This window comes from Flammeovirga sp. SubArs3 (assembly GCF_947387565.1).
Lineage (GTDB): Bacteria > Bacteroidota > Bacteroidia > Cytophagales > Flammeovirgaceae > Flammeovirga > Flammeovirga agarivorans.
The window spans coordinates 57672-115342 of record NZ_CANDOA010000010.1; the positions used below are offsets into that span (position 1 = coordinate 57672).

Annotated in this window: 41 protein-coding genes (2 of these 41 cut by a window edge); 29 read left to right on the forward strand and 12 right to left on the reverse strand. The window is 34.4% G+C overall.

The features are described 5' to 3' along the window. The 4 genes from QL232_RS22385 to QL232_RS22400 all read left to right on the forward strand — a co-directional run. Window positions 1–1276, forward strand: the 3' portion of a protein-coding gene (locus tag QL232_RS22385) for a PAS domain-containing sensor histidine kinase (protein ID WP_281615833.1). 392 nt of this gene lie to the left of the window's left edge; the window shows 1276 of its 1668 coding nt (coding positions 393–1668); its start codon lies off the left edge, out of view; it ends in the stop codon at window positions 1274–1276. Window positions 1277–1384: 108 nt separating this feature from the next. Next, window positions 1385–2746 carry an MATE family efflux transporter gene (locus tag QL232_RS22390; RefSeq protein ID WP_168881349.1) on the forward strand — a complete coding sequence of 454 codons (1362 nt, stop codon included), beginning with the start codon at window positions 1385–1387 and terminating at the stop codon, window positions 2744–2746. Then, window positions 2743–3657, forward strand: coding sequence for a hypothetical protein (locus QL232_RS22395; protein WP_281615834.1), 915 nt, complete (start codon window positions 2743–2745; stop codon window positions 3655–3657). Before QL232_RS22390 ends, QL232_RS22395 begins: the two co-directional genes overlap by 4 nt. Window positions 3658–3783: 126 nt before the next feature. Continuing rightward, window positions 3784–5787 (forward strand): LruC domain-containing protein, encoded by a 2004-nt coding sequence (locus QL232_RS22400; RefSeq protein WP_281615835.1) that lies wholly within the window; start codon window positions 3784–3786, stop codon window positions 5785–5787. 50 nt (window positions 5788–5837) lie between these two features. Here the strand turns inward: QL232_RS22400 and QL232_RS22405 are convergent, their stop codons facing one another. After that, entirely contained in the window at window positions 5838–6740 is a 903-nt protein-coding gene (locus QL232_RS22405; RefSeq protein ID WP_281615836.1) for a cation diffusion facilitator family transporter, read from the reverse strand. Between the two features lie 436 nt (window positions 6741–7176). Here QL232_RS22405 and QL232_RS22410 point away from each other — a divergent pair, with 436 nt between their 5' ends. Next, window positions 7177–8007: a formate/nitrite transporter family protein gene (locus QL232_RS22410; RefSeq protein ID WP_281615837.1), complete on the forward strand. Its 831-nt coding sequence runs from the start codon at window positions 7177–7179 to the stop codon at window positions 8005–8007. A gap of 122 nt (window positions 8008–8129) precedes the next feature. After that, entirely contained in the window at window positions 8130–10397 is a 2268-nt protein-coding gene (gene pflB / locus QL232_RS22415) for a formate C-acetyltransferase (RefSeq protein WP_281615838.1), read from the forward strand. Window positions 10398–10546: 149 nt separating this feature from the next. Here the strand turns inward: pflB and QL232_RS22420 are convergent, their stop codons facing one another. Continuing rightward, the gene (locus tag QL232_RS22420; RefSeq protein ID WP_281615839.1) at window positions 10547–10870 is read right to left on the reverse strand and encodes a hypothetical protein; all 324 of its coding nucleotides are present in this window, start codon (window positions 10868–10870) and stop codon (window positions 10547–10549) included. Window positions 10871–11127: 257 nt separating this feature from the next. On the opposite strand from QL232_RS22420, the gene QL232_RS22425 reads away from it, so the two are divergent. Beyond that, the gene (locus tag QL232_RS22425) at window positions 11128–12183 is read left to right on the forward strand and encodes an FUSC family protein (RefSeq protein WP_281615840.1); all 1056 of its coding nucleotides are present in this window, start codon (window positions 11128–11130) and stop codon (window positions 12181–12183) included. Window positions 12184–12295: 112 nt separating this feature from the next. Then, on the forward strand, window positions 12296–13474 hold the full coding sequence (locus QL232_RS22430) for an acetyl-CoA C-acyltransferase (protein WP_168881341.1): 1179 nt from the start codon (window positions 12296–12298) through the stop codon (window positions 13472–13474). A gap of 37 nt (window positions 13475–13511) precedes the next feature. Here QL232_RS22430 and QL232_RS22435 read toward each other — a convergent pair whose 3' ends face one another. After that, a complete protein-coding gene (locus tag QL232_RS22435; protein WP_281615841.1) occupies window positions 13512–13793 on the reverse strand; it encodes a hypothetical protein in 282 nt (93 codons plus the stop codon). A 196-nt stretch (window positions 13794–13989) separates the two neighbouring features. Between QL232_RS22435 and QL232_RS22440 the strand changes: the two genes are divergently transcribed. Together QL232_RS22440 and QL232_RS22445 are read left to right on the forward strand one after the other, a co-directional pair. Further along, window positions 13990–15369, forward strand: a complete 1380-nt coding sequence (locus tag QL232_RS22440; RefSeq protein WP_281615842.1) for an efflux RND transporter periplasmic adaptor subunit — start codon at window positions 13990–13992, stop codon at window positions 15367–15369. A gap of 11 nt (window positions 15370–15380) precedes the next feature. Beyond that, window positions 15381–16088 (forward strand): lysoplasmalogenase, encoded by a 708-nt coding sequence (locus tag QL232_RS22445; protein ID WP_281615843.1) that lies wholly within the window; start codon window positions 15381–15383, stop codon window positions 16086–16088. A 34-nt stretch (window positions 16089–16122) separates the two neighbouring features. On the opposite strand, the gene QL232_RS22450 is transcribed toward QL232_RS22445, so the two are convergent. Continuing rightward, window positions 16123–18312 carry a glutamine synthetase III gene (locus tag QL232_RS22450; protein ID WP_168881337.1) on the reverse strand — a complete coding sequence of 730 codons (2190 nt, stop codon included), beginning with the start codon at window positions 18310–18312 and terminating at the stop codon, window positions 16123–16125. A 284-nt stretch (window positions 18313–18596) separates the two neighbouring features. Between QL232_RS22450 and QL232_RS22455 the strand changes: the two genes are divergently transcribed. Continuing rightward, on the forward strand, window positions 18597–21740 hold the full coding sequence (locus tag QL232_RS22455) for a hypothetical protein (protein ID WP_168881336.1): 3144 nt from the start codon (window positions 18597–18599) through the stop codon (window positions 21738–21740). A gap of 97 nt (window positions 21741–21837) precedes the next feature. Here the strand turns inward: QL232_RS22455 and rocF are convergent, their stop codons facing one another. The 3 genes from rocF to QL232_RS22470 form a co-directional block, all read right to left on the reverse strand. Further along, on the reverse strand, window positions 21838–22797 hold the full coding sequence (gene rocF, locus QL232_RS22460) for an arginase (protein WP_281615844.1): 960 nt from the start codon (window positions 22795–22797) through the stop codon (window positions 21838–21840). Between the two features lie 308 nt (window positions 22798–23105). Then, the gene (locus QL232_RS22465; RefSeq protein ID WP_168881334.1) at window positions 23106–24014 is read right to left on the reverse strand and encodes an N-acetylmuramoyl-L-alanine amidase; all 909 of its coding nucleotides are present in this window, start codon (window positions 24012–24014) and stop codon (window positions 23106–23108) included. 1 nt (window position 24015) lies between these two features. Further along, window positions 24016–24516, reverse strand: a complete 501-nt coding sequence (locus tag QL232_RS22470; protein WP_281615845.1) for a low molecular weight protein-tyrosine-phosphatase — start codon at window positions 24514–24516, stop codon at window positions 24016–24018. A gap of 229 nt (window positions 24517–24745) precedes the next feature. Between QL232_RS22470 and QL232_RS22475 the strand changes: the two genes are divergently transcribed. The 7 genes from QL232_RS22475 to sprA all read left to right on the forward strand — a co-directional run bounded on the left by QL232_RS22475 (window position 24746) and on the right by sprA (window position 38163). Next, window positions 24746–25741, forward strand: a complete 996-nt coding sequence (locus QL232_RS22475) for an endonuclease/exonuclease/phosphatase family protein (RefSeq protein ID WP_281615846.1) — start codon at window positions 24746–24748, stop codon at window positions 25739–25741. 69 nt (window positions 25742–25810) lie between these two features. Beyond that, window positions 25811–27187, forward strand: coding sequence for an exonuclease domain-containing protein (locus tag QL232_RS22480; protein ID WP_281615847.1), 1377 nt, complete (start codon window positions 25811–25813; stop codon window positions 27185–27187). Continuing rightward, a complete protein-coding gene (locus QL232_RS22485) occupies window positions 27165–27902 on the forward strand; it encodes a DUF1573 domain-containing protein (RefSeq protein WP_281615848.1) in 738 nt (245 codons plus the stop codon). The genes QL232_RS22480 and QL232_RS22485 overlap by 23 nt, the downstream gene beginning before the upstream one ends. Before the next feature lie 3 nt (window positions 27903–27905). Further along, window positions 27906–28877 (forward strand): alpha/beta fold hydrolase, encoded by a 972-nt coding sequence (locus QL232_RS22490; RefSeq protein WP_281615849.1) that lies wholly within the window; start codon window positions 27906–27908, stop codon window positions 28875–28877. Between the two features lie 14 nt (window positions 28878–28891). After that, entirely contained in the window at window positions 28892–29998 is a 1107-nt protein-coding gene (locus QL232_RS22495; RefSeq protein ID WP_281615850.1) for a DUF4837 family protein, read from the forward strand. Between the two features lie 9 nt (window positions 29999–30007). After that, window positions 30008–30607, forward strand: coding sequence for a Holliday junction branch migration protein RuvA (gene ruvA, locus QL232_RS22500; RefSeq protein WP_168881327.1), 600 nt, complete (start codon window positions 30008–30010; stop codon window positions 30605–30607). A 107-nt stretch (window positions 30608–30714) separates the two neighbouring features. After that, window positions 30715–38163, forward strand: coding sequence for a cell surface protein SprA (gene sprA / locus QL232_RS22505; RefSeq protein ID WP_281615851.1), 7449 nt, complete (start codon window positions 30715–30717; stop codon window positions 38161–38163). A gap of 82 nt (window positions 38164–38245) precedes the next feature. On the opposite strand, the gene hppD is transcribed toward sprA, so the two are convergent. Further along, on the reverse strand, window positions 38246–39367 hold the full coding sequence (gene hppD / locus QL232_RS22510; RefSeq protein WP_168881325.1) for a 4-hydroxyphenylpyruvate dioxygenase: 1122 nt from the start codon (window positions 39365–39367) through the stop codon (window positions 38246–38248). Between the two features lie 143 nt (window positions 39368–39510). After that, window positions 39511–40566: an NAD(P)H-dependent glycerol-3-phosphate dehydrogenase gene (locus QL232_RS22515; protein ID WP_281615852.1), complete on the reverse strand. Its 1056-nt coding sequence runs from the start codon at window positions 40564–40566 to the stop codon at window positions 39511–39513. A 295-nt stretch (window positions 40567–40861) separates the two neighbouring features. On the opposite strand from QL232_RS22515, the gene QL232_RS22520 reads away from it, so the two are divergent. From QL232_RS22520 to QL232_RS22530, 3 genes are all read left to right on the forward strand, one after another. Next, complete coding sequence (locus QL232_RS22520) at window positions 40862–41956, forward strand: chorismate mutase (protein ID WP_281615853.1); 1095 nt, start codon at window positions 40862–40864, stop codon at window positions 41954–41956. 124 nt (window positions 41957–42080) lie between these two features. After that, a complete protein-coding gene (gene aroB, locus QL232_RS22525; RefSeq protein WP_281615854.1) occupies window positions 42081–43115 on the forward strand; it encodes a 3-dehydroquinate synthase in 1035 nt (344 codons plus the stop codon). Window positions 43116–43160: 45 nt separating this feature from the next. Further along, window positions 43161–43982 carry an alpha/beta hydrolase gene (locus QL232_RS22530; RefSeq protein ID WP_281615855.1) on the forward strand — a complete coding sequence of 274 codons (822 nt, stop codon included), beginning with the start codon at window positions 43161–43163 and terminating at the stop codon, window positions 43980–43982. 71 nt (window positions 43983–44053) lie between these two features. Here the strand turns inward: QL232_RS22530 and QL232_RS22535 are convergent, their stop codons facing one another. Continuing rightward, complete coding sequence (locus QL232_RS22535; protein ID WP_281615856.1) at window positions 44054–44428, reverse strand: hypothetical protein; 375 nt, start codon at window positions 44426–44428, stop codon at window positions 44054–44056. A gap of 427 nt (window positions 44429–44855) precedes the next feature. On the opposite strand from QL232_RS22535, the gene ileS reads away from it, so the two are divergent. The 5 genes from ileS to QL232_RS22560 all read left to right on the forward strand — a co-directional run bounded on the left by ileS (window position 44856) and on the right by QL232_RS22560 (window position 51414). Next, entirely contained in the window at window positions 44856–48224 is a 3369-nt protein-coding gene (gene ileS, locus QL232_RS22540; protein WP_281615857.1) for an isoleucine--tRNA ligase, read from the forward strand. Between the two features lie 117 nt (window positions 48225–48341). Further along, a complete protein-coding gene (locus QL232_RS22545; RefSeq protein WP_281615858.1) occupies window positions 48342–48863 on the forward strand; it encodes a hypothetical protein in 522 nt (173 codons plus the stop codon). Window positions 48864–49120: 257 nt separating this feature from the next. Further along, the gene (locus tag QL232_RS22550) at window positions 49121–49672 is read left to right on the forward strand and encodes a transposase (RefSeq protein WP_281615859.1); all 552 of its coding nucleotides are present in this window, start codon (window positions 49121–49123) and stop codon (window positions 49670–49672) included. A gap of 280 nt (window positions 49673–49952) precedes the next feature. Next, window positions 49953–50681, forward strand: coding sequence for a hypothetical protein (locus tag QL232_RS22555; RefSeq protein ID WP_281615860.1), 729 nt, complete (start codon window positions 49953–49955; stop codon window positions 50679–50681). Window positions 50682–50709: 28 nt separating this feature from the next. Further along, window positions 50710–51414: a hypothetical protein gene (locus QL232_RS22560; RefSeq protein WP_281615861.1), complete on the forward strand. Its 705-nt coding sequence runs from the start codon at window positions 50710–50712 to the stop codon at window positions 51412–51414. 107 nt (window positions 51415–51521) lie between these two features. Here the strand turns inward: QL232_RS22560 and QL232_RS22565 are convergent, their stop codons facing one another. Beyond that, window positions 51522–52766, reverse strand: coding sequence for a hypothetical protein (locus tag QL232_RS22565; RefSeq protein ID WP_281615862.1), 1245 nt, complete (start codon window positions 52764–52766; stop codon window positions 51522–51524). A gap of 27 nt (window positions 52767–52793) precedes the next feature. Next, complete coding sequence (locus tag QL232_RS22570) at window positions 52794–55184, reverse strand: TonB-dependent receptor (protein WP_281615863.1); 2391 nt, start codon at window positions 55182–55184, stop codon at window positions 52794–52796. Between the two features lie 373 nt (window positions 55185–55557). On the opposite strand from QL232_RS22570, the gene QL232_RS22575 reads away from it, so the two are divergent. The 3 genes from QL232_RS22575 to QL232_RS22585 all read left to right on the forward strand — a co-directional run. Further along, window positions 55558–56043, forward strand: coding sequence for a hypothetical protein (locus tag QL232_RS22575; protein WP_281615864.1), 486 nt, complete (start codon window positions 55558–55560; stop codon window positions 56041–56043). 109 nt (window positions 56044–56152) lie between these two features. Next, complete coding sequence (locus QL232_RS22580; protein WP_281615865.1) at window positions 56153–57064, forward strand: DUF72 domain-containing protein; 912 nt, start codon at window positions 56153–56155, stop codon at window positions 57062–57064. 90 nt (window positions 57065–57154) lie between these two features. Beyond that, window positions 57155–57671: the 5' end (the start) of a CTP synthase gene (locus QL232_RS22585; protein WP_281615866.1), read on the forward strand. The gene runs 1130 nt beyond the window's last position; 517 of the gene's 1647 nt are visible here — the first part of the coding sequence; its start codon is at window positions 57155–57157; its stop codon lies off the right edge, out of view.

Here is a 57671-nt window from a genome sequence, read left to right on the forward strand (position 1 = left end):
ACATGATTATACTAGAGATGAACGATTTTATGAGCTCAAAATAATCAGTGAACCCTCAGGGATTAGCAACTGTATCATCAAAGAGATTACTCATATTAAAATCACAGAGAAATCTTTGACAAACTTAAATTCAGAATTAGAAGAGATGCTTTCGATCAAAAGAAAAGAATTAAAGATCAAACAAGAAAAATTTAAAACAATGTTTGATAAATCTTCTGATGCTTATTTTTTATTAGATGATCGGTTTAGGATCTCTATCTATAATGAAAAGGTGGAGCAGTTTTTTGGAGAGGTTAATGAAGTATTGTTTTTCCATTGGTTGGATAAAGTTTCACCAGAGGAACAGCCTAAAGGAGGAAGCTCCATTGAACTTTTTCAAGCAATGAAAGAAAGCTGTGACGGTCAAGGAGAACTCCGTTTTGAATGGATGTTTATTCAGAAAAATGGAGAAGACTTTCCTACTGAAATAAGTTTGACATTACTCCCTGTTGCCAATCAGAATCTCTATTTTATCATTATTAGAAATGTGATTAGCCAAAAGAAAATAGAAATGGAGTTGCGTAAGAATTTAGAGCGGGAGAAAGAACTGAATGAAATGCGATCTAAATTTATTTCAATGGCTTCACATGAATTCAAAACCCCATTAGCAACTGTAACCACTAATTTAGAGTTGATGGAACTTACGCTCGAAAAGAAAGGGTTTAATTTAGAAGAACTAAACCTTACCAAGTTTGTAGATAGAATGAGAAATGAGTCGAGAAGACTGAATATCTTAATGGAGGAGGTTTTACAGTTAGGAAAGATCGAGGCAGGAAAAACTCCATTTAGCCCTATTAAAATAGAGGTAGAAAAGTTTATTCGAGAATACTTAGATGAATATATTGATAGAACTGCTTTGACAAGAGAAATTCGAATAGATATAAAGACAGAATTAAAGGAGTTTTATCTTGATGTTGAGTTGATGGAACATGTCTTGGATAATTTACTTTCTAATGCCATCAAATATTCAGATCAACTGATAACAATTAATGTACAGGTAGATGATACTGCCTTTGTCTTTGAAATCATAGATACAGGAATAGGAATACCATTAACTGAATTCTCTCAATTGTTCGATTCTTTTTTTAGAGCAAGTAATACTAATCATATTCAAGGAACAGGTCTAGGTTTGGTGATTGCCAAAGAATTTGTCGAAATGCATGGAGGAGTGATCGTTTGTGAATCGGAAGAGAATGTAGGTTCAACTTTTAGAGTTGCCATACCAACAGTAAAGTAAAAATGTTACATTTTTAGTTTTCTTTTGTGTTTTTTTCTAAATATGAATTGACTTACAAAATACTTTACTCATCTTTGCTCATTCATTTATTATGTCTATCGTTAGAATATGTCAGCAAAATCTCATCCTGATTTAGGTGTTGAACCCATTAAAAACTTATTGATAAAAATGTCTGTACCTGCAGCTGCAGGTATGTTGGTAATGGTTATTTATCAAATGGCAGATACATTTTTTATTGGAAGGTGGGTAGGTACCTTAGGTTTGGCAGGGATTTCTGTAGTGTCTCCACTGATTTTAATTATTCAATCTATCGGTATGGCTATTGGTATCGGAGGATCTTCTCTTATATCAAGGGCTTTAGGGGCAAAAAATAGATTAGTAGCTAATCAGATATTAGGCAATCAAATTCTAATCGTATCCACATTAACGATTCTTGCAGTAGTTCTAGGTAAAATCTATGAAGAACCCTTACTAATCTTCTTTGGTGCAAATGGTGAGATTTATAGTTTCGCCCAAGAATATTATGCTATTGTACTTTGGGGAATCCCGTTTCTTACATGGTCAATTGTAGCAAATAATGCTGTGAGATCAGAGGGGAATGCAAAGACTGCCATGTTTGCTATGGTAGTTCCTAGCGTTATTAATATTATTCTTGACCCAATATTAATTGTAGGATTAGATTGGGGAATGAAAGGAGCCGCTGTTGCTACATTTATCTCATATATTATAGGTTCAGTATTTCTATTTATTTTTTTTAAATTCGGTAAGACTGAGTTGAGTATATCCTTAAAGTACTTGAAGTTAAAACAGAAATACTTAAAAGAAATTTTAGGATTAAGTAGTGCTTCATTTACAAGACAGGCAGCGTCTAGTGTTATCGCTATCATCTTAAACCATATTTTATATGATCATGGTGGTGAAGTTAGTGTCGCTGTTTATGGTGTAATTAGTAGGCTATATTTATTAGCATCCTTCCCAATGATCGGACTAGGACAAGGGTTCTTAACGATTTCTAGCTTTAATTATGGGGCAAAAAAATACCAGAGAGTAAAAGATGTCATTGTTAAATCCATAAAATACGGTGTCGTCATCAACCTAGTGATCATCATAATCATCTTTATATTTGATGAGAAGCTTACTTCTTTGTTTACTAACGACCAACAATTAATCGAAGAAAGTATACCTGCAATTTATGGTGTTATGACCTGTCTACCTATTGTAACTATTGGCATAATGGCCTCTATGTATGCTCAATCTTTAGGGAAAGCAAAAGATGCATTATTACTTACGTTAAACAGACAAGTACTCTTTAGAATTCCTTTTGTATACATCTTTTCTTATTACTGGGGGATCAGTGGAACATGGCTTTCGTTTTTTTTCTCTGATATTGCTTCTATATTAGTAGCTTCAATCTATATGAGAAGAAAAGTACTCAAACTGACAAAATATATTAAGCAAAAAGAAATATGAGTAACCTAAAGGAAACTATTATACATGAAGTGAAAAAGACATTTTTAGTCACTACCTACTTTGCCGTAGGGCTTAATCTCTTAGTGATTATAGCTGTTCTTATTTCGGATAAAATTGATTTTAAGATTGGATATATTGGTGCTGCTACTTTTTCTGCTGCATTAACCGGTAAAGTGGTAGTTATTTTAGAATCTGTTGGGATAGATTTAAAATTAAAAAGGACCAAACTACTTAATGTTGTATTATTAAAATCCCTCCTCTATACTTTTGTAATCTTCTTTGCTATTGTAATTGAAGACGTATTAAAAGGTATGCTTTCTGATGATATGTCATTTTCTGAAGTGATTCATCATTTAATAGAATCTTTCAATTCAAATTTCTTTTTGGGCAGGGCAATATATATGATGGTCCTTTTTGGCTTATACCATTTTATTTTTGAAGTCGATAAGTTTTTAGGAGCAACAGAGTTATTTGATACAGTATTTTCTAGGTTTTATCACCCAAAGGAAAAAGAATTTGTGGTGATGCATTTACGATGGAATTACCGTACGGAGGATATCAACCAAAAGTTAGAATCAGCACAAGAATTTTTGCATCGATTAAATCAAATATTACCAAAACACAAAGGGTGTATCGAAAGGTACGATTTAGATGGGGTATATTGTACTTGGGAAAATTCAGCTTCTGAGAAATTTGAAGACAAGGCGGAATCGTTTTTTAAAGCTATAGAGAAGCTTGAAGGAAAGTATGGAGTACAAAATATTAGGGCGGCATATAAAACAGATAAAGTAACTTCTGCTGAAATTGGAGGTTTCCTAAAGAAAGAAATTATTAGAATAGGTGTCGCTTTTGAAGAAGTATCAACCCAATCCATCCCAGAATCAGGTTTACCTTTAAGAAAAGTAGGATAAGAGAAGACTTTAAAATTAGATAATTTAAAGTTTATCATATAAAAATTTATAGAATAGGTAACGCAAGGAACTAGTTTGAATTAGGGTGTGTTTTTAACGTAAGTTAAACCCAGGACCATCCCAATCATGAAAAACTATTTTCTTGCGTTTTTTTTATTAACAACAATCATCTTCTCTTGTAAAAAGGAGACTGAAGATAATCCAACAACTAGTTCGGGATTTGAAAAACTCACCGTAGATAATTCTTTTAATTTCTCAACCACTGAAAACTATGATCTGAATATCATGCAAGAATACAGCTCAACTAATTTGCCTGTTGAATTGTATTCGAGCAGTACATTTAATGATGATTCTTTTTTAGGGAGAGTTGTATTAAAAGGTTCAGATGCATTTCTATCCTCTTATAATCTAGAAAGAGGTACCAACAAGTTGTATATCAAAACTCTTAAAGCGGGAGTACCACAATTCTTTGAATATCCAATTACAACAGGTATGAACTATCTCTCTCTTAGCGATAGTTATATTTATGATAATGCCGAAGAAGTTGAAAATACATCTAGTTCTAGGGTAAGTTATTCAGGAACACTTCATAATTATTATGGGGGGTGGGATTCTGATGGACTTCCTGATTATTTAACCACACCTGATACGGTGTCACAAGATCTATTAGATGATATTGACGCATCATTACCAGAAAGAAGACCTGTACCAACTTACAATCCCGATTACCTTCAAGATATCAATTATGATACACGAATCTTACAAGAAGCAGATGTTTGGATTACTTTTGTTCATGAAGGAGCAGGGTACAGAAATACTTTAGGGTATTATACTTATACTACAGGGAATCCACCGCAAACAACCAATGATATTGATAGTATTAAAATTATATTTCCGAATGTATCGTACAAATATTCAGGTGGTCAATTACAAACGGGATATAAAGTTCATTTAGGAAGGTTTGATGCAAATACATCTTTGGGGTGGGTATTAATTCCTAATGGATGGAATCCAAGTATTGATAATCCTCAATACCGTAATAGTGTAAAGTATAGCAACTATTTATTGAATAATGACTCTCCTGAAGGGTTTAAACAGCATGTAGTAGCTTTAAATGATGACTCAAGAGGTTTAGTGGTATTAGGTTTTGAAGATATTAGCCGTCCTGGTGGCGATAACGACTTTAACGATTGTATGTTTTACTTAACAGCCAGTCCTTTTACCATCGATACAGGAGACTTTAATGATATATCAGATGCGGTAGATACTGATGGCGATGGGTTATTTGATCATGAAGAAGATTACCCTGAAGATACTGAACGCGCTTTTGATATATATATAAATAATAAATCGAACTATTCTACCTATGGTTTTGAAGATTTATGGCCAGCTAAAGGTGATTATGATTTTAATGACCTTGTAATTGGTGTTAAATATAAAAAGGTAGTGGATGCCAACTATTTTGTAAGAGATATTATCATGGACTCTAAACTCTATGCAATTGGAGGATATTACCGTAATGGTTTTGGAATTGAATTCCCTTTTAATGCTTCACTTGTTAATAGTGTATCAGGACAGACTTTAGATCAAGGTGTAGTTTCAAATGCCTCAAATGGAACAGAAAATGGCAATACAAAAGCTTCTGTGATTTTCTTTGAGAATGCATACTCATTAATGTCTTCAGATGAGATCTTGGTCAATGTGAAACCGTCAAGTCCATATGTGACTCCTCACGAGTTTACTGTTACAATGAATTTTGATGCGAATAAATTGGCAAACTCTGCATTTACCAATTATCCTAATCCATTTATTTTTGTAAATCAAGAAAGAGGTAGGGAGGTACACTTACCAAATCATGCACCAACAGAATTGGCAGAGGATGACTATTTCAAAACGAATGATGATAATACCGATTCAGGAACGAATACCTATTATAAAACAACTTTGAATCATCCATGGGCAATTAATGTTGTAGCCAATGAGTTCAAGTACCCATACGAGAATGTAGAAATTACTACAGCTTACAATCATTTTAGAACATGGGCAGAAGCCAGTGGAGGAAGTTATTCTGATTGGTATAAAAGCAAGTCGGGTTATAAGAATGATGATAAAATATATGAAAGACCATAAATAAAATAAAAGCCTCAGAGTTTAACCTGAGGCTTTCGTTTTATCTAGATTTAATGCCGATGATTCATTTCACAATCTTCATCATCACATTCGATCTCAATAGTGATGTGTTTGATATGGTCTTTGTCTATAATTTCCCTTACTTTTTGTTTAATAAGTGAAGCTTCTTTCATATCAACATTTTTATCTACAGTTAGATGTAAACTCATAACATTAAATTCCCCATCTAAAGACCATATATGTAGGTCATGAGCTCCGGTTACATGGTTAATTTCCTTTAGTTCGCTAATAATCTCTTCCTGGTTAACTGTTTTCGGTGCCGCCTGAAGAAATATAGGTAAAATACTAAAGAGGTTTCTAATGGCATTATATAAGATAAATACAGCAATACATATTGAAAGGATAGGGTCGATAATTGGGATGTCATAAAAGTGCATCACAATAGCACCAATAAGGACAGCTACCCATCCTAATGTATCTTCCATAAGGTGTAGCATCATTACTCTTTGATTTGCGGAGTCTTTATTTCCGAAAAGTTTAAAAACTGCCGCTCCGTTAACTATTACCCCTAAAATACCCATGTATACCATTCCTTCAGAATTGACCTCTTGTGGCTCGATGAGTCTCGGGATTGTTTTAAAGAGAATCAATATAGAACCAACCGTGAGTACAATTATATTGACAATAGCTGCTAAAGTTGAATACCTTCTGTATCCATAAGTATATTTAGTATTTTCTTCTTTATTGGAGTATTTCTCAAAAAAGTAACCCATACCTATAGCTAATGTATCGCCTAAATCGTGAATGGCATCTGATAAAATAGCGACAGAATTGGTCATTGCCCCTCCGATAAACTCTATTATGGTGAAAACTAAGTTGAGTATAAATGCAAATCCAATATTTTTTGTGCTATCAGAATGTTGTCCATGCGAATGGTGATGATGATGTCCCATAATATAAATCAGTTCTTATTAGTAATAGATTTTGTATCTAAAATACTTAAAAAGTATGGTTTTGTTGAGGTGAAATCATCTTGAAAACTATTAAAATCTATTTTTTCATGCGGTTATTTTTATTCAAAAAAACACGGATAAATGTATATGTAATTCCGTTAGACTGAAAGCGAATTTTCGCTTTTTTTTCGTTTACGCTAAAAGAGAATTTTCATTACCAAAATCACCTTTTTGTGTATATAGTACAATTGATAATAAGTGTTTCTACAGCGGTTTTTTGATTGAAAAATAAGCTTTAAATAGTTGATTTTGAGTGGTAAATGAATATTTGTGTGCAATCATTTTCTTTTAGTGATGGCTATCACCAAAATAGATTTTAGAGAATGACATCTTTGTATTGATCACGAGAGATCAATCTCAAAAAAACTTTCACAACATGGGTTATTCATCACCAAAAGATATTTTAAGTAACATCAGAAATGGTGCTTTACAAAAAGGAAATATGTCCATCCAACAATTGTTAGTCTTCGGATTCTTAGGAGGTGCTTACGTTGCTTTTGGATTCCTTTTAGCAATTATTGTCGGAGGAGGTATGCCGGGTATCGCTGCTGAAAATCCTGGTTTAGCAAAATTTGCAATGGGTGCTGTGTTCCCAGTAGGACTAATCTTAGTGATTATTGCTGGAGCCGAACTTTTTACATCATCTACTGCTATGATGACTGTATCAGTACTTGCAAAAGATCAGAAATTTTCAAAGTTGGGTAAAGTTTGGACATTTGGTTATTTAGGTAATTTTGTAGGATCTCTATTTGTAGCCTATTTTATTACAACATTAACTGGTGTCGTTGATGCTGAAGTATTTCACAATTCTCTAATCAGTGTAGCAGAGCACAAAGTAGGGAATCCTTTTTATAAGACCTTTTTCAAGGCAGTTGGAGCCAACTGGCTTGTATGTTTAGCTGCGTGGCAAGCTTATGCTGCAAAAGATGTAATGGGCAAAGTAATTGGGATATGGTTCCCGGTAATGACATTCGTAACATTTGGATTTGAACACTGTATTGCAAATATGTATGTCATCCCTGCAGCAATGTTTAATGGAGCTGCAATTACTTGGTCAGATTTCATCGTGACTAACTTAATCCCTGCAACGCTAGGAAATATTGTAGGAGGAGCGTTCTTCGTTGGTACGGTTTACTGGTGGATGTTTGTTAAGCCTGAATCTGAAAAAGAGGAAAAACAGATCAAAGAAGAATTGATAAAACAATAATTAACTCCTGTTGAGTTATTTAACCTGAATTAATTAAATAAAACTTAATCGTTGCATCGAAGTGTGAAAAACACCGTTAATGTAATGTGTAGATTGTAAAGAAAAACTAAAAAATGGAAAACATGGAAAACGCTGTATTAAACTCTCAGTTCGTTGGTACAAAATGGAAAAATGAAATCGATGTTTATGATTTTGTTATCAATAATGTTACACCATATTACGGAGATTCATCTTTCTTAGCAGAAGCTACTGAAGCTACAAAAAAACTTTGGGATATCTGCTTAGCAGGAATGAAAGAAGAGCGTGACAATAATGGTTGTCGTGATATAGATACAGATACAATTTCTACAGTAACTTCTCACAAAGCAGGTTACATCAATAAAGATTTAGAAACAATTGTTGGTTTACAAACTGACGAGCTTCTTAAGCGTGCTATGAAACCTTTCGGTGGTTATAGAGTAGTTAAAAACGCTGTTGAAGAAAAAGGTAAGACAGTTAACCCATCAGTTGAAAACGTATTCAAATATGCTAAAGATCACAACAATCAAGTGTTCGCAGCATATGATAAAGAAATCCGTACTTACCGTTCATTAGGTGTACTTACAGGTCTTCCTGATAACTATGCTCGTGGTCGTGTAATCGGTGACTACCGTCGTTTAGCACTTTATGGTACAGAACAATTAATCGCAGCTAAGCAAGCTGACTTCAATAAAATTGAAAACGGTTTAATCGTTGGTTCAGGAGCGGATATCGCTATGAACATTCAATTACGTGAAGAGATTACTTCTCAAATTCAAGCATTAAAAGACATCGCTGAGATGGCTGCAATGTACGGTTTAGATGTAACTCGTCCAGCTGAGACAGCAAAAGAGGCAGTACAAGCAGTATACTTTGCTTACTTAGCAGCAGTAAAAGAACAAGATGGTGCAGCAATGTCATTAGGTAACGTATCTTCTTTCTTGGATATCTATATTCAAAGAGATTTAGAAGCAGGTACAATCAATGAGGTTGAAGCGCAAGAATATATCGACCACTTCGTAATGAAATTACGTATGGTTCGTCATTTACGTCCAGGTGCTTATGATGAGATCTTCGGCGGTGACCCAACTTGGGTAACTGAAGCTATCGGTGGTCAATTCTCAGACGGTCGTACTAAAGTGACAAAAACATCATTTAGATTCTTACAAACTCTTTATAATTTAGGTGCATCTCCAGAGCCAAACTTAACTGTACTTTGGTCTAAAGATCTTCCTGAAGGATTTAAAGAATTCTGTTCTCAAGTTTCTATTGATACTTCATCAATCCAATACGAAAATGACGACTTAATGCGTCCGAACCGTGGATCTGATGACTATGGTATTGCTTGTTGTGTATCTTACCAACACATTGGTAAAAGAATCCAATTCTTTGGTGCGCGTACAAACTTACCAAAAGCATTATTGATGGCTGTTAACGCTGGTCATGACGAAGTGAAAAACGTACTGACAGTTGATGGTATCGATTCAATGGCTAACGATGAGTACTTGGATTACGACAAAGTGATGACGCAATTCAAGAAGACAATGAAAGAAGTAGCTCGTGTTTATGTGAAAACGATGAACATCATTCACTATATGCATGACAAGCACTACTACGAAAAAGCTCAATTCGCATTCTTGGATACTAATCCAGGTATCGATATGGCTTATGGTGCTGCAGGTATTTCAATTATTGCCGATTCATTATCTGCGATTAAAAATGCAAAAGTAAAACCTATCCGTGATGAAAATGGATTAGCAGTTGATTTCCAAATCGAAGGTGACTTCCCTAAATATGGTAACGATATCGACGAAGTAGATAACATCGCTAAAGAAATCACTCATATCTTCTTCACTGAGTTAGCAAAACATAAAACGTACCGTGAAGCTGTACCTACAATGTCATTATTGACAATTACTTCAAACGTAATGTACGGTAAGAAAACAGGTGCTACACCTGACGGTCGTAAAGCTGGTGAGCCATTCGCTCCAGGTGCTAACCCAATGCACGGTCGTGATACTAATGGTGCTGTAGCTTCATTGAACTCTGTAGCTAAATTAGACTACAATGATGCTCAAGATGGTATCTCAAATACATTCTCAATCGTTCCTAAATCTTTAGGTTCTGATCGTGAAACTCAAGTAAGAAACCTTGTAACTATGATGGATGGTTACTTCGCTGAAGAAGGCGGTATGGCTCATCACTTGAACGTGAACGTATTGAACAGAGATACTTTAATGGATGCTTACGAAAACCCTGAGAAATATCCACAGTTAACAATCCGTGTTTCTGGATACGCTGTGAACTTTATCAGATTATCAAGAGCTCACCAATTAGAAGTGATTCAAAGAACTTTCCATGAGTCTATGTAATTTATAGTATTGGAATTGAATTTAGACATAGAAGGCTACTCCTTATGGAGTGGCCTTTTTTTGTATAAAAAATAAGCCCCCTTTCGAAAAAGGGAGCCTAAAAGCTCATTGAGTAATTTAATCGGGTAAACGAATCAAAGTTATAAGTGTCACTTATTTTCTGTCACATTAAATTCTAAATGAATCAGTTTTGATACTCCAAGTTTTGATGAGTAATCAAAATAGATATCATGATTGTTGCCGTCTGGGTCAATGCATCTTATTTCTACAGAATAGTATTCCTCTCCATTTAATATCTTGTCTTGTTGCAATACCTTTAGATGATTATTTAGTATTATCTGTTTTACTTTATTTTTACCTTCGGTTAGGTTTTGGGGTTTTGTAACATAAACATATGGGTCATCTTTAGCCTGTAATGTATATGTAACCGAAATAGTAAGAGATAATAGAATAAACAGTAGTCTTGTTTTCATTATAAATAAATTTTTTAGTAGCTGATGACTCAAAATTGGCTACATTTTTAGGTTGAAAAATTGATCTATGTTAATCTTAAAATCTTAAATATTTAATGAAACCGAATTTATATAACTATAATTAATCAGTCTCTGATGTAGATCAGAAATAGTGATGTTTGTTACTGGTAAAGAGTGATGATTGTTAATTAAAATTACAATTGTAAAGAAAGAAATAACTTAGTGATCTAAGTATAAGAGTGTAGTTAAAGAATTGAATGGATATTAATAAACAAAAGATCGAGCTGTGGATTTATTCTAACTTAGAGTTAGTACACTTATTAAAATTGATGGTATTGGTAGTGTCTACCTTTATAGGTGCCAAATTATTAGAAATACCCCATGGATCATGGATAAGTGGTACTTGCCTTGTATTAAATAGGCCTGTTGTAGAATTGGGAGGGGTAATAAACAGGGTGTCACAAAGAGTGTCAGGAACTATTTTCGGGGCAGGAATGTCTTTGTTTACTTTGTTTTGGTTCCCAGATAATCTTTTGATTCATAGCTTAGCATTAGGTGTCGCTTTCCCATTGTTTTCAATATTTATTTTTAAGAGTAATAAATATGCTTATCAAGTAGCAATTTTGACCATGCTTATTGTCTTAAGTATTGGTGATGGATGGTCTTATGAAGCAGCTTATTGGAGATCAATTAATATTGCTGTTGGTGGTGTGATAAGTGTTATCTTCATTTTTTTATTGCCGATACATGCCAAGAAGGAGTGGAGGTTCGAATTATCAAAGTGCCTGTTATTGATCAGTAATTTGTATGAAGAAACATTAAAAGGAGATCAAGAGGATCGTCAGAAGCTGTTTGAAGATAATACCGATATTATTACTTCTGTTCGTAAACAGAGAAAAATTTTCCCTTTTGTAGTTAAAGAATCTAGCCATTTTAAATCACATAAAAATGAAATGGAAGATGTCGCTTTACGTTTGAGAAAGCTATCAGGCATTCTAGAACTTTTAGCATCGTCAGTTTTCCATTCTGATAAAGGGAACCATCTAATTACTCAATTATCCTCTATACATGATAAGAAGGAAATCATACAATCACACCTTCATAAAATGTCTGATGAATTATTACATGAACATAAAGTGACTGAGAATACTGAAAAACTGGTTTGGAGATCTTCTAAGTTGGAATTACTGAAATTAAATGAACAAAATCTTCATCAAGAAGCACCCTTAAGTCCTTATTCTTACATCTGGCTGAATAATAAATTTGGGGAAGAAGTGATGAAACTAGAAGAGAATTTATATATTTTATTTTAAATCAATCTCTTAAATTATTTATTGTAATAATTACACCTTTAATTCTTTTCTCATATATTGCAATGAATTAATATTCACCAATTACCAATAAACAAACATAAGTATAAACACTATGAACGAAGTCTATATTGTATCTGCAGTAAGAACTCCGATAGGGAGCTTCGGTGGAGTATTATCTTCACTTTCGGCCACAGACCTTGGTGCCACAGCAATAAAAGGAGCTTTGGAGAAAGCTTCGGTAGACGCCTCAGAAGTAAATGAAGTTTTCATGGGGAATGTTATTTCTTCAAATTTAGGACAAGCACCCGCAAAACAAGCGGCATTAGGTGCAGGTATTGGAAATGATGTACCTTGTACTTTAGTGAATAAAGTGTGCTCATCTGGGATGAAAACAGTCATGTTAGGAGCACAATCCATTATGTTAGGTGACAACGATATTGTTGTTGCAGGTGGAATGGAATCTATGTCGAATATTCCATATTATATCCCTAAAGGAAGATATGGCTATGGTTATGGACATGGACAAATGCTTGATGGATTGGTAAGAGATGGTCTTACTGATGTGTACAATGGAAATGCCATGGGAGTGTGTGCTGATGCTACAGCAGAAAAATGTGGAATTAGTAGAGAAGAACAAGATGAGTTTGCTATTAACTCTTACAAGAGGACTGCTATGAGTACTGATGATGGACTATTTGAAAATGAAATAGTTCCTGTTAGTGTTCCTCAAAGAAAAGGAGATCCAATTGTAGTGGTAAAAGATGAGGAATTTACAAAAGTAAAATTTGAGAAAATCCCATCATTAAGAGCTGTCTTTACTAAAGAAGGGACAGTTACAGCAGCAAACGCATCAACAATAAATGATGGAGCAGCGGCATTAGTTTTAGCAAGTAAATCTGCAGTAGAAAGATTAGGCTTAAAACCAATGGCTAAAATTGTATCTTATGCAGATGCTTCGAAGGAACCTGAATGGTTTACAATTGCACCTCCGGATGCAGCCAGAAAAGCATTAGATAAAGCTTCTTTATCAAAAGAGGATATTGACTTTTTTGAGGTGAATGAAGCATTCTCGGTGGTGACTTTGGCATTTGCAAAAGAACTAGGTTTAGATCTTGATAAAGTCAATGTACACGGTGGAGCAGTTTCTATGGGACATCCTCTAGGTGCGTCTGGTGCAAGAATCTTAGTTACTTTGGCTGGAGTATTAAATGCCAGAAAAGGAACGAAAGGTCTAGCAGCAATTTGTAATGGCGGCGGCGGCGCTTCAGCAATGATTATTGAGAAAGTCTAGCCAACGATAAGAATAGATAAATAGCGACGATCTTTTATTAAGTTAAGAGATCGTCGTTATTGATTTTAGTCGATAAATAATCGCGTACTTCAGTCTCATTATCGAAGAAAACTCCTATGCTTCCTCTAAGGAGCTGGATATAATAATCTTCTGAGTTGTTCTCAAGGTCAATTCTAATTACAGTAGAACTTTTATTAAATAATTGTACCCTGATTTGTAACTGGTATGTTTTTAAATAGTTCGCCCAAACAATAGTGATTTCTTTAATTTTTCCAGTAGGTAAGTCAGTATTATTAAACACGATCCATTTATCGATCATGAGGCTAAGAATTGTGGGATATGTAGGCATTAATAAAATGTTATTTTTGTCAATAACGTAAAAGTGTCAAAACTATTCTATATTTACTAAATCATTATTCAGATTACAAAAAATATTGATCTGAAACTGATTTAAATACAAAATTTAACTTCAATAGATCGAAAACATTCTTTCAAAAACTTCAACAAAAGTTCAAATGGCAAATAAGAAAAAGAAACAATCTAATACTCTACTATATGTAGCACTTGTTGTATTGGTTATTTGTGTTGCAGCTGGTGGGTATTACATGAAACAATCAAATGAAAAGGCAATAAAAGTTGAATTTAGTACGGTTACCAAAGGAGTTATTACAGAAAAAGTGAGTGCTTCTGGTAGAGTACAACCCATTAATGAAGTTACATTGTCATCGGAAGTTTCTGGTGAAATTAGAGAATTATATATAAAAGAAGGTGATTCGGTAAGACAGCGTCAGTTGTTGGCTCAGATCAGACCGGATAACTTTCAATCTGCATTGGATCAAGCAAGAGCATCATTAAATGCACAGAAGGCTCAATTGGCAAGGTCAAGAGCTGATGTTGCTCAGAACCAAGCAAGGTTAAGCCAGGCAGAGCTTACTTTCAATAGAAATAAAAACTTGTGGGAAGATAAAGTAATTTCTGATCAGGACTTTGAAAACAGTAGAGCAGAATTTGAAATTGCACAAGCGAATCTTAAAGCGGCAGAAGAAAATGTTAGAGCATCAGAATATACAGTGAAAAGTGCAGTAGCGCAGGTAGATGATGCAAAAGAGAGTTTAGAACTTACTAAAATTTACGCGCCAATGTCTGGTGTTATTTCAAAGCTTTCTGTTGAAAAAGGGGAGATGATTGTCGGTGCCCGTCAGATGTCTGCAACAGAAATGATGCGTATTGCCAATTTAGCAGAAATGGAAGCATTAGTTGATGTTAATGAGAACGATATTATTAGAGTACATAAAGGAGATACAGCCGTAATTGATGTAGATGCGTACTCTTACCGAGACTTAAAGTTTGCAGGTATGGTTACTGCTATTGCCAATTCTGCAAAAGATGCAGCAACTTCTGATGTTGTTACTGAATTTGAAGTGAAAATTAGAGTATTACCTGAATCATATGCCAACCTTATGGCAGAAGGAATGGGTGCTGAATCACCATTTAGACCAGGTATGACAGCTAGCGTTGATATTATTACTCAACGTAAGTCTGACATTCTTGTAGTACCATTAACTTCGGTAACGACAAGAAAGAGATATGAGGTGGAAAATAAAGAAGAAGATGAGGATAATGACAACGAAAACATGGTGAAGAAGCCGTCGAACAAAAAAGACAGTGAGCTAGTAGAAGTTGTTTTTGTTTTCAATATAGAAACATCAAAAGCTGATGCAAGAATTGTAAAAACTGGAATCAGTGATTTTGATAATATTGAAATTTTAGAAGGCTTAGAAGATGGTGAAGTAATAATTAAAGGTCCATTTAGAGTAATATCAGAAACACTAAAGAATGGAGATTTAGTTGAAGAAATGACTTCTGAAGAGAAGAATAAAAAGCCTTGGGAATAAATAAAGATTGAATGACTACGCAAAGTAAAGTTGTAAAAGAACCATTAAATACACAGCAGAGAAAGGTCTTTTGGGGAATGTTTTCAATAATATTTCTCGTAAATGTTATTAGTAATTTTATGGACAACAGGTTACTGATAATTTTTTCAAAACCTTTGTTGATGCCGTTTATCGCTATATATTTTTCTGCGACTTGGAAAGAAACATCAGAGAATTCTATTATTTATAAATCATTAATGATAGGCTTCTTCTTTGCTTGGATAGGTGATATTTACATGATGTTTAGGCAAGAAGAAGAGATAATGCTTTTAGGTTTGTCTAGTTTCTTTATTTGTCATGTTTTATATATCGTAGCCTTTTTCTTTTCTGGAGTGAAAGATAAGCCTGCTTGGTTCTTATTATCCTTTGTGTTGTCTCTATTTGGAGGATTCATTGGAGAACATATAGTTTCTCACAACTCAATGATGTTTGCACCTGTATTGGCTTATAGTATTATCATTTCGGTAATGTTCTCATTTGCTTTCACAAGGATCTTTATAAGAAAAGATAAATGGGCAGCTTTTACTGCAGTTGGAGCATTATTGTTTATCATTTCTGATATCATGATTGGGTTGTCACATTTTCAAGGAATGGAAATTTCCCATGCATATATTATGATCACTTATATTATCGCTCAGCTTTTAATAAGTAGGGGTATGATGGTAGAAGGAGTGAAATAAAAAAAGCTGTCTCAATAAACGAGACAGCTTTTTTTTATCTTAAGAATAACAATTCTCTATATTTTGGTAGAGGCCACATTTCATCGTCAATCATGGTCTCAAGTTTGTCGACATGCCAACGTAACTCTTCAAAATATTTCTCTTTCACATCGTCACAATAAGCAATTGCTTTTTCTTCGACGTTTTCAATATTGTTGATTCGTTTTCTCTCTTGTGTCATATCATTAGCTAGCTTTTTGACCTGATTTAGGTGCTTTGCTACCTTTTGAATTGTGATCATCGTTTCTTCTGTCTGATCTTCAAGTCCGATATCTTTTAACCCTCGAACATTTTCAATCAGCATAGTTTGATATCTGATCGCAGTTGGTGCAATATGATTTAAGGCCAAATCTGCCATTACTCTAGACTCAATCTGCATCTTCATGATATAGTTTTGAAGTCTTATTTCATGTCTTGCATCCACCTCAGCCTGAGTCATGATTTTCATTCTTTTGAATAATCTTGATGTCGCAGGCTTTTTCAATACAGAAAGGGCTCTAGGAGTATCCATTAGATTCGATAGACCTCTTCTTTTTGCTTCTTTTACCCATTCATCACCATATCCATTTCCTTCAAAAATGATTTTCTTAACTGATGGGATATAAGAGCGAAGGATATCAATAATAGCTACTTCCTTCTTTTCATCTTGTTCGATAAGTTTATCAACTTCCTTCTTGAATAAGTCTAATTGGTTAGCAACAGCAGTGTTTAGTACAGTCATTGCTCTTGCGTTGTTTGAATTAGAACCTACTGCTCTGAACTCAAATTTATTACCTGTAAAAGCGAATGGAGAAGTTCTATTACGGTCAGTATTGTCTAATAGAATTGGAGGTATTTTACTAATACCCAACTTCATATAGATATTGTCACCTTTCTTTACTTTGATATCACCATTGTGTTCCAACTCTGTAAGGATGTCGTACAATTGTGTTCCAATAAAAGCTGAAATGATAGCAGGAGGTGCTTCATTTGCACCTAATCTGAAGTCGTTACTTGCTGAAGCGATAGAAGCTCGTAACAAGTCTGCATTATCATAAACAGCCTTTAAAATATTGATAAAGAATGTGATAAAGATAAGGTTCTCTTTAGCCTTTGTAGAAGGTTGCAATAAATTGCGACCTTTATCAGTAATCAAAGACCAGTTGTTGTGCTTTCCACTACCATTCATTCCTTGGAACGGTTTCTCATGGAATAACACTCTAAAATTATGTCTAGATGCTACTTTTTTCATAAGGTCCATCAATAGAACATTATGATCATTGGCAACATTAACTTCTTCAAATATTGGAGCTACCTCGAATTGACTAGGAGCTACTTCATTATGACGTGTTTTAATAGGAATTCCTAGCTTATAAGATTCTATTTCTAGTTCTTGTAAAAAGCGAGTAACTCTTGATGGTATGGATCCAAAATAGTGATCATCAAGCTGTTGGCCTTTAGGGGGTGTACGTCCAAATAAAGTTCTACCTGTTAATAGAATATCAGGTCTTGCATCTGCTAAAGCTCTGTCGATCAAGAAAAATTCCTGCTCACAGCCTAAGGATGCTTGCACTTTTTCAATACTTCTATCGAAAATCTGACATACAGAAGTAGCCGCTTTATCAACTTGTTCTAAAGCTTTTAATAAAGGTGCTTTATTATCTAAAGACTCTCCAGTATAAGATACAAAGATAGTTGGGATACATAACGTTTTTCCAGAGCCACTTTCGATAATGAAAGCAGGAGAAGTAGGGTCCCATGCCGTATAACCTCTAGCTTCAAAAGTCTGTCGTAGACCTCCACTAGGAAATGATGAAGCATCAGGTTCTTGCCTAACTAATGCACTACCTTTAAAACGCTCGATGGCTAAACCATCGCTGCTTAATTCAAAGAATGCATCATGCTTTTCTGCAGTTGAACCAGTTAAAGGTTGGAACCAGTGTGTGTAGTGTGTTACTCCCTTGGAAATAGCCCATGCCTTGAGTGAAGTAGCTACCGCGTCAGCTACATTTTCATCTATTCTTTCGCCTCTATGTATAGCGTTTTGTAGTCGATTGAAAATGTCCGATGATAGTTGTTCCTTCATGATAGAAGGACCAAAAGTATTCTCTCCAAAATAATCAGATACTTTTGAACTAGGAGGAGTGATATTGACGGGTTTTCTTTCTTCAACTAAACGTAAGGCATCAAAACGTTGTCTTGCCATTAAATTTACTTTATAGCGTTTTATTTTCTCATTTATTTAAAAATATAAATCTACAATTTTTTATGTGAAATGATAGTTTTTTTTGTATTTCTGAAATGAGTTAAATTAATATTATCATACAAAATATGATTTACAAAGTAGGGTTAACATACTTGGTATGTAATTTGATTAATCAATCATAATAACTCAATATTTCACCTAAAAGGTCGTTACCTATAGTGAATATTGTGCTTAACATGATAATTGGCACAGCATATATTATTATTATGCTTAATAAAACTTCTATGAAGATTTTTTTACTTGGTTTTATAATTCTTTTTACTACAAATTTTGGGTGGGCTCAGTCAGTTTCAGGATCTATTTCTGTTGACGGGGATCGTATTGTTACGAATAATCCAGAAGGAAAAGTAACATTAAGAATTAAAGCTTCTTCAGCTGTAACACATATGAAAATCTCTCGCGATGAGAGTTTTAGAGGTGTTGTTTGGGAGAGAGTGAATTGGGAAAAATCAAATTTTCCAATTATACGTAGAGGAGAAGGAGATGGGTTAAAAACTATTTATGCCGTATTTAAAAATGAAGATACCGGAGACGTATCTGAGGTGAGTTCTTTAATGATAGAATTAGATAGAACTCCTCCTGAAAATCCTGAAATCCTAATCAATGGAGGCCTTCCTTACACTAATAATAAGTCAAGAATGGTAACCCTATTTTTGTCTGCAGAAGGAGCGGAGGCGATGAGAATTTCACAAAGACCCGACTTTTATGGTGTGGAATGGATGCCTTATAGAGCAAAATATGAAAAATATAAGCTTTTAGGTATCGATGGTGAAAAAGAAATTTTTATTCAATACAAAGATGCGGCTGGTAACGCTACTAAAATAATCAGCTCTAAGATTACTATTGATATTACGCCACCTGTTAATTGTAAAATGAAAATCAACGAAGGGGAGAAGTTTATTAAAGACTCTCTTGTGACATTGAATTTCTTCGCAGAAGGTGCGTCACATATCCAAATTAGAGGTGGTGATGGTTGGATCGATTATGCTGAAAAAGTGCCTTGGAAGCTGTCTCCTGGTGATGGAGAGAAAGTTGTTTATGCTCGATTCAGAGATGAAGTAGGTAACTATTCTAGAATTGTATCTGGTCGTGTGATTGTGGATACAACTCCTCCAAGATTTGGTAGAGTAATTATTGATGACGGTAGAAAGTTTATCGATAATCACGCTAAACATAAACTTCAATTAATCATTCAAGGTGCAACTGAAATGATGATTTCAAATGATGAATCATTTAGCGGTGCATCATGGATTACATATCAGCCTGTTTTTCCTGTTTGGAACTTTACCATTGGAGATGGTAAGAAAACGGTTTATGTGAAGTTTAGAGATTTGGCAAAGAATGAATCAGAAGTGTATTCATCTTCTGTGATATTAGATGCAACCCCTCCTCAAAAACCAAAAATTGATATTGTAGCTGAGGGCATTGTGTTAGATACAGCAAAAAAGGTCAAGCTATTAAAGGATGATCAAAGAATTGTTGATCTAAAGCTAAGTGCTGAAGATGCTCGTTTTATGATGATTTCTAACCAACAAACTTTCTTTGGTGCCCGTTGGATGGTGTACAAAGAGAATGTTGAAAAATGGAAATTATTAGCCGGTGAAGATGGAACAAGAACTGTTTATGTAAGATACATGGATAGAGCGAAAAATGTTTCTGAACCAGCTTTTGATCGAGTAGTTATAGATACAGAGCCACCACTAGGAGGTAAAATTGTTATCGATAACAATGCAGAATTCTCTATCGATAAAGAACATTATGTGACTTTAAAGCTTTTTGCTCGTAAGGCAGACTTTATGCAAGTTTCTAATGATCCAACTTTTATGGATACCAAATGGGAGACTTATAAAACGATCAAAAAATGGAAATTGGATGATAAGGATGGTGTGAAAACTGTTTTTGTAAGGTATAAAGACCTTGCTGGAAACGTTTCTGAGCCAACTTCAGATAATATTATCCTAGATACAAAACCTCCATTTAGTTGTTCTATCATTGTGAAGAACCACAAAGATGGAGTAGTGAACCATCCAGATGCTATTGCACTTATCCGTGTAAATGCTGAGGATGCGATTAAAATGCAAATTAGTAATCACCCTAACTTTGAGAAGATAAGATGGATAGGTTACTCAGAATATAATATTCCTTGGAGACTTCCAGGTGAGGATGGAGTTAAAGAAATTTATACAAGATTTATGGATGAGGCTGGGAATATCTCAGATACTTATTCTGTAAATGTAACTCTTGATAGAACTCCACCAGTTCAAGGGTCAGTAGAAATTGCTGAGGCGAAAGATAAGTTGACAAACCTTACTGATGTGAATCTGAATATTTCAGCTAAAGGAGCCTACCAAATGAAGCTCTCAAGTAGATCTGATTTCAAAGGAGCAGAATGGGAGAAGTATACAACTGCTAGAAAATGGAAGTTCCCTGAAGGTGATGGACTTAAGTTTGTATATGTCATCTTTAGAGATGAAGTAGGTAACTTGTCTAGACCAACATATGCTTCTGTAGGTGTCGATACTGATGCACCAAGAGAGGGTAGTATTCTAATTAGCAATGGTGCAAAGTATTGTACAGATCCAGATGCTGTTGTGAAGTTGAAACTTAATGCTAGAGGTGCTACTAAGATGATGATCTCTAACGATAAGGACTTTACAGATGATCAATGGGTGAAGTTTAAATACTATGTATATGATCATTATTTATCAGCAGCGGAAGATGGTGAGAAAACAGTTTATGTGAGATTTAAAGATGACGCAGAAAACGTTACAGATGCTGTTTCTGCAAGTATTTTACTTGACCGTCAAGAACCAGTCAACGAGAGATTGATTATCAATAATGGTGAAGAATATACGAATGATAAATCGGGTAGAGTTTCACTAGAGATATTTGCTGAAGGTGCTACTGAGATGAAAGTTTCAAATGACAGATACTTCAAACAAAATATTAAGTGGGAACCTTATGCAACTTCAAAGGATTGGTTAATTAAGCATTCTACAGATGGTGAGAAATTCGTTTATGTGAAATTTAGAGATGAAGCAGGAAACGAATCATTAATCACAGAAGGTAGAATTACTTTAGATACTACTCCACCGATTCCACAGTTTGTGAAAATCAATAGCGGAGCAACTGCTGTAGATTCTCCAACTGTTACCATCTCCACTAAGGCAAGAGATGCAGCATTTATGATGGTTTCTAATAAACAATCATTTGTTGGAGCTGTTTGGAGACCTTACACTGATAACTTTACTTGGAGTTTAGAGCCAGGTGCGGGTATTAAAAGGGTGTTCATCAAGTTTAAAGATAACTCTCAAAATGAGTCAGACTTTAAATATGCAGAGACAACTCTTTACGAAGGGAATAAGTAGATCAAGATATTGATAAAAATAAGAGAGGCTTTCTACATGATGTGGAAAGCCTCTTCTGTTTATAAAATGGTTAGTATATGTGTATATAAGTGCGGTATTATGCGAGTTCTGTGTGGCTAGTTTTAATGGAATCAACAGTGTCTGTTAAGATGTTGAATGCATTATTAGCCATAATATTATTTTGATCTAATGTTGGATTAACTTCTACCATTTCCCAACAAACTACTTTTGGATCCTTTACTAGTGTAGTATTTATGATCCTTGCTTCTTCTACAGATAACCCATTGGCAACAGGTGTACCTGTACCTTTAGAGATAGACGGGTCCATGCTGTCTACATCAAAAGAGATGTATATCATATCACATCCTGATAATTGATCAAGTGCTTTTTGAGCCGTGTTTAAAGCTCCTAGCTCTCTCACTTCTTTTACCGTAATGTTTGTGATATTATGTCTATTTAGAATAGAGTTTTCTGGTTGTTCAGTGTCTCTTACGCCAATAAATACAACATCAGTAGGGTCAATTTTTTTGTCTTCTGTTCCTACTTTCTTAATATCCTCCCAAAGCTCTAGTGTTTCATCTGAAGGTGTATTGACAGCTTCTTCTTTATTGTCTATATGTGAAACCATAGCTAACGGCATACCATGCATGTTGCCAGAAGGAGTAGTAAAAGGAGAATGGAAGTCTGCATGGGCATCGATCCATATCACACCTAACCTTTTATTCGGGTGTGCTTTTTTTATCCCAGAGATTGTTCCTGCAGCTGTTGAGTGATCGCCAGCTAATACAATTGGAGTAATATTTTTTTCAAGAGTTGAAGCTGTAGCATTACAAACTCTTCTCAACATCGTTAACACTCCATCGATATGCTTTGCTGATGGAAAGTTGTTATTGGTGAAAAGGATGTTATTTACATCATCAATGTTTTGTACTTGATGGTCTCTAAAAAATGTAGATTTCTGATCTAGACTAGCAACAATTAGGGCATCAATACCCATACCTGCTCCTCTCGTCCCTGCAGCGATTTCAGAGCGGACAGTAAGTAGTTTAATATCCATTTTAAAATGATTATGTTATATGATAGCCTCTTGATAATAGAATATAGGGTACAACGATTCAATCCCAAAAATGAGAGAATTGTATATCAAGAGAAGATGGAAGTATGTCTAAAATAAGATTATGAGAATGCCAACAATTGGGATGTGTCAAAGAATTGACCAACCAAAACATACTGGGAATATGTAGTTGTTTTTTGTGACATTGTTTAGACAGTTTAATAATGTGTACCGCAATTATATCTTAAACTTGGATATTCTGCAAATAAAAAAGGAGAAATTTCTTTCTCCTTTTAATATTTTTATTGGTATTAATTGACGCTATTCACAACGAATGCATCTTGAAATCCCATCCTTCGTACCTTTAATTTAAGGTTTTGTGCTGCACTTGGTGAGACTACCGTACCTACCGTATATTTATAAATAGGTTTATTATTTCTTACAATTTTATGCTCTTTGATGATTAATCCAGCTCTTGAAAGAACTTGAAATTTATCATTGGTAGCAGGAACTTTTCGATTAGTAGCTAATATCTGAATACTATACATCCCTTGCTGAACATTCTTCTTTTCATGGAACTCTTTAAAGCCTTTGTAAATAGCATTTGCTACTTGTTTCTGACCATTGACAGAGTTTAAGTATTGTCTTTCGTAGGGATTAGATAAGAAACCACATTCAATAAGTACAGAAGGCATAGTCGTATTTTTTAATACAAACAAATTGTAGCCTCTATCTGCTTTATTCATAATACCTCTAGATTGTAATAAGGTATTACGCTCAATGCTATTTAATATTTTATTGGCCAATGCCACACTTACTTGGTCAGCATTAGTATCAACATGTGCTTTAGCACCAACGATCCATTTATTAGGATTACTGTTGCTGTGAATACTAATGAAGTAATCAGCATTAGCAACTTCTGCAAATTCTACCCTATCCTCAAGACTTACATAAGTATCTGAGGTTCTTGTATAGTAAATCTGTACATCAGGCATTGATGATCTAATCATTAACCCTAATCGTTGAGCAATGATTAGATTAAGATCTTTTTCATGTTTATGGTGCTTACTTCCTCTTGGTTTGCCAGGGTCTTTCCCTCCATGTCCAGGATCAATGACAACGACAAATTTAGATTGTGCTGATGATTCATTATGACAAATTAGGGTAAAGCAAAACAATAAAAGTAGAGTAGTAAATAGTGTATTATTCTTGAATAACATTTTACTTGTTAAGTTGGGGAAGGTTGTAATTGTTAATTAAATTCTCTAAAAGATTGTTGACACTTTCTAAAACTACTTGATAACAATTTTCAAATCCTTCGATACCTCCATAATAAGGGTCGTCGACATCAGAGTTAGACTTATTATTATCATAACTTCTTAGTTTGAAAACCTTTTCTTTTTCTTCATCACTTTTTGCAAGTCTAATAACATTTTGATAGTTACTGTCATCCATTACTACAATATGATTAAATATGTCGAAATCTTCTGTAGTAAATTGTCGCGCTCTGGATAATAATTCAACACCGTGAGAATTGGCAGTTTGTCGCATTCTGCTATCTGCTCTTTCGCCTGCATGACCTGCATATGTTCCTGCAGAATCAATATTAAAGTAGTCGGACAATCCTTTTTCTTGAACTATATGGTGCATTAGACCATCAGCTAGTGGTGAACGACAAATATTTCCTAAACAAACAAAAATGATGTTGATCTTATCAGACATTGCTGAAATAAATAATAGTTTTAAAAAATAGAGTATAGGACAATAGTGTAGTGATAATATAGGTACGAATTTTAAGAATCAGAATGCTATTGAGTATACTTCTACCCAAATTAATTTCTTTATTTGACTTTTTACCAATACTATTGTAAAAAAATCATTTTTTATGGAAATTATTTTTGAAATTCATATTTCCACTTAAATAATCTAATAAGCAAGCCACTTTTATTGTATGAAAAAAATAATTAAAAGCGTGTTGTACATTCTTATATTCATCATTGTTTCATCATTAATTTTTTTCTTTTGGGCGAAGTCTCCAACAATGGATGAAAAAGATTATGCACAAATTAAATCCTTTGATAATGCAAACCATGTAAAGCCTTCAGATTCTACAATCAGTGTTATTAGTTATAATATTGGGTATTTATCTGGTATGACAAATAATACATCTGTTAGACCAACAGAAGAGTTTTATGCTGGGAACATGAAAAGTGTCTTACAAAGCTTAAAAAAATATCCTGCTGATATATTAGCATTGCAAGAAATAGATTATGGAGGGAATAGATCGTATTATGTTAATCAATTTGATGTAATCGGTAATGAGTTACAATACGAAAATGGTTGTAGATCAATTAATTGGGATAAAACATATGTTCCATTTCCATATTTTCCACCGACTGTACACTTTGGTAAAATGTTAAGTGGTCAGGCAATCATGACCAATTATCCAATTGAAGATTACGAAAGGGTAGTTTTGTCAAAAGTACAATCACATCCTTACTATTATTCTGCAATGTATTTGGACAGATTAGTAGAGAGAGTGAAAATTAAAGTTGGTGATCAAGAAGTGATGGTTTTTAATGCCCATACAGAGGCATTTAATCAAGATACTAGAGTAAAGCAAATAAGGTTTTTGAAAGATTGGTTCTTGAGAGAAGCTGAAAAAATGCCTGTCATTATGGTGGGAGACTTTAATTCGGATCCTTCTTACGAAAATGCAGGTATATTAGAACTTTATGATAATGAGAAAATAGGAGCTATGTGCTCAAAAGAAGGTTTAAAAAAGGAAGGTACATTAACCTACCCAACTGATAAGCCTTATGAGCAACTTGACTTTATTTTCTATTCAACAGAACATTTTGAATTAGAAGATTGGAAAGTATTGTTAGATTTTGGTCAAGTTTCTGATCATTTTCCTGTCTATGCAAGCCTTAAATTAAAAAAGTAAGATATATAGGAAATTATTAAAGAAAAGCATTCTAATCTGAATGCTTTTTTTTTGTAGTTTTGTTTACTTATGAAATACGCCGTTATAGACCTTGAAACAACAGGTGGGTCAGTAGCCCAAGGAGGGAGAATAATAGAAATTGCCATTATCATTTTAGAAGATGGCGTAGAAATAAATCGATTTGAATCATTCGTTAACCCCGAAATGAGTATACCACCGTTTATTTCGAAACTTACGGGTATCAAAAACAATATGGTTAAAGATGCTCCTAAATTTTTCGAAATAGCAAAACAAGTGGTTGAAGTAACAAAAGATTGCCTTTTTGTTGCTCATAATGCTGATTTTGATTACAATTTTGTTAAGGATGAGTTTAAAGAATTAGGCTATAAATACAGAAGAAATTCTATCTGTACTGTAGAACTATCTAGGGTGCTATTGCCTGGAAAGCAATCTTATAGCTTAGGGAAATTGTGTGATGAAATAGGAATTCCTCACAATAAAAGGCATCGAGCAATTGGTGATACTGAAGCAACGGCAAAACTATTTCAACTTCTACTAGAACAAGAAAATGCATTACAAACCATCGAAGAAATGACGGTTTATGATGTGTATAGTAGTAAAAGACACTATCAATTGTCTAAAGATATTATTGATAACCTTCCTGATGAGACGGGTGTCTATTATTTATATAACAAAGAAGAGGAGTTGATTTATGTTGGGAAAAGCAAGAATATAAGAAAAAGAATACTCCAGCACCTTTCTAATAAAACAACTCCAAGAGCGGTTAGAATGGCGGATATGGTACGTGATGTAAAGACTACGTTGACTGGTAGTGAGTTGGTTGCATTACTTCTAGAATCTGACGAAATCAAAAAATATCAACCTAGGTTTAACCGAGCGCAAAGGCGAACGAAACAATATTTTGGGATATATAAGTTATTTGATGAGAAAGGATATATCAATTTTAAAATAGCTCCTTTGTCTGAAGGTGATTATCCAGTGACTACTACATTCTCAAGAAAAGAAGCAGATAGAATTCTTGATAGAATGATAGATAAGAACGAATTATGCCCTAAATTATGTGGAGTAGATCATAGTAAAGCAGCATGTTTTAGGTATCATCTGAAAACATGTAAAGGTGCTTGTTGTGATGAAGAAGCAGTAGAAAGTTATAATAAAAGAGCAATGGTAGCGGCTGAACGTTTTGGTTACGGTGTTCCAAATATGTTTATTCTGGATAAAGGTCGTGACGAACAGGAAAAAGCTATTGTTCAGATTGAAAAAGGTATCTATAGAGGTTTTGGTTTTGTAAAAAATAAGAAGGAATATTCACCTTCTGAATTAAAGAAAGCTATTAAATCTTACAAAGATAATGCTGACGTAAATAAGATTATTCGTGGTATTCTCAGAAAGAAAAAAGGGATTGAAAGAAAAATATTTTATTAATCCATTTACTCTTTTTCTATTTTGGTTGATTGGTTCAACTGCAGTTTTTGGACAAAATGCTGTTTTGCAGTTTTCGAATCAAACAATACAATTGGGTAAAGTGGATGCCAATACAACGTATACGATTACAGTTCCATTTAAGAACATCGGTACGGATCCTGTTGAATTAATCAAAATTGATACTGACTGTGGTTGTTCATCGGCATCTTGGACAAAAAAACAAGTAGGAGTTCAAGAAGAAGGGAGTATATCCGTAACTTTTAAACCGTTATTAGGAGAAACGCCATTCTATCGAAATATTATAATTCAAACTGATGCTAAAATTGCCCAATATACACTTTCAATTCAAGGTGAAATAGTATCAAATCATCCGACACCTTCTACTCAAGATTATCTGGTGGATTGGAAAGAGCATGTTAAGGCTGTTCCCATTTTCTCAGGGTATCATTTCAATATAAAAGGCGAAATAGATGAGGTATCAACCATTCCAATTTATATTACTAATGTTGGAGATAAATCTTTATTTATTCAGAATGTCACCTGTAAAGGTTTTGAAGTAGAAAGTGTTCAGTTGCCGAAGACTATAAAGAAAGGAGAGGTGTTATCTTTCCCTGTAAAAGTGAAAATGACAGAAAAGGGAGTCCAACAACAGTACCTAAAGGTAAATACTGATGAAAGGACAATTCTTATTCGAATACGTACGACAACAATTTAAAAAATGCCCATTGTAAAGCCTTCAAAATTAAAAGTACCATTTTTTCAATTTAATGGTCACTTACAAACTATTGTACCCTCTGCAAAACGAAAAATCGAAGATGTTAATTATCAAAGGCAAAGAGTTGAATTGAAAGATGGAGACTTTTTGGATTTAGATTGGTCTATTACAGATAATGACTCTGAAAGGGTAGTGATTATTTCTCATGGTCTTGAAGGCGGAGCAGATCGCCATTATTGTAAGGGAATTGCAAAGATTTTTAATGAGAAAGGTTGGGATGCATTGGCCTGGAATTGCAGATCATGTAGTGGAGAATTAAATCGATTGCCAAGGTTTTATCATCATGGAGATGTGATAGATTTTGACGTTGTAGTTGAAGAAGCAAGAAAGAAAGGGTATAAGAAAATTGCTTTTGTAGGTTTTAGTATGGGCGGAGCTATTCTAATGAATGCTTTAGGAACTCCAGAGTTTAATAAGGAAAATATAGTGGGAGGTGTGGCCATTTCAACACCCATAGAGCTACAACCAAGTAGTGATGAATTAGAAAAAAGAACAAAAAGGATATATAATCAGAAGTTTTTTAAGAAGCTTAAAGCTAAAGTTATTGCCAAATCAAAAATTATGAGGGGTATAGATACTACTCCTTTGTTGGATGAATCTTTCAAAACTTTGAGAGATTTTGATGAAGCCTATACTGCACCATTACATGGGTTTGAAAATGCGGCGGAGTTTTATCACCAAGCAAGTGTGCAAAGAAGGATACACAATATACAACACCCAGTACTGATTTTGAATGCTAAAAATGATCCTTTTCTCACAAAAGAAAGCTATCCGGTGGAATTTGCATCACAAAGTGACTATATTTCACTAGAGATCCCTAAGAAAGGTGGACATGTTGGGTTTTCTATTGTAAATTCAGATTTTACTTATGCTGAATTAAGAGCATTATCATTTATTCAAAAAATATCACTTTAGTAGCTAAATAAATAATGAAACAACTTAGAGTAACAATATTAGTATTGATGGGTTTCCTGTCATCTGGATTATTATTTTCTTGTCAGGATAATCAAGGTGCAAGCTCAAATTTAGAAAAGTCATTTTTGCCAAGTTCCAAGGGTAAACCCGGAGAGATGGTATTAGTTATTGACTCCAATCAATGGAATAAGAAAGGGAGTGTAGGGCAATTACTTTATGAAACCGTTTTAGGTAAAACAAGAGGGATCTTGCCTCAAAATGAACCTTCATTTACTGTTACTCAAGTTCAACCATCTGGTTTTAATAATATTCTTCGCCAAGCTAGAAATGTGTTGATTGTAACAACATTCGATAAAAAAAATAGAGAATCGAAAGTGGTAAACTCATTTTTTGGAGAAGGAGTTATTAAGAGTTTATTAAAAGAGGAAGATAAATACTTCTTTATTAAGCAGGATGTATGGGCTAAAGATCAAACAGTGATGTTGTTTTTTGCAAAAGATGAAGCAACAATGCGAGAGATTTTAGCAAATCCAAGCAAGCAATATTATTTAGGAGAGCCTTTCCATGAGGTTGAAACAAAAAGGCTACAGAAAACACTTCAAAAAGAATATGATAGAAATACAGAGCGTTATTTGAAAGAAAATTATAAGGTGAGTATTCATACTATGCCAGGTTTCAAAGTTGCTCAATCGGATAAAGATTTCTTATGGTTGCGTCATCCTGAATTGTCATTCGATAACAATATTTTCTTTGTGAAATTTCCATATACTGACGAAAAACAATTTGATCCAGATTATGTATTGAATCTACGAGATAAGTTAGCTAAACAATATTTATATGGGGATCCAAGTAATCAAAATTCTTTTGTATTAACAGAAGATAAAATTGCTCCTGAAGTGAGATCCACCAAAATAAATGGAAAACAGGCCATGGAAATCAGAGGGCTTTGGAAAACTAATAACCTGTCTATGGGTGGACCATTTGTAGGCTATTTATTTCCGGATAACTCAGGTGCAAACTTATATTATGCAGAGGGGTTTGTCTTTGCTCCAGGTATGGATAAAAGGGAACTGATGAGAGAAATGGAAGCTGAACTAAAGACTTTCAAAGATTTAAATTAAAAGAAATTTATGTATTATTATATCAGTGGGAAGTTAGTTAAAAAACTTCCCACATTTGCTGTGATCGATGTTCAAGGGGTTGGTTATGAAATCAAATGGCCTTTGAATGCATATAGCCTTTATAATGAGGGAGATCAAGTGACGCTTTATACATATTTGTATGTAAAAGAAGATGTTCAGCAATTGTATGGTTTTGCTTCAGAGAATGATAGAAGCATATTTTTATTACTAATTAGCATCTCTGGTATTGGCCCCTCAACTGGTCTGGCTTTTTTATCTTCACTATCAATGGGAGAGATTTGTTCTGCCATTATGCAGGAAGATGTAAAGACGATTCAGAGTGTTAAAGGTATCGGTGCAAAAACAGCTCAAAGAGTAGTTATTGAATTAAGAGATAAAATTTCTAAATTGCAGTATACGGGAGAGCTTATGCAATCATCTACAGCTCCTGCAGCAGATACTGCAAAAGTGGATGAAGCAATGGATGCTTTAGTAGCATTAGGTTTTACTCGAGCAGCAGCACAAAAGTCTATAAAACTAGTAATCAAGAAAAATGGGGCAGACTTGAGTGTTGAGAAATTGATTAAATTGGCATTAAAACAAAATTAGCCTATAAGTACTACTATTACTTTTTTTGCACATTTTTAAAGTGCTAACTGTTACATTAAATCTTCAACTCCATTTTGTTTCGCTTAAATAACGCAGTTTTACTATCTGTGCTTACTCTATTTTTTATGTTCCCTGTTTTTGTGGGAGCCACCAAGAGTAATGCAACTCCGATGTATTTCCAGCAGGATCTACCTCAGGAGGAAATGAAAGAAGATCAGGATACTACTAGGTTCAAGCCTTCTAAACCCTATGAAAAAGATAGGGTCGGGGACCCTGTGTCTTCACCTCAATACAGTACTCCATTATTAGGTACAACACCTGGAGTCTCAACGGAAATTTCTATTGATAGCTCCGGAGCATCTTATGATATAAAGGAGACATTAAACGGTAATCTTGATTACAGAGAACCTTCTTATATCCCTTATGATGCATATAGAGATTACCTCTTTAAAAAACATATGGAAGGGTATTATAAGACGCTTTCAGTGCAACAAGATGGTGGAGATGCTTTGCCAGGACAAGATGGGGGGCGACTTATTCCAGAAATTGAGTTAGGTAGAGTGGCAGACTTTCTATTTGGAGGTAGTACACTTGACTTTCAATTGAATGGTAGTGCAATGCTCGATTTTGGTCTACTTTTTCAAAGAGTTGATAACCCACAAGTACCAGTAACACAACAAAGAAACGGAGGATTTAATTTTGATCAACAAGTTGGTCTTGGAATGGTAGGTAAGGTAGGAGATAAACTAGAACTATCATCCAATTTTGATACGAAAAGTACTTTCCAGTTCGATCAGCAGTATAATATGGCTTACACTGCTTACGATTATGATATCATTCAAGATATTCAAGTAGGTAATGTAAGTTTTAATGTACGAAACTCATTAATCACAGGTGCTCAGAACCTGTTTGGTGTATATAGTAAACTAAGGTTTGGAAACTTATATGTGAGTAGTGTTTTCTCTTCACAGCGAGGATCACAAGAAACCATTACAATTAAGAATGGAGGGCAGAATAGAGAGTTTGAATTTAGAGCAGACACTTATGATAATAACCGACATTTTTTTATAGGTCATTTCTTTAGAGATAAATACGAAGAATCATTAAAACAAACACCCAACGTTATTTCAGGAGTAGTGGTAACGCGTATGAAGGTGTATGTGACTAACCGTTCAAATGATACGCAAACACAAAGAAACTTAGTAGGTTTGATGGATTTGGGTGAAGCAAATCCTTACAATCCATCATGGGGAACAAACACAAACCCAGTAGCGGATAATAATGCCAACACACTTTATAGTTCAGTAAAGAATTTAAATAGAAATTCAGATGCTATAAAAGGACAGTTAGAGGGATTAGGAATGGAAAATGGTGCTGAATTTGAGATTTTACGTTCAGCAAGAGAACTAACTCCAACAGAATTCACCTATAACCAACAATTGGGATATATCTCATTGAATACACCTTTAAGAAATGATGAGATCTTAGCTGTAGCCTTTGAATATACTTACAATGGGGCTACTTATAAAGTGGGTGAATTGAATGAAGACCTACCAAACTTATCACAAGATGAAGTGATGTTTATGAAGTTATTGAGTCCTTCGACAATCAATACTTCATTACCAATGTGGGACTTAATGATGAAAAACATTTATTCCCTTCAGGCAAATTCAATTCAAAAAGAAGATTTTCAGTTTAGAATTATCTATAGGGATGATGCGACAGGTGTAGATAACCCAAGTATACAAGAAGGTCAGAATTTAGCCAATGTTCCGTTAATCGAAGTAACAGGTCTTGATCGTTTGAACATGAACCTAGAATTACAGAAGGATGGTAACTTTGACTACATTGAAGGAGTAACTATTGATTCACGAAATGGTAGGATTATATTCCCAGTTCTTGAACCTTTCGGAACAACGTTAGAAAATGACTTTGAGCCTAGCGAAACGAATTTAGTCGAAAAATATGTGTTCTTTGATCTTTATCAAAAGACGCAAGCAGACGCAGTATTAAATACTAAACAAAATAAATACTTCTTAAAAGGTAGTTATAAAGGTGGTTCATCAAACGAAATTTTATTACCTGGGATTAATATCGCAGAAAATTCGGTAAATATTACTTCTGGTGGTGTAACCCTAACAGAAGGAGTACAATATACGGTGGATTATCAATTTGGTAGAGTTACCATTTTGGATGAAGGTGTACTTAACTCAGGTAAAGATATCCGAATTACTTATGAAAGAGCAGACCTTTTCAACTTCCAAACAAAGACTTTGGCTGGAGTTGATTTAGAATACCACTTTAGTGAAGATTTTATTATCTCAGGTACATTGATGCACCTGTCAGAAAAACCTCTAATCTCCAGAGTAAACGTTGGTAGTGAGCCTGTAAAAAACACCATGTGGGGTTTAACAATGGATTATACAACTGAGTCTAGGTTCCTAACTAAACTAGTTGATGCCATTCCAGGCTTAGATACTCAAGAAAAATCGACGTTCTCATTTAAAGGCGAATTTGCTCAACTAATTCCGGGTACACCCAAGTTGATTGGTACTGATGGAACGGGTTATATTGATGATTTTGAGGGAGCAGAAGTACCATATGATCTTGGACTTAATCCTATTTCATGGGCTCATGGTAGTACTCCTCAATATATATTAGATCAGCAAGGGTGGGGAGTGGCACCTCCAACTACTCCTGAGGATTCATTGGCCTATAATCATAGAAGAGCATTATTAGCATGGTATAATATTGATAATGTATTCTATTATACTTCAGGTTCAACAAGTAGACCTGCCAATATATCGGATCAAGATATGGAAAATCATTATGTTCGTTTGATTCCATATAATGAAGTATATAAAAACCGTCAAGCGAATCAAATCAATACCAATGAGGTGACATTTGATTTAGCTTATTATCCAACAGAAAGAGGACCATATAACTACAATACTGACCTAAATGCTGATGGTTCACTTAGGGACCCGAAACAAAATTTTGGAGCAATCACAAAAGCAATTACAACAGATGTAGATTTCGATAACTTGAATGTTCAGTATATCGAATTCTGGATGATGGATCCATTTATTACAGGTCAAAATGCAGAAATAGAAGGACAGAATAACACGACTGGTGGTAAAGTTTTTATTGACTTAGGTAGTGTTTCTGAGGATGTTGTGCCAGATGGAAGACATTTCTTCGAGAACGGCATGACGACTAATAAATCGTTATTGAATCAATCTGTTTGGGGTTATTCTCCAACTACACAGTTCGTAAATAATGTATTCAGTACAGCCGTTCCTAGAGATGCACAGGATATTGGTTATGATGGTTTGACAAGTGAAGAAGAAGCAGAGTTCTTTAAAACTTATTTCATAGATCGTTTACCTAATATCTTATCACCAGAAGCTTTAAATCAAATTCTTTCAGATCCATCAGGAGATGACTTCCAATATTACTTAGGTGATAATGCAGATGCTCAAGACCTAAAAGTGTTAGAGCGTTACAAGAGGTTTAATGGAACTGAACGAAACTCTCCAGAGAATTCTGGTGGTAGTAATTATACACCATCCAACTCAAGCTATCCAAACAACGAAGACTTGAATGGAGATAATACTCTAAATGAACTTAATGCTTATTTCGAGTATGAATTGGATTTACGTCCTGGTCAATTAGAAAATAGCAAATATGTTGTAGATAGAGTGACTTCAGAAGCTCCTGAAACAAGAGAGCTAGTGACTTGGTATCAAGTGAGAATTCCAATTAGAGATGATAGTAACTACACTAAAGTAGGTAGTATTGATAATTTCAAGTCAGTGAAGTTTATCCGTTTATTTATGACGGATTGGGAGCAACCAGTCGTATTAAGATTATTGAACTTCCAATTAGTTGGTGCACAGTGGCGTCAATATGCAGAGAATATTGAAAATGAAGATCTTGCACCATCAACAGCAACTGTAAATATTTCATCTGTAAATATTGAACAAAATGGTGTGACGGATGAGAGTGGTAAAATACCATATGTATTACCTCCAGGATTCGAAAGAGATTATGATGCTACTTCAACGGTTACTAGAAGAATCAATGAACAATCTATACAAGTTTGTGTTGAAGATTTAATGGATGACGAAGGCGTAGCTGTATATAAAAACTTTAGTCTCAGTCTTGTCAACTATAAACGGATCAGGATGGAGCTCCATGCTCAATCAGAATCTGCGAAAGATGAAGAATTAACGGCATTTTTAAGAGTGGGTACTGACCTTACCGATAACTACTATGAAATTGAAGTACCACTCTATATCACTCCTAGGTATTCTACTACTCAGAATGCCATTTGGCCTAGGGAAAACGAAATCGATGTAGCTTTAGAAGAGCTTTATAATATTAAGATAAAACGTAATTCTGAAGGTGCAGATCGAACTGTTCCTTATCCGGCGAACCTTACTACTGCTAATCTTCGACAATATAAAGTTCGAGTGGTGGGTAACCCTGATATGAGTTCTGTACAAACTGCAATGATCGGTGTAAGAAACCCATTGTCTGAAGATGCAGCAAAACATGATGTTTGTATTTGGGCGAATGAATTGAGAGCAACAGAATATTCAACGTTCTCTGCTTGGGCTGCCAATGCTTCGGTTGATGCAACATTAGCGGATTTCATGAATGTGAAAGCCAATACAAGGTATAGTACTGTAGGTTTTGGTGGTATTCAAGATAAAATTGGAGACCGTCAAATGGAAGACAACTTGGAATTTGGTGTTTCGGCTAATATTAACCTAGAGAAAATATGGTTAAATAAAATTGGTCTATCGGTACCTATCTATATGAGTTACGACCGGAAAGGATCAAATCCATATTTTGACCCATTAGACGCCGATGTTCCTTTATCTGTTTCTGGAGAAGTAAGAGGTAGTTACTACGAAGAACAGGTGAAGTATCTTGAGGAGGCGAGGAGTATCAATGTATCCAACTTGACCAAAATCAAGATGAATCCAGAGGCTAAAAGCTATCCATGGGATATTGAAAACTTAAGTTTGAGTGGATCTTATTCTGATAGAACAATGAGGGATAAGAATACACAAGCAAAAGATTTTAAACAATGGAAATTAGGGGCCGCTTATACTTATCAATTACCACTAAAAGCTTGGGAACCATTTAAGAATTCAGATAGCAATTCTGATTGGGCTGCTTTAGTCACGGACTTTAATATCTTACCAATTCCTAGTTCTTATTCTGTGAGAGCCGATTTGGACAGACAATACAGATATACTCAATTAAGAACCTTAGATTCTAACGGCGAGTTTACAACAGAAGGTATTCTGCCTACTTACGAAAAAAGTTTCTTATTTAACCGTGGATACAACCTAGGGTGGAATTTAGCTAAGAGTTTAAAAATTGATTACGCAGCAACAGCGAATGCTTTGGTCGATGAACCTGAAGGAAGTATTGATACTGATGTCGCTAAAGATTCAATTTTAACGAACCTGAAGAATTTTGGTCGTATGAAATTGTTTGATCAACAAATCTCAGGTACTTATAATATTCCTATTAATAAAATTCCAGGCTTAGACTTTGTTGGAGCAAATGCGAGATATGTGGCAGGGACAACATGGACAGCAGGAACATTGGGAATTGCAGATACTTTAGGTAATACAATCTCAAATAATCAGCAAATATCATTAAACTCAAAACTTGATTTTAATACTATCTACAAGAAATTTGGTTATGTAAATCATCTTGAAAACGGTACAACATCAAGAAGTAGATCAAGATCGAGAAGAGGACAAAGTAGAAATCAGAAAAAAGATAATACTCGACTTGCGTATCAAAAAGTGAAGCTGAAAGATAAGTTGAAAAAGCTTAGAACGGAGCAATCTAAATTGAGAAACGCCGATAAGGATAGAGTCAACAAGGAAAAAGAAAAGATTGAAGGTAAAGTCACAAAACTTCGTGAGAAGATTGAAAAATATAAATCTAAGGACAAGGACTATGCTAGTTTAGAAGAAAAAATCCAGATTTATAATGTTCAAATGGATACTCTTAATGCTCAATTAGCAAAAGAAAATCCTAAGAAAAATAAAAAGTTAGATGCTTTAGCTGTTGAGATAAAAGACACTGAAGAAGAGTTACTAGCAGTAAATACAAAATTGAAAGAAAGAGGAGACGAACCTCAAAAAGGTTTTGGTGAAAAAGTAGGAGATACTGGTATCCGTTTAGCTACCATGCTAAAAGATATTGATATGACATACTCTGAGAACAACAGTACGACTCTTCCTGGTTATATGCCAACTGCAGAATATTTTGGTTTTGATAGTAAATACAATGCACCTGGAGCGCCATTTATATTAGGTAGTCAAGACCCTAATATTCGTTTTGAAGCCGCTGAAAGTGGTTGGTTAGCACCATCTGAATATTTGAATAATCAGTTTGTGCAACAGAAAAGAGAGGAGTATAGAGTTAGAGCGAACATAGAACCTTTTAAGGATTTTAAAATTACCCTGACTAGTACTTCATCAAAGACAGAAGCATATTCTGAGGTGTTTAGGTTTGATGGTGCTATTGGTACATATAACTCATTGTCACCAACTAGAACAGGTTCATTTGGTATCAGTTTCTTCTCGCTACCTACTGCTTTTGCAAAACCAAATGGTGATAATGAATCTGCCAACTTTGATAATTTTGTAGACAACAGAGAAGTGGTTCAGGATAGATTAAATTCTACTAATCCTACTACACAATATGGAGAGAATGATCAAGATGTATTAATTCCGGCATTTATCGCTGCATACACTGGGCAAAGTGCTGATAATGTAAATTTATCATCATTCCCATCTTCTTTCCCAATTCCAAATTGGGATGTGAGATACACAGGATTGTCTAAAATGAAGGGATTAAAAGATACTTTTAAGTCGATTACCATTTCACATGCATATCAATCTACGTATACAATTGGTAACTATAACTCTTCTTTACTATATGGAGCTACAGAAATTGGCCCAGATAAGGATATCAATGATCAGCCTGCTGCTAGAACAGACGCAGAAGGTAATCTTGTTCCTGTTTATGTCATTAACCAAGTGAATATCGAAGAGCGTTTCGGTCCATTAATTGGTATCAATGTGAAGTTGATGAATGACTTACAGATTAAGTTTGATTATAATAAAGGACGTATGTTATCATTGAACTTATCGAACGCTCAGGTAACAGAGCAACTAAACAATGATTTTACAATTGATATTGGCTACACAGCTTCTGGTATGAAGCTGCCATTTAGATCGAAAGGTAGAACAACGGTACTTAAAAATGATATCACATTTAGATTGGCACTTTCAATCAGAGATAATCAGACAACGCAATATAGAATGGATGAGGAGAATGTTGTGACGGCAGGTAATATGAACTTTGCATTGAGACCAACCATCAATTATCTATTAAATGATAGAGCAAATCTTCAGTTCTATTTTGATAGAACAATCAATGATCCAAAGGTGTCTAATGCATATCGAAGAACATCTACAGCTGTTGGTGTTCAATTTAAGTATTCACTGACGCAATAAAATATTCTTTATAAACAAAGAAAGCCTGAATCATTAGAGATAAATCTAAGATCCAGGCTTTTTATATTGGTCAATAATTCTTTTACAGATTACCTCTTAAAGCTTGCTCTCTTTCGATAGCTTCAAACAGCGCTTTGAAGTTACCTTTACCGAATGATTTAGCTCCTTTTCTTTGTATGATCTCAAAGAATAAAGTAGGTCTATCCTCAACAGGTTTTGTGAAGATTTGAAGTAAGTATCCTTCTTCATCTCTATCTACAAGAATATTGAGTTCCTTTAGTTTTTCAATTTCTTCATCAATATCACCCACTCGGTCTTTTAGGTCCTCATAATAATTATCAGGGACATACAAGAACTCGATTCCTCTTTTTCTAAGCTCACTTACTGTATGGCAAATGTCATCTGTAGCAACTGCAATATGTTGTACACCTGCACCATTATAGAACTCTAAATACTCTTCAATCTGAGACTTTCTCTTGCCATCTGCTGGTTCATTGATGGGGAATTTAACATATCCATTACCATTGGATACCACTTTTGACATGAGTGCAGTATAGTCTGTAGAAATATCATTATCATCAAAAGTTAACAGAAGCTTAAAGCCCATGACATCTTCATAGAATTGAACCCACTTGTTCATTTCTCCTAATTCAACGTTTCCAACACAGTGGTCAACATACTTTAGACCAATCGGAGTGATGTCCATTAAAGGTTCTTTGGCTACGAAATTAGGAAGGAATGCTCCAGTGTAGTTTTTTCTTTCTACAAATGTGTGAATAGTATCACCGTAGGTTCTGATACTTGCCATAATGACTTCTCCATTCTCATCTTTTTGAGTATATGGAGCTTGAACACTTGCAGCACCTCTTTTGATTGTCTCTTCGTAAGACTGACGAGCATCGTCTACCCAAAGAGCAAGTACTTTAACTCCATCTCCATGTTTGTGTACATGGTTGGCGATGACAGATTTAGATTCTAGTGATGTGGTGAAGACAAAACGAAGTTTATCTTGTTGTAGAACATAGCTAGCACGGTCTCGGATTCCTGTCTCAGGTCCAGCATAAGCGACAAGTTTAAAGCCAAATGCTGTTTGATAGAAGTAGGCAGCTTGCTTAGCATTACCCACATAGAACTCGATGTGATCTGTACCATTGATAGGCAGAAAATCCACATCAGTAGTGTGATGTTTCTCTGAGATTAGCATGTGTTTTAAATAATTGTGTGTTTAAATTGGTATAAAAAAGATAAAATAAAAGGTAGCTGAAACTACCTTTTATCATTTATGTTTATGTAAATCTTGATTTCTAAATAAGTGATAGTAAGTATAGTTATTTGTACGAAAATTAGTTAGTTAAGTTGATCTTTCAAAATTCTGAACTCCACAATTGGTGAAATTCTCTCATATAGAATGTTATAAACGGCTCTTGTGATTGGTAGGTCATTTTCAATATCTAACCTTTTTGCAATTTCATAGATACTCTTTACAGCATAATAACCCTCAGCAACCATCTGCATTTCAAGTTGTGCTGCTTTAACAGAATACCCATGGCCAATCATATTACCAAAAGTCCTGTTTCTACTAAATTGAGAATAAGAGGTCACAAGCATATCTCCTAAATATGCTGTTCCTAATAAGTTTCTTTTAATATGGTAAGCTGCCTTCAAAAAGTACTGTACTTCTTGCATTGCATTAGATACTAAAACTGCTTGAAAGTTGTCTCCATAGCCTAATCCATGGGCGATACCACATGAAATAGCAACGATATTTTTCATTACAGCAGAGTATTCTACACCATAAATATCTCTAATCGATGTCGTTTTAATGTAACGGTTTTGCATGGCTTCAGAAAGTTCTTTTCCGAACCTTTTGCTTCCAGAAGCAATAGTTAAATAAGCCTGCTTTTCCATGGCTACTTCCTCTGCATGACAGGGACCGCCAATAACCGCAACACGCTTATGGTGTACACTAAAATTCTTTTCGATGTGTTCAGTAACTAGAATATGTTTCTCTGGTATTAGTCCCTTAATGGCAGAGATAACAAATTTATTTTCAAAATCTTTTGGAGTTAGATCTTTTATAGCATCAAGAACAAAGGCTGCAGGGACAGCTAGAAGGATGCAATTCGCTTCTCTGATAGCATCTTTTATATTACTGAAAGGGATCACATGTTCCGGAGAGATCTTGGCTGATGGTAAATATCTAGGATTGGAATTGTACTGTCTGATATGGTTAATATCATCCTGATTTCTAATCCACCAATGTAACTTGGTTTTTCCTCCATCTGACAAGATTTTCACTAATGCAGTGGCCCAGCTACCTCCTCCAATTACTGCAATTTTAGAGATGTCTGGAATAACATTTTGGTCTTCTAAGAACTGTGAATGTTTTGTTTCTTGTCCCACGTATAATGATAATGTTGATTTAATCGTAAAAGTAAATAATCAATATGATTATAAACGTAAATTGTCTACTTCCGTTTACAAGTATGCTGTTTATTTACTTCGTTTCCAATTCAAAAACATACAAAGTAACACCATTTTAACTGATAGTTAATACGAAATTCATTCAATAATTTGTTTTTTATTGTCAATAATCAAAAATGTATGTTAATTTCTGTAATTATTTTAATAAGGCGTTGTTTTATTTTAATTTTTTGTAATTTTGCATAATTCAATACTATCTAGAAAATAATCAGAGATGAAAGATATACAACCATTAGAAAGTTGGTCAGTAGTGAAAAATGGGGGTCCCATTGCCATTGCTGGGCCATGTAGCGCAGAATCTGAAGACCAGTTAATGGAAACTTGTCGTCAGATTACAAAAGAGATTGACATTACTATGCTTCGTGCTGGTATTTGGAAACCACGTACTAGACCAGGTTCATTCGAGGGTATTGGTGAAGAAGGTTTAAAGTGGTTTGCTAATGTTAAGAAAGAATTGAACATGCCAATCACAACTGAGGTAGCAAATGCTCAACATGTTGAGTTAGCTCTTAAGTATGGTGTTGATGTTCTTTGGATCGGTGCTCGTAGTACTGTAAACCCATTTACTATTCAAGAAATTGCTGATGCATTGAAAGGCGTGAAGGATGTTCCTGTTATGATCAAGAACCCTATCAACCCAGATGTAGCATTATGGAAAGGTGCAATTGAGCGTATTTATGGTGCAGGTGTTCGTCAGATCGCTGGTATCCACCGTGGTTTCTCATCATTTGAGAAAACTCAGTATAGAAATGTACCTATGTGGAAATTAGCTATCGCTTTAAAAACAGAGCTTCCTAACTTACCATTAATTTGTGACCCATCTCATATCGGTGGTACAAGAGACCTTATCTACCCAGTATCTCAAAAAGCAATCGACTTAGACTTTGACGGTCTAATGATCGAAACACATAGAGATCCAGATAATGCTTGGTCTGATGCTTCACAACAAGTTACTCCAAAGCGTTTAGCTGAGATCTTGAACGAAGTGAAAATCAAGAAAAGCACAACTGATGCTGAAGAAGTAAACTCTCAATTAGAAACTTTACGTTCTAAAATTGATCGTTTAGATAACGAACTTCTTGAAGTTTTATCTCAAAGAATGAAAGTAGTTAACGAAATCGGTGACTACAAGCGTGATAACAACTTAACAGTATTCCAAGCAGGTCGTTGGATCGATATCTTCCAAAACCGTCCTGAGCAAGCTGAGAAGTTAGGTTTGAGCAAAACTTTCATGGAGCAAGTATTCAAACTAGTTCATGACGAGTCTATCCGTCTTCAAACTGCAGTAGTTAACACTGAAAAGGCGTAAGCTTTTTTATAGCTATATACAAAGGCGGTTATATCTTAAGGATATTACCGCCTTTTTCTTATAGAAATTTTCAATACTATTACTTTGCTGATAGTATTATTTTTTTGATGATGAACTGTTTGCTATGAGCATCAATAAAGTAACATTTTTAGATAAAATTGATTCATCAACTTTTGAAGGGTTAGCGTCATATACTAATCTAGCAGTAATTGTTGATGAAAATACAAAAAGAGATTGTTACCCTCTTGTTCAAGACTTTCTACCATCTCATATTTTAATTGAGGTAGTAAGTGGAGAGGAAAACAAAACTCTAGATACTTGTCAACATATCTGGCAGGAGCTAACCAATGCAGGTTTTGACCGTAAAGCGGCAGTACTTGACTTAGGTGGTGGTGTAATTGGAGATATGGGAGGTTTTTGTGCTTCTACCTACAAAAGAGGAATTGACTTCTGGCAAATGCCGACAACATTACTTTCTCAAGTTGATGCTTCTGTTGGAGGTAAACTCGGTATTGACTTTGGTAAATTGAAAAACCATATCGGCGTATTTAGAGTACCAGATAATGTTCTGATTTATCCTGAGTTTATTAAAACTCTTCCAGCGAATGAATTGAGATCGGGTTTTGCTGAAGTAATCAAACACTGTTTAATAGCTGATGCAGGACATTGGGAGACAGTATCATCAATGCCATTAAGTGATCAAGATTTAGCTATGATTATTCCTCATTCAATAGGAATTAAAGATAAAGTAGTTACTTCTGATCCTACTGAAAAGGGATTAAGGAAAATATTGAATTATGGTCATACAGTTGGCCATGCAATAGAATCTTACCTTTTAGATATTCCAGGAAGAAAACTTCTGCATGGTGAAGCAATAGCTGTAGGTATGATTGCAGAGGCTTATTTATCTACTCAATTTACAGGTTTATCAAAAGAAGAGTTAGTAAAAATTCAAGAATATATCTTATCTGTTTATGGTAAGGTTGAATTAAAGGAAAGTGATTTAGAGCATTTGTATGCTTACTTATTACAGGATAAGAAGAATACTGGCAAAAAGTTAAGTCATTCCTTACTAACAAAAATTGGTGATTGTACATATGATCAATTTATCGAATGGGCGGATATTGAGAAGTCAATTCGTTATTATATGAGTTTATAAAATTTGGCGATCTTTTTTAGATCGCCATTTTCATCTTAAAGCAAAATGAAAAAGCATATATTATTACCCCTGTTTTTCCTAATTTCATTTGTATCGTTTAGCCAAGTAAAAACGATCAAATATTCACAAAAAAACAATATTCCATATTACTCCGAAGAGGTAAGAGGAGGAGATGATTATATCAAAGAGAGGTGTGTATTGGATGTTTATTACCCAACAAATATTCAGGACTATCCCACTATTGTTTGGTTTCATGGAGGAGGTCTTACATCGTATCATAAAGAAATTCCTGAGACTTTAAAAGAACAAGGAGTAGCTGTTATTGGTGTAAACTATCGACTTTATCCAAAGGTTAAGGCTCCAAAATATATTGATGATGCAGCCGCTGCTGTAGCTTGGGTGTTCAAAAATATAGAAGACTTTGGAGGAGATGCTTCTAAGATCATTATATCAGGTCATTCTGCTGGAGGATACTTAGCAAGCATGGTAGGGTTAGATAAATCTTATCTACAAAAACATGATATTGATGCTAATGATATCGCGGGCTTGGTCCCATTTAGTGGTCATTGTATCACACATTTTACTGTAAGGAAGGAAAGAGGAATAGAAGGCGAGCAACCTATAATTGATCATTTAGCCCCATTATACCATGTGAGACCAGATGCACCACCATTATTAATGATCACTGGCGATAGAGAATTAGAGTTATTAGGTAGATATGAGGAAAACGCCTATATGTATAGAATGATGAAGGTCGCAGGACATAAAGAAACAAGGCTTTTAGAATTGGATGGTTATGATCATGGAATGGTTTACCCAGCATTACCATTACTATTAAAAGAAGTTGAAAGAATCTGTGGTCAGTAAATAAATAACCCCCATCTTAAAATAAGAAGGGGGTATTTCTTTATATATATTCGTTGGTGTGTAAATTCAACTTAAATAACCGGTGTTTTTGTTCTTTTGATGATCGTTTCTACTTGATCTAGATACTTAAACACCTTAATCTTCCACGATCTGTTTGATCCAAATGTTTCAACTAGTGTTTTTTCTTCTTTACTCATGTCAGACATGATAAAAAAGTTAGTGTCTTTACTAAAACCTATTTCATCTAGTTGTGAGATTAAATGATGCTTTTCAAACACCTTAAAATTTTTGTTTAACTGATGACCATTGATAAATAAAATGGGAGTAGACAACGTCTGAACCAATGATAATGACTCTTGCAATGCTTTATTGAGTATTAAAATATCCGGTTCCCCTTTTATCGTTAATAAAATATGATCGTCATTGTTAATAATCTCGTAATCCATTTAAAATTAACAGTATGTGATTATTGTGAAAGCCATGAGATGATTTGTGATAACAAAGCTAATGGTTTTCATCAATAAAGGGTGACTTATATCAGTTTTTTATGTTAATGAGGTTGAAATGAATATGTATTGATCAGATATTCATAGAGTTAATTCTATTTATCTGAGTTCTGAATGATAGAAAATAGAAAATTCTTTGAGTAGAAATCGGTTTTGTATCACTAGATAAATTTCTAAAAACTTGATCATGGAATTAAATATAAATCATTCTGAAAAATATTATTTCTTTGACAATTAATTCATTGCTGTAAATATTCTCTAAGATCCATGTTAGTTAGTTTCTCATTTACAAACAAATTACGATATTTGTGCGAATTGTACCTTCTTAGGTATTTTATATCAAAATTATTGACAGTTACATCATCCAATGGGATTTAAAGAATACAAAGGCCTTGACCTTGTAGCAGCGAACAAAGAGATTCGCCAATATTGGGAAGAGCAAAATATCTTCGATAAGTCTGTCTCATCAAGACAGGGTAATCCATCATTCGTTTTCTATGAAGGACCTCCTTCAGCTAACGGTGCACCTGGTATTCACCACGTGATGGGCCGTGCTGTAAAAGACCTTTTTAATAGATACAAAACATTAAAAGGATTTGAAGTAAAGCGTAAAGCAGGATGGGATACTCACGGTTTACCAGTTGAGTTGAAAGTAGAAAAAGAGCTTGGCATTACTAAAGAAGATATTGGTAAGAAAATTTCTGTTGATGACTATAACGCTGCTTGCCGTAAAACGGTAATGGAATTCAAAGAGCAGTGGGATGAGTTAACTAGACAAATGGGATATTGGGTAGACTTAAAAACACCTTATATCACTTTTGAAAAGAATTATATGGAATCTGTATGGTACTTATTAAAAGAACTGTACAAGAAAGATTTATTATATAAAGGATATACTATCCAACCGTATTCTCCTGCAGCAGGTACAGGTTTATCTTCTCACGAATTAAACCAGCCAGGTGCTTATAGAGATGTAACGGATACAACGATTACTGCTCAATTTAAAGCAATTGATGAGGGCAATAATTCAGCTTTATTCTCAGATTTACACGGTGATTTATTCTTCCTAGCATGGACGACAACTCCTTGGACATTATCATCTAACGCAGCATTAGCGGTAGGTAAGAATATCGATTACGTGAAAGTTCAAACGTACAATGCGTATACTTTTGAGCCAATTACTGTAATCTTAGCCAAAGATCGTTTAAATGCTTATGTAACGAAGAAGCAATTAGATGCTGATTTCGATGCCTATGAAAAAGGTGCTAAAGTTGTTCCTGCAAGAGTAGTTGCCGAATTAAAAGGTGTTGACTTAATAGGTACAAAATATGAGCAATTATTACCTTATGTAAAACCTGAAGGTAAAGCATTTGAAGTAATCCCTGGTGATTTCGTAACTACTGAAGACGGTACAGGTATCGTTCACATCGCTCCAACTTTTGGTGCAGATGACCAGAGAGTTGCTAATCTTGCAGGTATTTCTCCAGTTGTTGTATTTGATGAAAAAGGTGAGCCACTTCCATTAGTAGACAAAACAGGTCGCTATGTAAAAGAAATGGGAGAGTTTGGTGAGCAATTCGTTAAATCAGAATACGAAGAGGAAGTAGCTGCTGAAAAGGGTTACAAATCAATGGACGTTCGTATCGCTATTAAATTAAAGACTGAGAACAGAGCATTCTTAGTAGCGAAGTATGTCCATAGTTACCCTCACTGTTGGAGAACAGATAAACCCGTTTTATACTATCCATTAGATTCATGGTTTATCCGTACTACAGCTGTAAAAGATCGTTTAGTTGAATTAAACAAAACAATCAATTGGAAGCCAAAAGCAACAGGTGAAGGACGTTTCGGAAACTGGTTAGAAAACTTAGTAGACTGGAACTTGTCACGTTCACGTTATTGGGGTACTCCACTTCCAATTTGGAGAACTGAAGATGGAAACGAAGAAGTTTGTATCGGTTCAGTAGCTGAATTGGGTGAATTAGTGAAAAAATCAGTGAAGGCAGGGGTAATGCCAAGAAATCCAAAGTACATCACAGATAATGATGAGTTAACGGAGGAGTTCGATTTACACCGTCCTTACGTAGATGATATTGTATTAGTATCAGAAAGCGGTAAGCCAATGTATCGTGAAACAGATCTTATTGACGTTTGGTTTGATTCAGGAGCAATGCCTTATGCTCAATGGCACTATCCATTCGAAAATAAAGATATTTTCGATGGTTCATTCCCTGCGGACTTTATTGCAGAAGGTGTTGACCAAACACGTGGTTGGTTCTTCACATTACATGCAATTGCAGGTATGACACAAGACTCAGTAGCTTACAAAAACGTAGTTTCTAATGGTTTAGTATTAGATGCGAAAGGAGCGAAAATGTCTAAGCGTGTTGGTAACGTGATTGATCCATTCGAAACAATGGGAGAGCACGGTGCTGATGCCACTCGTTGGTACATGATCTCAAATGCCAACCCATGGGATAACTTGAAGTTTGATTTAGAAGGTGTAAAAGAAACAAAACGTAAGTTCTTCGGAACACTTTACAATACGTATTCTTTCTTCTCTTTATATGCAAACTTAGACAACTTCACGTATTCAGAAGCGGAAGTTCCTATGGAAGATCGTCATGAGTCTGATCGTTGGATCTTATCTCGTCTAAACACGTTAGTGAAAGAGGTAGATGCAGCATTCAATGACTATGAGCCAACAAAAGCAGCGAGAGCAATCCAAGCGTTTACAATCGAAGACATGTCGAACTGGTATGTAAGATTAAACCGTAAGCGTTTCTGGAAAGGAGAGTATGCATCAGATAAGATAGCAGCTTACCAAACGCTTTACACTTGCTTGGAAACAATTTCAGTATTAATGTCTCCAATTGCTCCATTCTTCTCGGATCGTTTATTCCAAGACTTGAATGCAGCTACTGGAAAAGATAAAGCAGAGTCAGTTCACTTAGCGAACTTCCCTTCAGTAAATGAAGCGTTGATCAACATCGATTTAGAAGAGAAGATGCACTTGGCACAAGTAATTTCATCACTTACGCACTCTATCCGTAAGAAAGACAAGTTGAAAGTACGTCAGCCATTACAACGTATCTTGATTCCAGATGTAAATGCTAAAGTAACTGCTCAAATCAAAGCTGTTGAAGATGTAATTGCTGCCGAAGTAAACATTAAAGAAATCGAATTCTTGACAGAAGAAAACGAAGGAATGTTTGTGAAGCACATCAAGCCAAACTTTGCTACATTAGGTAGAAAGTACGGTAAACTGATGAAAGGCATTGCTGGAACAGTAAACCAAATGTCACAAGACGACATCAAAGCAATCGAGTCAACAGGTTCTTATACTTTTGATGTAGATGGCAATGAAGTAGTTCTTGGTATTGAGGATGTATTGATTACTTCGGATGATATCCCAGGTTGGTCAATGGCAAAAGATCAAGGTATTACAGTAGCATTAGATATCACTTTAACAGAAGAGTTGAAGAAAGAAGGTATCGCTCGTGATATTGTAAACCGTGTACAAAATATCCGTAAAGACACTGGTTTAGAAGTACAGGACAAAATCAATATCGTTGCTGAAAAAGGTGATGAGTTGGTGAACGGTGCTTTCGAATCATTCAAGGATTATATCTGTGAAGAAACACAAGCTGTTTCATTATCAGTAGAAGATGCTGTTGCAGATGCAACTGTACTTGACCTTGATGGTGTTGAAGTAAAATTAAAAGTGAGCAAGTAATCTTAGCTTACATTTAGATATTGAAGACGGGTAGCAGAAATGTTACCCGTTTTTTTTATGTTCTCTTGATTTTGTACTTTGAGAAATAAACTATTGTAATAACAAACAAGACATGAAATGAGTACTTTAAAGATTCAACTAACTGATGATAATTCAATTTTAAGATCATTATCTCTTTCAATTGTTTTACCTGTTTTATTGGGGGTTATAAGTAACTATCTAATTGATAATTTATTGTTAGCATCATTAATAGGTATGCTATCTTTTGGTATATTTTTTTTCTTAGCGATTAGGTCTATTAATAGAAATGCTAATAAGTATATTTTTGAAGTGAAAGATCAAAGAATTTATTATAAAGGATTATTCATTGTAGAATTTAAAGATATAAAAAACTTAAAATATAAATATTCAGTTAGTTTAGGACGAAAAGGTTTCACTTTATATGGAAATAGAAATTTTCGATTTTTAATTATTCGAACAAAGTCAGGTGCATGTAAAAGATTGAATTTATCATCAACATCTGCAGATGTAAATGATATAATTACAAGAGTTAATAAAGAAATTGCAGTTATGAGGAATGCAGAAAAGTTGGGTAATCATGAGAATGCCCAACCTAGCCAATCATGTCGCAAGTGTTAAGCCGTAGGCATCACTTGTGACTAACAATTGGCGAAGTCTCCTGACTTCGAACAAAAAGCACAAACTAATAATATTTTTATTCTATAGTTTACACTAAATAACTTGATAAAAGTTTTTTGAAAGGAGATAGTTAGTATTTTGAAGTCAAGAGACTTCGCAAATACCCAATCACAAAATTTGCATCCGCTTAACATTTGCGATATGTTTTTGCTAACTTGTAGGTTACAAAATCCAGAAATAATAAAAACTAACGATTCATGAGCAGAAACTATAAATTCTCAGACCAAACAGCATGCTATTTTGTAACAATGACAGTCGTTCATTGGATTGATGTATTTTCTAGAAAAGATTACAGAGATATCATTTTTGAAAGTCTAGAATATTGTAAAAAAGAAAAAGGCTTAATCGTACATGCCTATGTAATAATGAGCAATCATGTTCATTTGATTATCTCTTCAAAGGGAAAAGTAAAATTAGAATCAATTGTACGTGATTTAAAAAAGTTTACTTCAAAGAGCATTATAAAATCAATCCAAGAAAATATTTCAGAGAGTAGAAGGGATTGGATGTTATGGATGTTTGAAAGGACTGGAGAAAGGAATAAGAATAATTCAAAATATCAGTTTTGGCAACAACATAATCATCCTATTATTCTCAATAATGATCTTATTTTGAATCAAAAGATTGAGTATATACATCAAAACCCTGTGAGGAATGGTCTAATAGTAGAAGCAACAGATTATCTTTATTCAAGTGCAAAGAATTATGAAGAGAAGAGTTATAAGATTTTTGAAGTAGATTTAATATAAAACCATGTCGCAATTGTTAAGTCGAAAGGTATTACTTGTGACTGATATTTGGCAGAATCCCCGACTTCGAACAAATTACTCTAAACTAATAATAGTTCAATTCTATAGTTTATATTGAGTTATTTGAAAGTGAATATTTAGTATTGGCGAAGTCAGGAGACTTCGCCAATACTAAATCACAAGTGACGCATTCGCTTAACACTTGCGATATTTACTTAATAGTAACTTTAAGGCAAACTTTTTGAGGTAAATCAATAAGATTTTTTTACTAACATCTACTATGAAAAAATACACAAACTTTCTACTCTTGTTCTTCTTAATTTCATGTGGGAATCAAGAACAAGAGCTTCAATCCTATAAAACGAAATTAGCCGAATTAGAAGCTACTCATCTTACTTTAGAAAATAAGTTAAAGGAACAGGAAATAAAGATTAAGACACTCAAAGATGTGACGGCAAAATGGGATAAGGATGCTTTAGAAATCACTAATAAAGATTTAAAGGCACAGACTCAAAAATTAAATCAGACGGTGGCTGAAAATGCAATGAGTAAGCAAGTAGATCCCGAAAACTTCAGAAAATCATTTGTGTTTTCTTTACCTAATGATTTTTTACAAGCATTCGAAGGTGTTTCGGATAAATATAAAATATCTTCCGCCCTGAATCCATTTTATACGACTGGCCATTTTGATACTGATGATAAACTTGATTATGCTGTTTTTATTGAAAACAAACAGAATAACAAACAAGGTGTTGCTGTGATAAGAGGGAGTGACTATAGTAAGTTTTATATTATAGGAGCAGGAAATACCTTAAATGATGGTAGTGATGATTTGAATGGGTTATTAGCATTGACAACTTTGAATACTAATCTAATTGAAAGTAGGGATGAAAATCCAGCTCCTCAAATTAAATCATTGAATGTGATTTCTTTGTCGTTTACTAATTTCTCTTCTGCTGTGGTTTATTTAGATGAAGGTGAATTTAAACTTTACACACAAGCTGATTAATCTTTCTACTCTCTTAATCAAATTAACAATGAAATACTTTTATCTACTGTCATTTGCTCTGATCATTTCTTGTAATAATAACGAAAAAGAAATAGGAGAATATAAAGCTCAGATAGCAGTTTTAGAGACAAAAAATAAAAAACTGAATGACGAATTAAAGACCCAAAATTCAGAATTGGAACACTTGGAAAAATGGGTGGCTATTCAGCAAGAAAATGATATTTTAAAACAGGGTGTGAAGGATTTAGAAGGAAAAATATTCAATCATAAAATTAATGAAGAATTGATAGGGTTTGAGTCCAACTTAGGATATTTCTTGCCGTCTGAAATTCTTTCAGTTTTGAAATCAATATCTGGAGAATATAAGGTAGAACCCGATATTAATCCTTTTTTCTTAAAGGCGAATTTGAGTACTGATGATACTTTTTTCTACGTGTTGCGAATTGAACACATCAGTTCAGGGAAGAAAGGATTTATTGTTTTTAAGGATTATGCACCTGATCGTTATTTTATTATGGGAGCTGGACAGCCCTTTAATGGAGTGGATGAAGACTTAAGTTATATAGGAGCTTGTTACGTTGAAAAAGCAAGTGATGTGACAGTAGGTTATGAAGGTGATAATGAAGTTCATCCTAATACTAAAGAAGTGGTTGTATTAGTTACGAAAGAAAGTGCCTCTGCTGCATTTTACCTTGACGAAGGAGAATATAAATGGAAATGGATTGGTGATTAAATTTTGAAAACGGTAGTAGGAAAACTTCGCGTTTATGTAAATAATAAAAGGTTCTTTACTATTTGAGTAAAGAACCTTTTATTTTATATCAATGTAGTATTTAAAGCTTATTTATAAATACCTTGTACAAAGATGTTACCACCATCAAGTTGAGCACCTTTTGTTGCTGTAGTTCCTTCAAATTCCCAGATATAAGCATCAGCACCTACAGGGCTTATCGCCATATAATATTTTCCTTGGTCAACAGCGCCAGATTGGTAGTACCACATGTCTGATTTAGGTACTTCATTTAAAATCTGAACATCTTGAGCTACTACATCAATATATGCAATTTCATAGATGTTGTCCTCGTCAGAGTTTGGATCACCAAGTGCAACATAACCTTTTCCTTCTCCTGCATGATGCCAGTTGATAGAAGAAACTGCTTTACCTACTTTATCTGTGATATCAAACTTGTAAGACGTATCATACTCACCTTGGTTATTTAACCTTGTAATTACAGCATTTGATCCTTGTGTAGTCATGTTGATTTGGTATACAAAACCATCAATAACATGCATAGCTTTTCCTCTGTAACCATAAGTATCACCTTTAGAGTTCTCGTAAGTAACCGTTTTAGGGTTTTCTAAAGTAGGCCAGTCTAATACCACTGTTGCAATAGCATCAGGACGGTCAGAACTTGGTTCGCCATTATCAGGTTGACCTAATAGTCTATATTGAGTACCGTAGTATACTTTATTGTCCATAATTACAGGAGCATCAACTCTACCAACAAAAGAGTCACCAATTGCGAAAGTACCTAAATCATGCTCGATGAAATCATTTTCTGCATTGAAGTTCAGTCCTGGAATTGAAATTTTTACAATTTGTAAAGTGATTTGTACTTCAGTATTCTCTTCGTTATATGTTTTTACAACATTGTGAGCTAGTAACATTTCATCAGACACTGCAGCATATCTTGGGTGAGTGCCCACTAAATGACTAATGTCTACTTCACTAACTTTTGTGTAGCTAGTGTTGCCATCATGTTCTAATTCGTAGATTTGTCCAGTACCGTAATTTAAATTATAAATTCTACCACCGGCTGCTGTTACTCTTGCAGAACGTTCACCATCCATTTCATAACCGTTGTTCATGAAAGTTAATGTAGTGTCAGTGACATTAGTTGTTGGTTGCATAAATACGGCAACATTCTCATCAGGATCAGTTACATCTGCTGCAACATGGAATACTGTTTTTTCAGTTGGCCCGCCACCTGCTGATGGTTCGTCGTTTTTATCACAAGAAGTTAAACCAAAAAAGGCTGCAGCGGTCATTAATGCTGCTACTTTTGAAGTAGTTGAAAGTTTCATAGATCTTTTAGTTATTAAATAATGAGTTTATAAAATCGAGTAGTTGATTTTGAAATACACACCCCTTCCAGGTTGTTGGATGGCGAAGTTGTCAAACACTTGCTCATTGAATAGGTTTTTTACGTCTAAGCTAATGGCTAGCTTATTTTTAGGGAATCTGTACGATGCACCAAGATCGTTGACAAATTGTGTCGGGATCATGTCTTTATTGTCACTTCCGATATTTTCCCAATGGCGATAGTATTCATGTATATATCTTATGTTCCAATACACAGATAAATCACCTTTATTTTTTATGATATCATTTAAATGATATTTGAAGCTAGAGTTGAATTGTAAGAAAGGAGCATTTTTTAATCTTGACCCGTAATACATATTTTTTCTTCCATAGATATCATACTCTGACATGTATCTTGTGTCATTATATGATCCTGAAAAAATAGCTTCAAACTTTCTGTTATAGTCGTAATCAATTTGAAAATCCAAACCCTTTGATAATATTTCACCAAAGTTTTCATTTACATATACTTCAACACCACTGACTACCTGAGTACTTTGTTGAATCATATTCTCTACATCTCTGAAGAAGAATGTTGTTGAGAATGTAAGTGAATGTTCATTGAAGTTTAATTCACCGTAACGGATTCCTAAGTTTAGGTTTTTACTGATCTCAGGTTTTAAATCAATAGCGGCATTTACGTTGGCTGCATAGTTACCAAATAGCTCATCTGGTTCAGGTAGTCTTACAGCTTGCTCCGCAGAAAATTGTAAAGTAAGTTTATTAAAGAGATCGTAGCTTGTGGCAATACCATAACCATAATTCACATCAGAAGTAGAATTGTAGATAGGATAGTATTCTCCATCTCTATATTCATGGTCCAAGACATTAACATTGTATCCATAATATTTACCAAAGATATTTGTCCTCAACCTTCCATCAACAGCAGTATTAGAATAAGACAGTCCCAAAATGTTTTTATTCATTTTCGAATAGTTATTTCTTGTGTCTTGACCAATAGGAGCTTCTCTGTTAAATGCAGTTCTTTTGTAATCAGTAATTACTGCATTAAAATTGATGATGTTATTGTCATTAAATGAATAAGAGGTATTAAATCTATTGATTAGAGTTCCTTCATCAGTAGTTGAATGCGTAGGATTTCCGGCTTCTCCACCTCCTGGGTTTTGTGCCCAAACTTCACCATACCAATTGTACTTATTCGTAGTAGTATCAACTAGTGTTCTAGTGTTCATAGCATATGAACTGAAAAGACTAACATCTAATCCATCAACAAATAAATCTTTCTTCTGATAGTTGATACTTGGAACTACATTGCCCTGGGTGTAAAACCTTTCACCATAAGGAACATTCATAGTTGCACCATGTTGTACTTCTTTATACATATCAGAATACACCATACTGATGAGTAGCTGGTCTGCCCATTTTACATCTGTAAAGCCAAAATCTACCTTTGTACCATAAGCTTCATAAGCATCGTTAAAACGTTTGGCTTTTACAGACCGATCAACTCTACCAGTATTTGGATCTACAACGTATACATCATCGCCCCAAACTTCATAGTTGTTGTCGGAGTAATTGTAAAATAATGAGCCTCTGAATGTTAATCCATTTTTTTGGTTTCTATACCCACCATTTAAAGCAACTTGATGTGTATTGAAAGAACCTGCAGAGTATGAAAAGTTTAAACTACTTTTCTTTGCTGATTTTGTTTTAATATTGATAGCACCACCAAGTGCGTCAGAGCCTAAATTAACAGGTACAACGCCTTTGTAAACTTCTAATTCTTCAATGAGGTTAACAGGAAGAGAGTTGATAGAATAGGATTGACCATAATATTCCATAGGAACACCATCGATAAAAAAGCGAACCGCGTTTCCACTTAATCCATTGATACTATAACGAGTACGAGAACCTAAACCACCTTCTTGCCTTACATTAATACCTGATGTTTGATCTAGTAGTGTACTGAGTTCGATAGATTGGATTTCTATTTTTTCTGTTTTGATAGATTTCGATGAGAAGCCTTGAGTTTCCATTTCTGTGGATTCAGACTGACCAGTAATTAAAACTTCATCAAGTTTGATCTCATTTTCTTCTAGATATACTGTGATATTATTTTGATTAGACCAGTCAGCTTCTACTGTTTTATTGATATAGCCAGTTCTAACAATCTGTAATTTATATTTTCCTTTTTTGATTTTTGAAAAACCAAACTCACCATTTTCATTACTGTGTACACCTTTATTTGTCCCTTCAATAACAATTGTACAAAAAGGGATTCCTTCGTTTGTTTTACTATCTAATACTACTCCTCTAAGAGGTTCAGTATTAGTCTGTCCAAACATTGGAAGAGTGCTAAAAGAGATGAAAATAAGGTTTAACAGTAAAAATCTAGTCATGATTTCTATTTAGACTAATTATAAATTACGACACAAGGATAGTTACTTTTATAAGTTCAAACAATCAGGTTCACATTTGTTAAGTGATTAAATGAGACTTTTTTGAAGTCAAAATTTTAAGAAAAGTGCAAAGTGTTGATTGTTAGTGAAATGGTGTAGTGATAAGTGTTAGGTGTAAAATGGGTTAATATTGTTATCAACCACATGGTAGTCGATAACGGAGTATATCACTAAAACAGAATTGTTAAAGTAGTGGAAACAAATTCTCTAAATAAAATAAACCGTCCTTTTTTGTTAAAGATTGATAGTGAAACTTCTAATCTTTTTCTAAATCTCTTATTATTGAAATAGAAATAATTATCAGATAATTAAAATGAGAAAACTCCTTTTTACACTAACCTTCTTAATCAGCTATCAATATAATTTTGCTCAGGATATAGTTGTCATCACTCCAGATGAAGCACAAGAGAAATTTAGACAAATGGTAATGTCTAGCGAAGTTAATACTGGAGGTTTACAAGAGTTACGTTATTATATAGAAACGAGCCAAGTAAATTTAGATGATTACCTATATATAGGTGAGCTGCTTCAGCAAGCCCCAAGATATACTGAATCCTTATTAGAGTCTGCTAGACAAATTTCATTTTCAAGAAGAGAATCGAACGTATACAGAAGCCTGATTGAATTGCCTCTACTTGATTTAGCAAACATTCATACAAAAGAGATTTCTAATCTAATGAGGTCTGCATTAATGAGTAAAAGCGAAGAAAGTGATGCGAAAATACAAGGTGATATCGATATACTTATTAAACAATGCCACTACAAGGATATAGAAGCTTTTAAAAAAGAGCAATTGTAATTTTGTGTATATCACAGAGGATAAACCACATTAGTTTAGAACTGTATCTAAATTAATGTGGTTTTTCTGTTAAATTCACAATAGGATTATTATTTCAAAAATTATGTGCATGGATTTCGGAAGATTAAAAGATATTTCTGGTGTTGATTTTAGTTTACCTGAGGAAGATCCTTATTCTCAGATGGTGCTTCGAAATCACCCTAATTTTGTTGGTAACTTTGAGTTTCGTTTAGGAGCCCCAGCATGGTCTTGTGCAGCTTGGAAAGGGAAAATCTATCCTGAAAAATCAACCCCTCAAACCTTTCTACATTACTACTCTCAGTATTTTGATACCATTGAACTTAACTCTACACATTATGGTATTCCTAAAGCAGAAACACTTTTGAAATGGAAATCTACAGTACCAGATTATTTCCGTTTTTGTCCCAAAATGCTACAGAATGTAAGTCATAGGAAAAGGTTAATCAATTGTCATCAAGAAGTGATTGAATTTACCGAGCAAATGCAGCTTTTTGAAAATAAGCTTGGTTATACCTGGTTACAAATGCCTCCTGACTTTGATATTCAAGAGGTAAAGCCATTGTTGAACTTTATTGAGAAATATCCCACTCATATACCTCTTGCTCTTGAGTTACGTCATGATTCATGGTTTAAAGATCATAAAGTATTAGACGAACTTTCAGACTTAATGGAAAGTAGGGGTGATGCAATGATTATCACTGATGTTGCAGGACGAAGGGATGTTCTTCATATGCGTATTACGTCACCAACTTTATTAGTTAGGTTTGTAGGTAATGAATTGGTAGACTCTGATTTTAGTAGAGTAGATAGTTGGTTGAAAAGACTTCAACACTTGAAAATGCAAGGTTTACAAGAGGTTTATTTCTTTGCTCATCAACCGGAAGATATTCTTTGCCCTGAAATTGGAAATTATATTGGTGAAAAGTCAAAAAGTAAATATAACTGGGAATTTACGTACCCAATTCTAAGAGAAAAGGTTGAACAACAGTCTCTTTTTTAATTTGCTTACAGACATTGACATACTTTATTTGTTAATTCACATCACTTGCTTTAGCTTTGCACAAACAAAATGTGAAATCATCAACGAAGTATGTCTTCTCGTACACAAACCAAATTTATTTTCGTAACAGGCGGTGTTACGTCTTCGCTTGGAAAAGGAATTATTTCAGCTTCTCTTGGTAAACTACTACAAGGTAGAGGCTATTCAGTGACAATTCAAAAATTTGATCCATACTTAAACATCGACCCGGGTACAATGAACCCGTATGAGCATGGAGAATGTTATGTGACTGATGATGGTGCTGAAACTGACTTAGACTTAGGTCACTATGAGCGTTTCTTAAACGTACCAACATCTCAGGCAAACAACGTGACTACTGGTAGAGTTTATAACAATGTCATCACAAAAGAACGTGAAGGTGCTTACTTGGGTAAAACTGTTCAAGTGGTTCCTCATATTACTGATGAGATTAAAAGAAACTTCTACAAAGTTGCTGAAAATGGAGAATATGACATCGTAATTACTGAAATCGGTGGTTGCGTTGGTGATATTGAAGCATTACCATTTATTGAAGCCGTTCGTCAAGCTAGGTTAGAATTGGGTTCAC

Bases quoted from the DNA above. Each gene is read 5' to 3' on its own strand.
- QL232_RS22390 (WP_168881349.1), top strand. From the start codon at position 1,385: ATGTCAGCAAAATCTCATCCTGATTTAGGTGTTGAACCCATTAAAAAC.
- QL232_RS22395 (WP_281615834.1), top strand. From the start codon at position 2,743: ATGAGTAACCTAAAGGAAACTATTATACATGAAGTGAAAAAGACATTT.
- QL232_RS22400 (WP_281615835.1), top strand. From the start codon at position 3,784: ATGAAAAACTATTTTCTTGCGTTTTTTTTATTAACAACAATCATCTTC.
- QL232_RS22405 (WP_281615836.1), bottom strand. From the start codon at position 6,740: ATGGGACATCATCATCACCATTCGCATGGACAACATTCTGATAGCACA.
- QL232_RS22410 (WP_281615837.1), top strand. From the start codon at position 7,177: ATGGGTTATTCATCACCAAAAGATATTTTAAGTAACATCAGAAATGGT.
- pflB (WP_281615838.1), top strand. From the start codon at position 8,130: ATGGAAAACGCTGTATTAAACTCTCAGTTCGTTGGTACAAAATGGAAA.
- QL232_RS22420 (WP_281615839.1), bottom strand. From the start codon at position 10,870: ATGAAAACAAGACTACTGTTTATTCTATTATCTCTTACTATTTCGGTT.
- QL232_RS22425 (WP_281615840.1), top strand. From the start codon at position 11,128: ATGGATATTAATAAACAAAAGATCGAGCTGTGGATTTATTCTAACTTA.
- QL232_RS22430 (WP_168881341.1), top strand. From the start codon at position 12,296: ATGAACGAAGTCTATATTGTATCTGCAGTAAGAACTCCGATAGGGAGC.
- QL232_RS22435 (WP_281615841.1), bottom strand. From the start codon at position 13,793: ATGATCGATAAATGGATCGTGTTTAATAATACTGACTTACCTACTGGA.
- QL232_RS22440 (WP_281615842.1), top strand. From the start codon at position 13,990: ATGGCAAATAAGAAAAAGAAACAATCTAATACTCTACTATATGTAGCA.
- QL232_RS22445 (WP_281615843.1), top strand. From the start codon at position 15,381: ATGACTACGCAAAGTAAAGTTGTAAAAGAACCATTAAATACACAGCAG.
- QL232_RS22450 (WP_168881337.1), bottom strand. From the start codon at position 18,312: ATGGCAAGACAACGTTTTGATGCCTTACGTTTAGTTGAAGAAAGAAAA.
- QL232_RS22455 (WP_168881336.1), top strand. From the start codon at position 18,597: ATGAAGATTTTTTTACTTGGTTTTATAATTCTTTTTACTACAAATTTT.
- rocF (WP_281615844.1), bottom strand. From the start codon at position 22,797: ATGGATATTAAACTACTTACTGTCCGCTCTGAAATCGCTGCAGGGACG.
- QL232_RS22465 (WP_168881334.1), bottom strand. From the start codon at position 24,014: ATGTTATTCAAGAATAATACACTATTTACTACTCTACTTTTATTGTTT.
- QL232_RS22470 (WP_281615845.1), bottom strand. From the start codon at position 24,516: ATGTCTGATAAGATCAACATCATTTTTGTTTGTTTAGGAAATATTTGT.
- QL232_RS22475 (WP_281615846.1), top strand. From the start codon at position 24,746: ATGAAAAAAATAATTAAAAGCGTGTTGTACATTCTTATATTCATCATT.
- QL232_RS22480 (WP_281615847.1), top strand. From the start codon at position 25,811: ATGAAATACGCCGTTATAGACCTTGAAACAACAGGTGGGTCAGTAGCC.
- QL232_RS22490 (WP_281615849.1), top strand. From the start codon at position 27,906: ATGCCCATTGTAAAGCCTTCAAAATTAAAAGTACCATTTTTTCAATTT.
- QL232_RS22495 (WP_281615850.1), top strand. From the start codon at position 28,892: ATGAAACAACTTAGAGTAACAATATTAGTATTGATGGGTTTCCTGTCA.
- ruvA (WP_168881327.1), top strand. From the start codon at position 30,008: ATGTATTATTATATCAGTGGGAAGTTAGTTAAAAAACTTCCCACATTT.
- hppD (WP_168881325.1), bottom strand. From the start codon at position 39,367: ATGCTAATCTCAGAGAAACATCACACTACTGATGTGGATTTTCTGCCT.
- QL232_RS22520 (WP_281615853.1), top strand. From the start codon at position 40,862: ATGAAAGATATACAACCATTAGAAAGTTGGTCAGTAGTGAAAAATGGG.
- aroB (WP_281615854.1), top strand. From the start codon at position 42,081: ATGAGCATCAATAAAGTAACATTTTTAGATAAAATTGATTCATCAACT.
- QL232_RS22530 (WP_281615855.1), top strand. From the start codon at position 43,161: ATGAAAAAGCATATATTATTACCCCTGTTTTTCCTAATTTCATTTGTA.
- QL232_RS22535 (WP_281615856.1), bottom strand. From the start codon at position 44,428: ATGGATTACGAGATTATTAACAATGACGATCATATTTTATTAACGATA.
- ileS (WP_281615857.1), top strand. From the start codon at position 44,856: ATGGGATTTAAAGAATACAAAGGCCTTGACCTTGTAGCAGCGAACAAA.
- QL232_RS22545 (WP_281615858.1), top strand. From the start codon at position 48,342: ATGAGTACTTTAAAGATTCAACTAACTGATGATAATTCAATTTTAAGA.
- QL232_RS22550 (WP_281615859.1), top strand. From the start codon at position 49,121: ATGAGCAGAAACTATAAATTCTCAGACCAAACAGCATGCTATTTTGTA.
- QL232_RS22555 (WP_281615860.1), top strand. From the start codon at position 49,953: ATGAAAAAATACACAAACTTTCTACTCTTGTTCTTCTTAATTTCATGT.
- QL232_RS22560 (WP_281615861.1), top strand. From the start codon at position 50,710: ATGAAATACTTTTATCTACTGTCATTTGCTCTGATCATTTCTTGTAAT.
- QL232_RS22565 (WP_281615862.1), bottom strand. From the start codon at position 52,766: ATGAAACTTTCAACTACTTCAAAAGTAGCAGCATTAATGACCGCTGCA.
- QL232_RS22570 (WP_281615863.1), bottom strand. From the start codon at position 55,184: ATGACTAGATTTTTACTGTTAAACCTTATTTTCATCTCTTTTAGCACT.
- QL232_RS22575 (WP_281615864.1), top strand. From the start codon at position 55,558: ATGAGAAAACTCCTTTTTACACTAACCTTCTTAATCAGCTATCAATAT.
- QL232_RS22580 (WP_281615865.1), top strand. From the start codon at position 56,153: ATGGATTTCGGAAGATTAAAAGATATTTCTGGTGTTGATTTTAGTTTA.